This is a genomic window from Xanthomonas cissicola (genome assembly GCF_008801575.1).
GTDB classification, from domain to species: domain Bacteria; phylum Pseudomonadota; class Gammaproteobacteria; order Xanthomonadales; family Xanthomonadaceae; genus Xanthomonas; species Xanthomonas cissicola.
Map to the genome: position 1 here is coordinate 1 of NZ_VZPL01000012.1, position 57,671 is coordinate 57,671.

39 protein-coding genes, 5 pseudogenes and 1 riboswitch (1 of these 45 running past the window's edge) are annotated in these 57,671 nt (G+C 65.3%); of the genes and pseudogenes, 15 read left to right on the forward strand and 29 right to left on the reverse strand.

Translation table 11 applies throughout. The features are described 5' to 3' along the window. A partial coding sequence (locus F7R02_RS07280; protein ID WP_151210039.1) for a transposase occupies nt 1-187 on the reverse strand: 187 nt, incomplete at its 3' end. 55 nt (nt 188-242) lie between these two features. Here F7R02_RS07280 and ampR point away from each other — a divergent pair. Beyond that, the gene (gene ampR, locus F7R02_RS07285) at nt 243-1,118 is read left to right on the forward strand and encodes a LysR family transcriptional regulator AmpR (protein WP_033484380.1); all 876 of its coding nucleotides are present in this window, start codon (nt 243-245) and stop codon (nt 1,116-1,118) included. Nucleotides 1,119-1,133: 15 nt separating this feature from the next. On the opposite strand, the pseudogene F7R02_RS07290 reads toward ampR, so the two are convergent. Beyond that, nucleotides 1,134-1,634: pseudogene (locus F7R02_RS07290) on the reverse strand (YcxB family protein). Nucleotides 1,635-1,821: 187 nt separating this feature from the next. Further along, on the reverse strand, nt 1,822-3,741 hold the full coding sequence (locus F7R02_RS07295; protein WP_003489566.1) for an ABC-F family ATP-binding cassette domain-containing protein: 1,920 nt from the start codon (nt 3,739-3,741) through the stop codon (nt 1,822-1,824). A 181-nt stretch (nt 3,742-3,922) separates the two neighbouring features. Here F7R02_RS07295 and F7R02_RS07300 point away from each other — a divergent pair, with 181 nt between their 5' ends. The 4 genes and pseudogenes from F7R02_RS07300 to F7R02_RS07320 all read left to right on the forward strand — a co-directional run bounded on the left by F7R02_RS07300 (nt 3,923) and on the right by F7R02_RS07320 (nt 12,573). Next, nucleotides 3,923-6,310 carry a TonB-dependent receptor plug domain-containing protein gene (locus tag F7R02_RS07300; protein ID WP_078590261.1) on the forward strand — a complete coding sequence of 796 codons (2,388 nt, stop codon included), beginning with the start codon at nt 3,923-3,925 and terminating at the stop codon, nt 6,308-6,310. Between the two features lie 434 nt (nt 6,311-6,744). Beyond that, a pseudogene (locus tag F7R02_RS07310) lies at nt 6,745-7,170 on the forward strand (VOC family protein). Between the two features lie 273 nt (nt 7,171-7,443). After that, entirely contained in the window at nt 7,444-9,831 is a 2,388-nt protein-coding gene (locus F7R02_RS07315) for a TonB-dependent receptor plug domain-containing protein (protein WP_078590262.1), read from the forward strand. Nucleotides 9,832-10,173: 342 nt separating this feature from the next. Next, nucleotides 10,174-12,573 carry a TonB-dependent receptor plug domain-containing protein gene (locus F7R02_RS07320; protein WP_003489560.1) on the forward strand — a complete coding sequence of 800 codons (2,400 nt, stop codon included), beginning with the start codon at nt 10,174-10,176 and terminating at the stop codon, nt 12,571-12,573. 199 nt (nt 12,574-12,772) lie between these two features. Here F7R02_RS07320 and F7R02_RS07325 read toward each other — a convergent pair whose 3' ends face one another. Beyond that, nucleotides 12,773-13,966, reverse strand: coding sequence for a cytochrome P450 (locus F7R02_RS07325; RefSeq protein ID WP_078568436.1), 1,194 nt, complete (start codon nt 13,964-13,966; stop codon nt 12,773-12,775). Nucleotides 13,967-14,410: 444 nt separating this feature from the next. Between F7R02_RS07325 and ybaL the strand changes: the two genes are divergently transcribed. After that, nucleotides 14,411-16,108 (forward strand): YbaL family putative K(+) efflux transporter, encoded by a 1,698-nt coding sequence (ybaL, locus tag F7R02_RS07335; protein WP_005913620.1) that lies wholly within the window; start codon nt 14,411-14,413, stop codon nt 16,106-16,108. A gap of 139 nt (nt 16,109-16,247) precedes the next feature. Here ybaL and F7R02_RS07340 read toward each other — a convergent pair whose 3' ends face one another. The 3 genes and pseudogenes from F7R02_RS07340 to F7R02_RS07350 form a co-directional block, all read right to left on the reverse strand. After that, a complete protein-coding gene (locus F7R02_RS07340; RefSeq protein ID WP_003488851.1) occupies nt 16,248-16,817 on the reverse strand; it encodes a hypothetical protein in 570 nt (189 codons plus the stop codon). Between the two features lie 28 nt (nt 16,818-16,845). Further along, nucleotides 16,846-18,162 (reverse strand): annotated as a pseudogene (locus tag F7R02_RS07345) (DUF6792 domain-containing protein). Then, on the reverse strand, nt 18,159-18,737 hold the full coding sequence (locus F7R02_RS07350) for a hypothetical protein (protein WP_078590295.1): 579 nt from the start codon (nt 18,735-18,737) through the stop codon (nt 18,159-18,161). The pseudogene F7R02_RS07345 and the gene F7R02_RS07350 overlap by 4 nt, the downstream one beginning before the upstream one ends. Nucleotides 18,738-19,080: 343 nt before the next feature. Here F7R02_RS07350 and F7R02_RS07355 point away from each other — a divergent pair, with 343 nt between their 5' ends. The 7 genes from F7R02_RS07355 (at nt 19,081) to F7R02_RS07385 (ending at nt 29,378) form a co-directional block, all read left to right on the forward strand. Beyond that, the gene (locus F7R02_RS07355) at nt 19,081-19,842 is read left to right on the forward strand and encodes an HpcH/HpaI aldolase family protein (RefSeq protein WP_078590263.1); all 762 of its coding nucleotides are present in this window, start codon (nt 19,081-19,083) and stop codon (nt 19,840-19,842) included. Further along, complete coding sequence (locus F7R02_RS07360; protein WP_078590264.1) at nt 19,843-21,984, forward strand: TonB-dependent receptor family protein; 2,142 nt, start codon at nt 19,843-19,845, stop codon at nt 21,982-21,984. It begins immediately after the preceding gene. Nucleotides 21,985-22,219: 235 nt separating this feature from the next. Beyond that, the gene (locus F7R02_RS07365) at nt 22,220-23,446 is read left to right on the forward strand and encodes an ATP-grasp domain-containing protein (RefSeq protein ID WP_167520985.1); all 1,227 of its coding nucleotides are present in this window, start codon (nt 22,220-22,222) and stop codon (nt 23,444-23,446) included. Further along, on the forward strand, nt 23,443-25,245 hold the full coding sequence (locus F7R02_RS07370) for an IucA/IucC family protein (protein ID WP_078590266.1): 1,803 nt from the start codon (nt 23,443-23,445) through the stop codon (nt 25,243-25,245). The genes F7R02_RS07365 and F7R02_RS07370 overlap by 4 nt, the downstream gene beginning before the upstream one ends. Next, the gene (locus tag F7R02_RS07375) at nt 25,242-26,438 is read left to right on the forward strand and encodes an MFS transporter (RefSeq protein WP_078590267.1); all 1,197 of its coding nucleotides are present in this window, start codon (nt 25,242-25,244) and stop codon (nt 26,436-26,438) included. The genes F7R02_RS07370 and F7R02_RS07375 overlap by 4 nt, the downstream gene beginning before the upstream one ends. Next, nucleotides 26,416-28,185, forward strand: coding sequence for an IucA/IucC family protein (locus F7R02_RS07380; RefSeq protein WP_078590268.1), 1,770 nt, complete (start codon nt 26,416-26,418; stop codon nt 28,183-28,185). Before F7R02_RS07375 ends, F7R02_RS07380 begins: the two co-directional genes overlap by 23 nt. Continuing rightward, complete coding sequence (locus F7R02_RS07385; RefSeq protein ID WP_078590269.1) at nt 28,182-29,378, forward strand: type III PLP-dependent enzyme; 1,197 nt, start codon at nt 28,182-28,184, stop codon at nt 29,376-29,378. The genes F7R02_RS07380 and F7R02_RS07385 overlap by 4 nt, the downstream gene beginning before the upstream one ends. Nucleotides 29,379-30,059: 681 nt before the next feature. Here F7R02_RS07385 and F7R02_RS07390 read toward each other — a convergent pair. From F7R02_RS07390 to F7R02_RS07480, 19 genes and pseudogenes are all read right to left on the reverse strand, one after another. Beyond that, nucleotides 30,060-30,500 (reverse strand): annotated as a pseudogene (locus F7R02_RS07390) (hypothetical protein); the annotation flags it as partial. A 430-nt stretch (nt 30,501-30,930) separates the two neighbouring features. Further along, nucleotides 30,931-31,665 (reverse strand): adenosylcobinamide-GDP ribazoletransferase, encoded by a 735-nt coding sequence (locus tag F7R02_RS07395; RefSeq protein ID WP_078590270.1) that lies wholly within the window; start codon nt 31,663-31,665, stop codon nt 30,931-30,933. Next, on the reverse strand, nt 31,662-32,276 hold the full coding sequence (locus F7R02_RS07400; RefSeq protein ID WP_078562420.1) for a histidine phosphatase family protein: 615 nt from the start codon (nt 32,274-32,276) through the stop codon (nt 31,662-31,664). The genes F7R02_RS07395 and F7R02_RS07400 overlap by 4 nt, the downstream gene beginning before the upstream one ends. After that, nucleotides 32,273-33,319, reverse strand: coding sequence for a nicotinate-nucleotide--dimethylbenzimidazole phosphoribosyltransferase (gene cobT / locus F7R02_RS07405; RefSeq protein ID WP_005913598.1), 1,047 nt, complete (start codon nt 33,317-33,319; stop codon nt 32,273-32,275). Before cobT ends, F7R02_RS07400 begins: the two co-directional genes overlap by 4 nt. Next, entirely contained in the window at nt 33,316-33,837 is a 522-nt protein-coding gene (cobU, locus tag F7R02_RS07410; RefSeq protein WP_005921413.1) for a bifunctional adenosylcobinamide kinase/adenosylcobinamide-phosphate guanylyltransferase, read from the reverse strand. Before cobU ends, cobT begins: the two co-directional genes overlap by 4 nt. Further along, on the reverse strand, nt 33,825-35,300 hold the full coding sequence (locus F7R02_RS07415; RefSeq protein ID WP_078590271.1) for a cobyric acid synthase: 1,476 nt from the start codon (nt 35,298-35,300) through the stop codon (nt 33,825-33,827). The genes cobU and F7R02_RS07415 overlap by 13 nt, the downstream gene beginning before the upstream one ends. Continuing rightward, a complete protein-coding gene (cobD, locus tag F7R02_RS07420; protein ID WP_078590272.1) occupies nt 35,297-36,280 on the reverse strand; it encodes a threonine-phosphate decarboxylase CobD in 984 nt (327 codons plus the stop codon). The genes F7R02_RS07415 and cobD overlap by 4 nt, the downstream gene beginning before the upstream one ends. Nucleotides 36,281-36,373: 93 nt before the next feature. Then, the gene (gene cbiB, locus F7R02_RS07425; protein ID WP_078590296.1) at nt 36,374-37,288 is read right to left on the reverse strand and encodes an adenosylcobinamide-phosphate synthase CbiB; all 915 of its coding nucleotides are present in this window, start codon (nt 37,286-37,288) and stop codon (nt 36,374-36,376) included. 70 nt (nt 37,289-37,358) lie between these two features. After that, complete coding sequence (gene cobO / locus F7R02_RS07430) at nt 37,359-37,970, reverse strand: cob(I)yrinic acid a,c-diamide adenosyltransferase (RefSeq protein WP_078568210.1); 612 nt, start codon at nt 37,968-37,970, stop codon at nt 37,359-37,361. Continuing rightward, nucleotides 37,967-38,572, reverse strand: coding sequence for a hypothetical protein (locus F7R02_RS07435; protein WP_078590273.1), 606 nt, complete (start codon nt 38,570-38,572; stop codon nt 37,967-37,969). The genes cobO and F7R02_RS07435 overlap by 4 nt, the downstream gene beginning before the upstream one ends. Beyond that, nucleotides 38,572-39,156 (reverse strand): hypothetical protein, encoded by a 585-nt coding sequence (locus tag F7R02_RS07440; RefSeq protein WP_078568209.1) that lies wholly within the window; start codon nt 39,154-39,156, stop codon nt 38,572-38,574. Before F7R02_RS07440 ends, F7R02_RS07435 begins: the two co-directional genes overlap by 1 nt. 263 nt (nt 39,157-39,419) lie before the next feature. Continuing rightward, entirely contained in the window at nt 39,420-41,297 is a 1,878-nt protein-coding gene (gene btuB / locus F7R02_RS07445) for a TonB-dependent vitamin B12 receptor (RefSeq protein WP_139371017.1), read from the reverse strand. 114 nt (nt 41,298-41,411) lie between these two features. Beyond that, a riboswitch (cobalamin riboswitch) is annotated at nt 41,412-41,634 on the reverse strand. Nucleotides 41,635-41,781: 147 nt separating this feature from the next. Further along, nucleotides 41,782-44,367 (reverse strand): ATP-dependent chaperone ClpB, encoded by a 2,586-nt coding sequence (gene clpB, locus F7R02_RS07450; RefSeq protein WP_078590274.1) that lies wholly within the window; start codon nt 44,365-44,367, stop codon nt 41,782-41,784. 266 nt (nt 44,368-44,633) lie between these two features. Beyond that, nucleotides 44,634-45,464, reverse strand: coding sequence for an ATP-binding cassette domain-containing protein (locus tag F7R02_RS07455; protein ID WP_078590275.1), 831 nt, complete (start codon nt 45,462-45,464; stop codon nt 44,634-44,636). Next, entirely contained in the window at nt 45,461-46,255 is a 795-nt protein-coding gene (gene ssuC, locus F7R02_RS07460) for an aliphatic sulfonate ABC transporter permease SsuC (RefSeq protein ID WP_078590276.1), read from the reverse strand. The genes F7R02_RS07455 and ssuC overlap by 4 nt, the downstream gene beginning before the upstream one ends. A 118-nt stretch (nt 46,256-46,373) precedes the next feature. Then, nucleotides 46,374-47,486: an aliphatic sulfonate ABC transporter substrate-binding protein gene (locus tag F7R02_RS07465; RefSeq protein ID WP_078590298.1), complete on the reverse strand. Its 1,113-nt coding sequence runs from the start codon at nt 47,484-47,486 to the stop codon at nt 46,374-46,376. A gap of 11 nt (nt 47,487-47,497) precedes the next feature. Next, nucleotides 47,498-48,538, reverse strand: a pseudogene (gene mgrA, locus F7R02_RS07470) (L-glyceraldehyde 3-phosphate reductase). A gap of 16 nt (nt 48,539-48,554) precedes the next feature. Continuing rightward, on the reverse strand, nt 48,555-49,883 hold the full coding sequence (locus tag F7R02_RS07475; protein ID WP_033484405.1) for an LLM class flavin-dependent oxidoreductase: 1,329 nt from the start codon (nt 49,881-49,883) through the stop codon (nt 48,555-48,557). Between the two features lie 68 nt (nt 49,884-49,951). Next, complete coding sequence (locus F7R02_RS07480; protein ID WP_078590299.1) at nt 49,952-52,111, reverse strand: TonB-dependent receptor; 2,160 nt, start codon at nt 52,109-52,111, stop codon at nt 49,952-49,954. A 369-nt stretch (nt 52,112-52,480) separates the two neighbouring features. On the opposite strand from F7R02_RS07480, the gene F7R02_RS07485 reads away from it, so the two are divergent. Together F7R02_RS07485 and F7R02_RS07490 are read left to right on the forward strand one after the other, a co-directional pair. Next, on the forward strand, nt 52,481-52,789 hold the full coding sequence (locus tag F7R02_RS07485; protein ID WP_005915765.1) for a GIY-YIG nuclease family protein: 309 nt from the start codon (nt 52,481-52,483) through the stop codon (nt 52,787-52,789). A 45-nt stretch (nt 52,790-52,834) separates the two neighbouring features. Then, nucleotides 52,835-53,542, forward strand: coding sequence for a glutathione S-transferase (locus F7R02_RS07490; RefSeq protein ID WP_003488653.1), 708 nt, complete (start codon nt 52,835-52,837; stop codon nt 53,540-53,542). Nucleotides 53,543-53,775: 233 nt separating this feature from the next. Here the strand turns inward: F7R02_RS07490 and F7R02_RS07495 are convergent, their stop codons facing one another. The 3 genes from F7R02_RS07495 to F7R02_RS07505 all read right to left on the reverse strand — a co-directional run. Continuing rightward, on the reverse strand, nt 53,776-54,594 hold the full coding sequence (locus F7R02_RS07495) for a DUF3014 domain-containing protein (RefSeq protein WP_078590277.1): 819 nt from the start codon (nt 54,592-54,594) through the stop codon (nt 53,776-53,778). A gap of 341 nt (nt 54,595-54,935) precedes the next feature. Next, nucleotides 54,936-56,102, reverse strand: coding sequence for a lysozyme inhibitor LprI family protein (locus tag F7R02_RS07500; RefSeq protein ID WP_078590300.1), 1,167 nt, complete (start codon nt 56,100-56,102; stop codon nt 54,936-54,938). Beyond that, a protein-coding gene (locus tag F7R02_RS07505; protein WP_078517263.1) for a SulP family inorganic anion transporter crosses the window boundary here: on the reverse strand, nt 56,102-57,671 show its 3' portion. It continues 32 nt past the right edge of the window; 1,570 of the gene's 1,602 nt are visible here — the last part of the coding sequence; the start codon falls outside the window, past its right edge — the gene reads right to left on this strand; its stop codon occupies nt 56,102-56,104. The genes F7R02_RS07500 and F7R02_RS07505 overlap by 1 nt, the downstream gene beginning before the upstream one ends.

Here is a 57,671-nt window from a genome sequence, read left to right on the forward strand (position 1 = left end):
AACGGTTCATGCGTGTGTAGACCGTATGCCAGTTGCCAAAGCGCTTGGGTAGGCCGCGCCATTTGCAGCCATGCTCGGCAACGTAAAGGATGGCGTTGACCACTTGCAGGTTGGTCATGCTGACATTGCCGCGCTGCGCCGGCAGGCAGTGTTCGATCAGAGAAAATTGTGCTGGCGTGATCTCCATGCCCAATAGTTTAATCGCTCGGGCCATTAGTGTTAACAGGCCCTAATCTCTGCCCATGCCCCGCCCCCGCCTGCCGCTCAATGCCCTGCGCGCGTTCGAAGCCGCCGCGCGCCATCAGAATCTGACCCGTGCGGCCAACGAGCTGTGCGTCAGCCAGGCCGCGCTGAGTCACCAGATCAAGGCGCTGGAGCAGCAGTTGGGCGCCAGCCTGTTCCACCGCCTGCCGCGCGGGGTGGCACTGACCGACGAAGGCGCCGCACTGGCGCCGGTGCTCGGCGAGGCCTTCGACCGCATCGCCGCCACCCTGGAACGCTTTGCCGAGGGCCGTTACCGCGAGGTGCTCAGCGTGGGCGTGGTGGGCACCTTCGCCACTGGCTGGCTATTGCCGCGGCTGGCGGCGTTCCATGCGGCGCATGCGGATATCGAGCTGCGCCTGTCCACCCACAACAACCGCGTCGACCTGGCCGGAGAAGGCCTGGATCTGGCGATCCGCTTCGGCGATGGCGATTGGCAGGGCCAGGTTGCCGAAGCCGTGATGGAAGCGCCCTTTGCACCGGTGTGTGCGCCGGCAATGGCGCGCGGCTTGCGCGTGCCGGAGGATCTGGCGCGCGTGCCGTTACTGCGCTCGTATCGTCTGGATGAGTGGCCGCAGTGGTTCCGCGCGGCGCGTGTGACGGAGGTGCCCGCGCGCGGCACCATGTTCGATTCGTCGCTCACCCTGGCCAGCGCAGCGGCAGCCGGCGCCGGCGTGGCGTTGTTGCCGCTGCCGATGTTTCGCCAGGACCTGGATGCCGGACGCCTGGCCTGCCCGTTCCCGATCGCCATCGATGCCGGGCGCTACTGGCTGACGCGGCTACGGTCGCGGCCGCAAAGCGACGCCGGGCGCCGGTTGCGCGATTGGCTACTGGCCGAACAGCACGGCAGCAGCTGAGCAGCACTGCCGCGCTTAGGGCGCTCTGGACGTCTTTCCCACCTGCACGGCCAACTGACGAAACGCCTCGTACTGCGCCCTGTCGGCGAACCAATGCGGGCAGAACAGCTCGAACAGCCGGTCGTTGTGGTACAGCAGCAGCACCCGCTCATTTTCGCGGATGCGCATGTAATCGGACCAGGGGCGACGCAGATGGCCGTCCGCCCAGGTGATTTCCAGTCCGTTCTCGTCCCATGCATAGGTTTAGGTATGCCGCAGCGAGGCCTGCTGCGCGTGCAGGCGTTTGATCCGCCGTGGCAGGCCCCACACGTGCAACAGCGCCAGGCCGATCAACCCGCCGCCACCGCTGCCGATCAGCACCGGGCCGATGATCTCGCTCGCGTCACTCAGTTGCAGCACCACCACCCCGACCAGCAGCAGAACAGCCAGAAACACGATCACACGTTTGGACGAATGACGCGCATGCAAGCGCTGTGCGGCCAGATGGTCTTCCAGGCTGATGGTGGCGGTGATCATGGGCAACCTCCTTGCTGGGCTCCAGGCGCAGCGTAACCCAGCGGTTTTTGTCGTGACTAACGACAGGTAGCGCAATCGGCAGGCGGGTACGAACCGTGCGCAGAACCGCAACGTAAGCGTGTTACCTGCCGCACCGAGCACCGGCCGCAGCCACCCGTTGGCTGCGCAGTCGTGTTGTCAGCCGCTCTTACGCACCGTCGATCAATTCCATCCACGCCGTCTCGGCTTCAGCCAGCTGCTGCGCGGTTGCTTCGCGGTCGCGTCCGAGCACGGCCATCTTCTCGCTGTCGGCGTAGTTGCCGGGATTGGCCAGCTCGCGATCCAGCGCAGCAAGCGCCGCTTCCAGCTCGCCGACGCGCTTTTCGGCGCTGGCCAGCTTGTGCGGGTTGACGGCTTTTTTCGGCGGCAGCGGCTTGGTCGGCGGTGGCGGGGTCGGCGCCACTTCGGCCATCTTCTGCTTGGTGCCCTGCGCAGCCGGGCGACTACGCAACCAGGCCGCATATTCGTCCAGGTCGCCGGCGAACGGCTCGACCACGCCATCGGCCACGCGCCAGAAACTGTCGCAGACCAGGCCGATCAGATGGCGATCGTGGGAGACCATCACGATGGCCCCCTCGAAATCGCTCAGCGCCTCGGCCAGCGCTTCACGCATTTCCAGGTCCAAGTGGTTGGTCGGTTCGTCGAGCAGCAGCACGTTCGGCTGCTGCCAGGCGATCAACGCCAGCGCCAGACGCGCGCGCTCGCCGCCGGAGAAGCCATCCACCACTTCGAAGGCGCGGTCGCCGGCGAAATTCCATTTACCCAAAAAGTCGCGGAACGCCTGATTGGCGCCATCCGGCGACAGCTCGCGGAAGTGGTCCATCGGCGACTGGCCTTCGTGCAGCGATTCCACCGTGTGCTGGGCGAAGTAACCGATGCGCAAATCCGGATGTGCGCTGCGCTCGCCTGCCAGCGGTGCCAGTTCGCCCACCAAGGTCTTGACCAGGGTGGACTTACCCGCGCCATTGGGCCCCAACAACCCGATCCGATCACCCGCTTCCAGGCCGAAACCGACATCGTGCAGGATGACCGTGGCGGCGTCACCCCCATCCGCCCTTCGGGCACCTTCCCCCGCACGCGGGGGAAGGGTTGCGGGCGCGGGATAGCCGGCTTCCACGTGATTGAGCCGGATCAGCGAAAACGGCAGCCGATTGGGCTGCGCGAACTGGATGCGAAACTCGCGCTCGGCGCGCACCGCCTCGGTGCCGGCCATCTTGGCCAGGCGCTTCATGCGGCTCTGCGCCTGGGTCGCCTTGCTGGCCTGCGCCTTGAAGCGGTCGATGAAGCTCTGCAGATGCGCGCGCTCGGCCTGTTCCTTGTCATGCGCGATCTGCTGCTGCCGCAAATGTTCGATGCGCTGGCGTTCGAAATCGGTGTAGCCACCGACATACAGCTTGGCGGTGCCACCATGCAGGTGCAGGGTGTGGGTGGCCACGTTGTCGAGAAATTCGCGGTCATGCGAAATCAGCAGCAGCGTGCCCGGGTACTTGAGCAGCCACTGCTCCAGCCACAGCACCGCATCCATGTCCAAGTGGTTGGTTGGTTCGTCGAGCAGCAGCAGGTCGCTGGGCATCATCAGCGCGCGCGCCAGATTCAGCCGCACGCGCCAGCCGCCGGAGAACGACGACACCGCGCGATGGTGCGTGTCTGCCGGAAATCCCAGACCGTGCAGCAACTTGCCGGCGCGCGCTTCGGCGTCGTAGGCGCCGATCTCGGCCATCTTCTGGTGTGCGTTGGCCACCGCCTCCCAGTCTTCGCGTGCGGTGGCTGCGGCTTCTTCCTGCAGCACCGCGGAGACCTCGATGTCCCCACCAAGTACGAACGACAGCGCCGGGTCGGGCAAGGACGGGGTTTCCTGCGAAACGCTGGCCGTGCGCACCTTGCCGGGCAGATCGACGTCGCCCTTGTCGGCCTCCAGCTCGCCCTTCACCGCAGCGAACAGGCTCGACTTGCCGGTGCCGTTACGGCCGACCACACCGACGCGGTAGCCGGCGTGCATGGTCAGGTCGACGTTGGAGAGCAGCAGACGCTCGCCACGTCGCATGGAGAAGTTACGCAGGGAAATCATTGATGGACAGTCCGATAGAACGAAAAGGAATGAGCAGATGAGCAGCATTCCTGCGACGCCATTCTAACGTTAACGAATAATTAGCGCCTTCAGCGTGGCCGCCATCTTCTTCGCCCTCCCGCGACCACCGCCTGCCTAGCCTTGCCTGGTCCTGCCTGGACCCACGTTTTTTGGAGTTGTCATGAACACCCCCGTTTCCGCGCTTGCGACCGCCGTGGTCGCTGCACTGCTTGCCTCCCCCGCCCTGGCCCAGACCGCCGCGCCGGCGACTGCCCCGGCCAACACCCTGGATACGGTCATCGTCACCGGCACCCGCGGGTCGGACCGCACCGTGGCCGAGTCGCAGTCGCCGATCGACATCATCAGCGCCGAGTCGCTGCAGGCCACCGGCACCCCGGAACTGGCCACCGCTCTGGCGCGCGCCCTGCCCTCGTTGAACTTCCCGCGCCCGGCGCTGAGCGATGGCACCAGCGCGATCCGCCCCGCGCAGCTGCGCGGCCTGTCGCCCGATCAGGTGCTGGTGCTGGTCAATGGCAAGCGCCGCCACACCTCCTCGCTGCTCAACCTCAACGGCACCATCGGTCGCGGCGCGGCGGCGGTGGATCTGAACACCATCCCGGTCGCGGCCATCGCACGGGTGGAAGTGCTGCGCGACGGCGCCTCGGCGCAATACGGTTCCGACGCCATCGCCGGTGTGGTCAACATCGTGCTCAAGGGCGCAGAAAAGGGCGGCAGCCTGCAAGCCGGCTTCGGCCAGTATTCGGCGGGCGACGGCAACAACTACGAGCTCTCCGGCGACACCGGCGTGGCCTACGGCGGCGACCGCGGCTGGCTGCACGTCGCCGCCCAGCTCAACCAGCAGGATCCCACCGACCGCGCGCGCGCCTATGCCGGCGCGCCCAGCGTCTCGCAGCCGGCAGTCGGCCAGAAGGCGTTCAAGATTGGCGACCCGGAGGTCAATGCGCAGGCGGTCTCGGCCAATACCGAATTCGCCTTCACCGACAGCATCACCGGCTATGCGTTTGCCACCGCCAGTAACCGCGACATCACCTCGTTCGCGTTTTTTCGCGCGCCGGGCAGCACCACGCAGAACATCTTGTCGATCTATCCGCAGGGCTTCCTGCCGGAGATCCAGACTTACGCCAAGGATCGCTCGCTGGTGGCCGGCGTGCGCGGCTCCACCGCCAGCGGTTGGGACTGGGACGCCAGCTACAACTACGGCTACAACCGCATCGATTTCCATACCCGCAATACGCTCAACGTCAGCCTGGGCCCGACCTCGCCCACCTCGTTCTACGACGGTGCGCTGGAAACCACGCAGAACATCGTCAACCTGGACGTCAAGCGCGGTTTCGACTGGGGCCTGGCCTATCCGGTGACGGTGGCCTTCGGCGCCGAGTACCGCAACGAAAAGTGGAACCAGTCGCCGGGCGAAGCGGGCTCGTATTTCCAGGCCGGCACGCTGGCCGGTGGCGCGCAAGGGTTCGGCGGCTTCGCTCCGAGCGTGTCGGGCCAGTACGCGCGCGACAGCTACGCGCTGTATGCGGATCTGGAAGCCGACTTCACCGACAAGTTCTCTGCCGGCCTGGCCGGGCGTTACGAGGATTACAGCGATTTCGGCAGCCAGGCCTCGGGCAAATTTTCCGCGCGCTATGCGTTCACCGACAAGATCGCGTTGCGCGGCACGGTGTCGTCGGGCTTCCGCGCGCCATCGCTGGCGCAGCAATATTTCCAGTCCACCAGCACCACGTTCCTGGCCGGCAACCCGAACCCATTCGAGATCCGCACCTTCCCCGCCGACAGCAACGTAGCGCGCGCGCTCGGCGCCGAACCGCTGGATGCGGAAACCTCGCTGTCCTACAGCCTGGGCCTGGTGCTGCAGCCGACCGATGCGCTCTACCTCACCGTGGATGCGTACCAGATCGATGTGGACGACCGCATCGTGCTGTCGTCCAACCTCACCGGCACCGGCGTGCGCAGCCTGCTGGAATCGCAGGGCATCTTCGGCATCAACGGCGGGCGTTACTTCACTAATGCAGTGGACACGCGCACGCGCGGCGTGGACGTGGTGGGCAGCTACCGCTGGCAGCTGGCCGCCAGCAGCGTGGACCTGACCGCCGGCTATAACTACTCGGAAACCGAGGTGCGCAGCGTGGCCGCCAACCCGGCAGCGTTGTCGGCCAACGGGCTGAGCCTGGAGCGCATCGACCGCACCGAGCGGGGCCGCATCGAAGAAGGCTTCCCGCGCGACAAGTTCCTGATCAACGGCAGCTGGAACCTGGAGCACTGGACGCTGGCCCTGGGGGCCACGCGCTACGGCAAGTACAGCACCCGCCCGGCAGACGCTAGCAACGACCAGACCTTCGGCGCCAAGTGGGTGGTGGATGCATCGGCCAGCTACAAGGTCGACCGTTGGACGCTGACGCTGGGCGCAGACAATGTGCTGGATCAATACCCGGACGAAAACAACTTCGCCAATTCCACCAGCGGGCAATTCCCCTACAGCAATCTGTCGCCGTTCGGCTTCAATGGTGCGTATGTGTACGGGCGCATCAACTACCGCTGGTAAGCGCTGCGCTTGAGCAGCCGATGTCGTCCTCGTGATCGTGAGGCAGGCGATGCGATCGGCCAGCTCGCGATCAGCACGGGACATCCGCAGCCTGCGCCGTGATCGAGAACGCGGCGTCGATGCACGCATGGCATGTCGCATTGCATCTTCGACATCGAGAGTCGACCACACGCCCCGGCCAGCCCGGGGCGTGTGCGTATCGGCCAGGCGTTACCTACGGCCTCTTTGGAGCGGCAAACAAACTCACTGCCAGCGCCAGGCGGACGCGGCCGGTGCTCGGTGCAGCCTCGACCATGCGTGCACCGCGGTTGGTGTGCGCCGTCTGCGCGCTGCGCTTTGGCAGCCGCTCTGCGCACCGCATCGCTGCGAGGTGAAGAACAGCCGGCAGCTGCGGTGGTATCAACTGTGCTTCCGTCATTGCCGGAGCACGCTCCATGCAAACATCGCAGCTGTCGCGCGGACGCTTGATCGACCATCTGCACCTGGTGGTGCAGGACCTGCCGGCCAGCCGGCGCTTCTACCAGGCTGTGCTGGACGTTCTCGGCATTCCGGTCGGTGGCGAAGGCGACGGCTTCTTCTGGGCCGACGAACTGTTCGTCTCCGACCGCGCCACGGTGGCACAAGGTGTGCTGACCGGCCGCCACCACCTGGCGTTTCAGGCACGCGATGTGGCGATGGTGCAGGCCTTCCATCAGGCGGCGCTCGTCCATGGGGGTCGCGACAATGGTGCGCCCGGCCTGCGCACCTATCACCGGCACTACTAAGCCGCGTTCGTGCTCGATCCGGACGGCAACAACATCGAAGCCGTCTTCCATGGTGTTGCGCAACGCAGTGCAGATGCGGTGCACATCACATTCTGATGTACAAGTTTCATAACTGGTATTGCCGTCCACTATGGTGCAAGCGAGCGCCCGCCGTAGCAGGTCTGGTGCAGGCGTCGCATCACTTTGGTGCACGATGACAACGTTGCCAGTAGCACGGCAGAGATGACAGTTGCTTGCGCAACGTAACCAAAATTTGACATGCGGTTACACGTGGTTAATGGTTGAGAACGCACCGCAGCTGCCGCGCTGGACGCGGCCCGGGAGGGGGCCCCTGCGATGCATCCGTTCCCCACTCGGAGTTGTTACCGCATGAATTGCAAGACCAGTCCACTCGCAGTCGCCGTTGTTCTTGCACTGTCGTTTTCCGCTTCAACCGCGTCTGCACAGTCGCAGGCGCCGGCCCAGAAAACACTGGACACCCTGATCGTGACTGGCACGCGCGTGGCCGATCGCACGGTCGCCGAATCGGCATCGCCGATCGACATCATCTCGCCGCAGGCACTGGAATCGACCGGCACCACCGAGTTGGCGACCGCGCTCTCACGCGCGATTCCCTCGCTCAATTTTCCGCGCCCGGCCATCTCCGACGGCTCTGACGCGGTACGCCCGGCACAGCTGCGTGGCCTGTCGCCCGACCAGGTGCTGGTGCTGGTCAACGGCAAGCGCTATCACAGCACGGCGTTGATCAATCTCAACGATACGCAAGGGCGTGGCTCTTCGCCTGCAGACCTCAACACCATTCCGATCGCCGCGGTGGAGCGCATCGAAGTGCTGCGCGATGGCGCGTCTGCGCAATACGGCTCGGACGCCATCGCCGGCGTGATCAATGTCGTGCTCAAAGGCAGCGGCGAAGGCGGCAGCATCAATGGTCGCTATGGCAAGTACAGTGCTGGCGACGGCGAGCAGTATCAATTGTCCGGCGATGCCGGTTTCAGCTTCGCCGGCACCGGCAAGGTGCACCTGGCCGCACAGGCCGGGCACTCGGATCAGACCAACCGCGCATTGCCCTTCCAGGGCCGTGTGGAGCAACGTTACGGCGACCCCGACATCGACCAGGGCGCGCTTTCGTTCAACGGCGAATACAGCCCCACCGATTACCTCACCTTCTATTCGTTCGGCATGGTCAGCCGGCGCGAAGTATTGTCCAACGGCTATTTCCGTTTTTCCGGCGACAATCGCAACCGCCCGGAAATCTATCCGGACGGCTTCCTCCCGCAGATCTACAACGTCAGCAAAGACGTCTCGTGGGTAGGCGGTTTGAAGACCTCCACCGAAGGTGGCCTGAACATCGATCTGAGCTACAACTATGGCCAGAACAATCTCACCTTCGATGTGCGCAACAGCTTGAACAACAGCCTCGGCGTGACGAGCCCGACCGACTTCCACGCCGGTATGCTGGAAGTGACGCAGAACGTGCTCAATGCCGATTTCACCAAGACGCTGGATTGGGGCCTGGCCTATCCGGTGACGCTGGCCTTCGGTGCCGAATGGCGCGGCGAGAAATTCAACGAATCGCCCGGCGATGCGGCCTCCTCGGCCAACGGCGGTATTCCCTCGGCCAACGGATCGTTGATTCCCGGCGCGCAGGTGTTCCCGGGCTTCAAGCTCTCCGACGCCGGTTACTACAACCGCGACAGTCATTCGGTCTACGCCGATCTGGAAGCGGATCTGACCGAAAAATTGTCGGCCGGGCTGGCCGGGCGCTACGAGAAGTACAGCGACTTCGGCGACACCGCCACCGGCAAGCTGTCGCTGCGCTATGCCTTTACCGACAAGGTGGCGGTGCGTGCGACTGCGTCCACCGGCTTCCGCGCGCCGTCGCTGCAGCAGCAGAACTTCCAGTCGATCGCCACCCAGTTCCTCAACGTGGCCCAGCCCAACGGCACGGTGACCGCGATTCCGTTCGAGATCGGCACCTTCCGTACCGATAACCCTGCCGCGATCGCGCTCGGTGCCGAACCGCTCAAGGCCGAAGAGTCCAAGAATTACGGCCTGGGCGTGGTGTTGCAGCCGGTGGAGAATCTGTACATCACGGTGGATGCATATCGCATCGATATCGACGACCGCATCGTGCTGTCTGAAAACCTCACCTCCAATGCGGTCCGCAACTACCTGCAGGCCAATGGCTTCCCGGGCATCGGTGGCGGGCGCTACTTCACCAATGCGGTAGACACCAAGACGCAAGGCGTCGATGCGGTGGGCACCTATCGCTGGAACCTGGATGGCGGCAGCGTGGAGCTGACCTCCGGCTACAACTACAACAAGACCGAAATCAAACGCATCGCCGACAACCCGGCAGCGCTGATGGCGATCGACCCGAGTGCGGTGCGCATCGGCCGCGCCGAAATCGGCCGTATCACCGAAGGCACGCCGCGCGACAAGTTCTTCCTCGGCGGTACCTGGTCGCCGGGCAACTGGTCGTTCACCGGCACCGCCACGCGCTGGGGCGAGTTCAGCACGTTCGGCACCAACGCCGGCAGCGACCAGACCTACGCGGCCAAGTGGACGCTGGATCTGGCCGCGTCCTACAAGCTAGGCGCGTGGAACTTCACCGTTGGTGGCGACAACGTGCTCAACGAGTATCCAGACCGCCAGCAAGCCGGTTTGGGCACACGCACCTACCTGCCCTACAGCAGCGCCTCGCCGTTCGGTTTCAACGGCGCACTGGTCTATGCAAACGTGAATTACAAGTGGTAACTCCCAAGTGCCGGTCGGCCACGACCGGCACTTGAGTCGCGCGGCACTGCACGTCCGACGTGTCGCCGACGTCACCGTCCCTGGCCAGCCTCGCACACGTGAGGTGGCCAGGTTAGACGCTCTCCGCTGCACGCTGCACCGCTTGAGCAAGGACGCGCGCAGCAAAGTGCGCAAGGCGCCACACCGCGCGTTGCCGATTGCTGCCCTCTTCGCGCGCACTGCTCCGTACTGCGGAAGCAAGCGGCGCGCAGGCATGGCCGATTACCCGTACGCAGTTGCATTCCCCCGGTATTGACGGTGCTTCGTCGCTACGTCCATCACTCCTTTTGAGCCTTGACTCCCATGCACAACTCCAACGCACTCTCGCTGGCGATTTCAGTCGCACTCACCGTCTGCTCCTTCGCTGCCAGTGCGCAGTCGCAATCGACCCAGCCGCAGAAAACCCTCGACACCCTGATCGTCACCGGTACGCGCGTCAGCGACCGGACGGTGGCCGAATCCGAATCGCCGATCGACATCATCTCCGAGGAGTCGTTGCAGGCCACCGGCGCCACCGATGTCGCCACCGCGCTCGGCAAGCTGTTGCCGTCGCTGAACTTTCCGCGCCCGGCCATCGCCGACGGCAACGACGCCGCCCGTCCGGCTACGCTGCGCGGGCTGTCGCCGGACAACGTGCTGGTCCTGGTCGACGGCAAGCGGTATCACACCTCCTCGCTGGTGAACTACAACCCCTATGTCGGCCGCGGCTCGGCACCGGCCGATCTCAACTCGTTGCCGATGTCGGCGATCGCCCGCATTGAGGTGCTGCGCGACGGCGCGTCGGCGCAATACGGGTCCGATGCGATCGCCGGCGTGGTCAACATCGTGCTCAAGCACGGCGCCGCTGCCGGCAGCAACAGCATTTCGGTCAATGGCGGCATCATGGACAAGGGCGACGGCGCACAGAACGGTATCGACGGCTCGGTCGGCCTGCCGTTCGGCGCCACCAGCGGCGATAGCGCGCCTGGCTGGGTGCGGCTGTCGTGGAATTACCAGAATTCGATGGACACCAATCGCAGCGAGAACACCAATCGCGCTACCACGCTTGCCGGCGCCGCCAATCCCAGCGGCGTGCCCTACCAGCGTCATGGCGATCCGGATGCCAGGTTCTACCAGGGCCTGGTCGCGTTCGGCTATAACTTCACGCCCAGCGTCGAACTGTATGGCCATCTGAGCGTCAGCCGCCGCGAAGTGACCTCCAACGGCTACTACCGTGCCTACGACAACAGCGACCGCAATGTGCAGGCGGTGTATCCCAATGGCTTCCTGCCGCAGATCTACAACCCGATCAACGACCGCTCGGCGGTGCTCGGCGTCAAGGGCACCACGGAAAGCGATTGGCATTGGGACGTGTCGGCCACCTACGGCAAGAACGACATGACCTTCAACATCCTCAACAGCATCAACACCAATCTGTACTGGAGCACGGGCAGTTCGCCGACGAACTTCAATTCCGGCGGTTTCGAAACCGAACAAGGCACGCTCAACGCCGACTTCAACAAATCCTTCGACTGGGGTCTGGCCTATCCGGTCAATCTGGCCTTCGGTGTCGAACACCGCCAGGACCGCTACGAGATCGTCGCCGGCTCGCCGGCGTCGTATTTCTTCGACCCCGACACCATCAACCCGGAGACCGGAAGCCCCTACCCCGGCGGTGCGCAGGTGTTCTCCGGCCTGGAACCCTCGGTGGCCGGCAAGTTCGGCCGCCACAGCAACGCGGCATACGCAGCGCTGGAAGCGGACCTGACCGACAAGCTGTCCGGCGGTATCGCCGGACGTTACGAGAACTACAGCGACGCAGGTTCCACCCGCTCGGGCAAGCTGTCGGCCCGCTATGCGTTCACCGATACGTTCTCCATGCGCGCAACGGTTTCCAACGGCTTTCGTGCGCCTTCGCTGGCGCAACAGAACTACGCCTCGGTGGTGACCTTGCCGCAGGACGGTCAGCTGATCCAGGTCGGCACGTATCGCACCTCCGACCCGATCGCCGTGCAACTGGGCGCGCGTCCGCTGAGCCCGGAAAAGTCCACCAACTACGGGATCGGCAGCGTCTGGCAGCCGACCACCAACTTCACCTCGACGCTGGACGTGTACCAGATCCGCATCTGGGACCAGATCCTGTATTCGGACCAGATCCAGCTCGCCCAGCCGATCGGCCAGGTCGGTGCAGTGCAGTTCTTCGTCAACGGCGCTACCAGCCGCACGCGCGGCGTCGACTGGGTCAACAGCTATCGGGCCGATCTCGGTGCCGGCGGTAGCCTCGACCTGAGCGCCAGCGCCAACTACAACAAGACCAAGATCCTGGAGCTGTCCAATCCGAACTTCGGACGCGCCAGCCAGGGCTTGTTGACCGAATCCACGCCACGCACCAAGTACATGCTGGCAGCGGACTGGACCTTGGACGGCTTCTCGCTCAATGGCAATGCCACCCGCTACGGCGCGATCAAGCGCATCAGCGATCCGGCCGACGGCAGCCAGGACCAGACCTACTCGGCGCGCTGGATCCTCAATCTGGCGGCCAACTACACCTGGCAGGCGCTGACCTTCACCGTGGGTGCCGACAATGTCACCAACCAGTATCCGACCAAGGCACAGCTGACCACCGGCTACGATGATCGCGCCAGCGGTCTGCAGTACTCCTCGTTGTCGCCGTTCGGCTTCAACGGTCGCTACTGGTACGGCCGGGTGACCTACCGCTTCTGATCGACCGGCTCGCGCGAACCTGCCGATCCGCACATGCGTACACGCAAACACCGCCGAGTGATCGGCGGTGTTTGTCGTTGTGGGCATCTCGATTCGGGTGCAGCGGCCGTGCCTCATCTGCCACGGCGATTGCCGGCGCGGTGATTGCCGTTGCGATTCCATCCCGGCACGTCACGTCGCTGCACCGCCTGGCCGCAGCTCACCAGGAGGCCAGCAGCGCGTCGACACCGCGCAGGTTGGCGCGATCGTTCCAGCTCAGCGTGTCCAGCCCCTCCAGCCGAAGCGCTGGCAGACGCGCAAGCAGGCAGGCCAGCGCGGCTTCCACTTCGATCAGGGCCAGCCGGTTGCCCAGGCAGTGGTGGATGCCGCCACCGAGCGACAGCGCGCGGCCCTGCTGGCGGCGGATATCCAGCACCTGCGGGTCGGTGAACTGCAGCGTGTCGTGATTGGCCGCACCCAGCATCAGATACAGCATGGTGCCCCGGGGAACCGCCACGCCCTCGATCTCGAAATCCTGCAAGGCGGTGCGCGTGGCCATCTGCACCGAGCTGTCGTAGCGCATGCATTCGAGCACTGCATTGGGCAGCAGGCCCGGGGTTTCCTGCAGCAGGCGCAATTGCTGCGGATGCCGATGCAGCGCGACCAGCGCATTGCAGATCATGTTGGAGGTGGTTTCGTGACCGGCAAAGAACAGCAGGATCACGTTGGAGACGATCTCCTCCTCGCTCAGGCGGCGGCCGTTATCCTCGGCCTGGATGAAGCGCGCGATCAGATCATCGCCACCAGCGCTGCGACGTTGCGCGATCACGCCGTGGAAATATGTTGCCAGCTGGTCGTACGCAACGCTGGTGGCCTGCAGTTCTTCCGCCGTCATCATCGGATCGAAGACTTTCGCCAGCGCGCTGGTCGCGTGACTCAGCGCGGTGACATCGGCTGCAGCGATATCCAGCATCCGGCAGATGATGGCGATCGGCAGCGGGAACGCGAACTCGGTCAGCAGATCGCAGTGGCCGTTGGCCTGGAAAGCGTCGATCAACCCGGCGGCGATATCGCTGGCTACCTCACGCATGGACTCCATCTGCCGCGCACCGAAGGCCTGCGTCATCAGTCCGCGCAACTGCGTGTGCAGCGGCGGATTGAGCAGCAGGAACATGCGGCTCATGCCCTGGAACAGCGGCAGGTGCACCGCCGCCTCGCCGTAGCGCAGACGAACGCTCTGCAGATAGTCGCGGCCGACCCGTCGGTCGCTGAGCAGGCGATCGACCACGGCGTAGCGGCCGGACATCAGCCGCCCGTCCGCCACCTGCACCAGTGGGCCTTCTTCGCGCAGGCGTGCGTAGGTCGGATAGGGATCGTGGCGGAACTGGGGTGTTGCCAAATCGCTGAGAAGCATGGCCTGGCTCATGTGGCATCACCGCCGAAATGGGGGCGATGCATGCGTGCACCTGCCGAAGGACGCAGGTGCTCTACGGGATGCCCGGATTATCTGCACGCGTCGCTCCCCGGCCTTGCGCAAGCGCGAAGCGGTGTCGTCAATGTTGAGTCGGCGTGCCGGACTTGCGCCGTGCGTCTCGGCTCGCAGACGTAGGCATGGGCCACGGCGGTTTACGCGCGGCGCCTGATGCATGTCTCTGTTTGCGCGCATGCGCCACGTGTCGCATCGCGTTAATCATGCGCTGTGTACTATGGGCATCCGGCCAACCGGACCTGTCTTGCGGTCCAGTTCCCCCTGCCGGACTCCAGCCATGACCACGCAATGCCCGCAGGCGACGCCCGGCGCAGTGCCGTTGGCTGGTCGACTTCGACGATCTCCCGGACACTCTCACAACGGATTGGAATGCATCACGACACCAGCCTCATCGACATCATCGCCGTCGGCCTCGCGGTCGCCTTCATCCTTGGCACGCTCGCGCAGAAGGTGAAGCTCTCGCCGCTGGTCGGTTATCTGCTGGCCGGCGTGTGCGTGGGGCCGTTTACGCCGGGATTCGTGGCCGACCAGACCATCGCCAACCAGCTGTCCGAACTGGGTGTGATGTTGCTGATGTTCGGCGTGGGGCTGCATTTTTCGCTCGACGATTTGATGGAAGTGAAGTGGATCGCGGTACCCGGCGCATTGGCGCAAATCGTGGTGGCCACTTTGCTCGGCTGGGCGCTGGCGTGGAGCATGGGCTGGTCGCTGATTCACGGCTTGGTGTTCGGCCTGGCGTTGTCGGTGGCCAGTACGGTGGTGCTGTTGCGCGCCCTGGAAGAACGCCGTTTGCTGGACACCCAGCGCGGCCGCATCGCGGTGGGCTGGCTGATCGTCGAAGACCTGGTGATGGTGCTGGCATTGGTGTTGCTTCCGGCGCTGGCGGATGTGCTCGGTACCGGCGCACCAGCGGCGGCGCACGATGCGCAATCGCCCTCGCTGCTGGCCGCGCTGGGCGTGACCTTGCTCAAGATGGTGGCGTTCGTCGCGGCGATGCTGGTCATCGGCCGGCGCGTGATTCCCTGGTCGTTGGAAAAAGTGGCGGCAACCGGCTCGCGCGAACTGTTCACCCTGGCCGTGCTCGGCATCGCGCTGGGCGTGGCATTCGTGTCGGCCACGTTGTTTGGCGTGTCGTTCGCGCTCGGCGCGTTCTTCGCCGGCATGCTGCTCAAGGAATCGGAACTCAGCCATAAGGCCGCCAACGATTCGCTGCCACTGCGCGATGCATTTGCGGTGTTGTTCTTCGTCTCGGTGGGCATGTTGTTCGACCCGATGATCCTGATCGCGCACCCGTGGCAGGTCCTGGCGACCTTCCTGACCATCACCGTGGGCAAGTCGCTGGCGGCATTTCTGATCGTGCGCGCGTTCGGCCACCCCACCGGCACGGCGCTCACCATTTCCACCAGCCTGGCGCAGATTGGCGAGTTTTCCTTCATCCTGGCCGGCCTGGGCGTGCAACTGGCGATCCTGCCGGAAACCGGCCGTGACCTGATCCTGGCCGGCGCGCTGCTGTCGATCGTGGCCAACCCGTTCCTGTTCTCGTGGCTGGACCGCTGGCAGGCCAAGCAGGCGCAGGACGCGCCCGCCGCCGTGGAACCGGAACTGCCGCCCGGCCCAGCGTTGCCGGCCGATGGGCATGCCATCGTGATCGGCTACGGCCGCGTCGGAAGTTCGCTGGCGCAATTGCTGCGCAGCCGTGGCGTGCCGGTGCTGGTGATCGACGACAACGGCGACCACGTCGCCAAGGCGCATGCGGCCGGTATTCCCGGCATCCGGGGCAGCGCGGCAGCGGACCGCGTGCTGGCCGAGGCGCGCCCGGAGCACGCCAAGATCGCGATCCTGGCCATTCCGCAGCCGCTGGAAGCCGGCGAAGCACTGGCCAAGCTGCGCGTCATCAACCCCTCGCTGACACTGCTGGCGCGCGCCCACAGCGACGCCGAGGTCAAGCATCTGCTCGAACATGGCGCCGACGGCGCGGTCCTGGCCGAGCGCGAACTGGCTTATTCGCTGGCCGAAATGGTCATGTCCACCCCGCCGTACCGCGCGTTGAACGTGCCGGCGTCGTGATGCCGGTGACCGTCCACGCCACCACCGCCCGGTGGCAAGACGCATACGCATGCCGCTCTACGCATTTCAGGGTGATTTTCCCCGGGTCGTAGCCGCATCGTGGTTGTCACGGGCGATGCATACCGAGTTGCCGCCGACCTCAGCGTGGCTTGACGAGCCGATACTGGCGACGATCACCATAGGCCGCGCCCTTGGTGTCCACATTGGCGCATAACTGCCCGCCACACAACGTCACGTCCGCAGCGTTGTAGGCGCGCAGCAACTCCGCACGCAACTGAGTGTCGCGGATCTGCTGGCGGTACTGGCCCAACAACCATCCACCACCGCCCAGCAACAGCAGCAAGCTTCCCAGGACAACCGCAGCGCCTTTCCATAGCAGCAGGCGCTGCCCACGTTCGATACGCTTGAGTTGATCAGCCAGCGACTGCGCGCCCTCGCCGATCAAACCGCCGGCTTGCTGTAGCCGCTTCTCGAAGCCGGCGACGGGTTGGTCCATTCCCTGCTGGATGCTTCGAATCAAGGTGTCGGGCACGCGCTGCAGTGTCTGCTCGGCCGAACGGGTGACCACGGTTGGCAGCGACTGGGCCACTTGCTCCAACTGCTGCGCAAGCCGGCGTTGCAGTTGTTCCAATTCGGCGCAGCGACGCTCGAACTGCTCCATCAAGGCAGCGGCCTTGCTGACCAGCTCCATCGGGTCTTGTGTGTTCATCGTGCGTCCTGCCCTGCTGGTGATAACACTACAGACTGCGCGCGCCGGTGCGCATGGTTTCTTGCTGTTGCAGCTCGGCCTGTTGCCGCTGCGCTTGCATCGCCTGCTGGGCCGCCTGCTGTTCCTGCTGATTCACCGCCTCGACAGCCTCGGCGCGCAAGGCGCGGCCAGGCGGCTCGTTGGCCAGGGCCTGTGTCATCTGACGGAACTGATCACGCTCACCGTTCTGCGCGGCGGCCAACATGCGGTCCAGAAATGCGCTGTGGTCCTCCTGCAATGAGGACGGCTTGCCGCCGTGTGTCGGCGATGCCGCACGCACTTCCTGCGCATCCTGCTTAAGCGGCACCTACCAGGTCTGTGGCGCATGGCTGCGCTCGCGGTCTTGCTGAAGTTGCTGCATCTGCTGCTGCCAGGTCGGCGCATCCATCTCCCGACGCCCTGCTCCCGGTTCCAACGGACCGCGCAGGTGATCGAACCCATCGCGGGCCAGCCCAGGGATTCCACGCGAGTACACCGTCAAGCCGGACCGTAGCGTCTCGATGTCGCCGCGATACTTCTCGATCATCGGCGCGTACTGCCGAGCGAGCTGCTGCGTTGAAGGGTCTTCCAAGACGGAGGTATCCGCTTTGCCTGCCCCATCGACTGGCAGGAAGTTATGCATGCGATGCGATTCACCCAGCTTGACAGCCGCAGACACTGGATCACGCGCATCCAAGGCATCGGGGTCGTTGGCGTAATCAGCGGCCTTTAAGACAGCAATCTCGTGCGGTGTGGCATTGACCTTGACTTGGCCGTAATGCCGGCTCGCGGCACTGACTGCATCGCCGGCCATGACGTGATTGATCACATCGCTGCCGCCTTCCGGCATCCGCCGATCCAGACTGACCGCGCCGTAGGCGTCGAAGGTCTGCCCCTTAAGGCCGAAGTGATGCGCAGTAACTTGTGCCAAATTGCCACCGAGCGAGTGGCCTGAAACCGTCACATCGGGGATTGGTAGACCGGTACTGAGATGCTTCTGCTCTGCATATTTCAAGGCGCGCTGCGTAAACGTGATGGCGTCTGCTACCTGCGCATTGTGGCGAGTCGCGACCATCCCACCATCGGCCAGTACACCGTCCAGTAAGGGCTGGCGATCAAACTCGCTTCCTCGGTGGACAACTACCATTTCACCTGTGTCGGCCCTCTCATAGATTACACCCTGATAACCTGAAGGCCTGTCTATATAGTCCAGGTGCCTGCAAGGAACACCACCAATATCTACGATGGGGCTTCTCGGTCCCACCCGATCTGGCTTCTGGTATGCGTCATACGCAAGCGCTGCGTATTGCTGACTGGTTAGGCTCATGGAGAAACCTTCTCTGCTTTGAGAGTCACAACAAACAGATTTCTTCGGTTTGGCTCAGCGTAATTCTCGGCAGATGGTTTCCCTGTATCCGGGAAGTCCTCGATGCCACTTTTTGGATACCCGCCTCTCCAAAAGTAAGTTTTCTTTGAGGCCGACTGCAGAACCTGCTCTTTCTCCAAACTAGGCGCAAAGTCAGTCTCCTCATGTTTTCCAGTCGCTTTTAGCGACATGCCGACACCAGTCAACTCCCAGTGGCAAACTCCCTTTCCGTAATAATCCGCATCAATCATGCCATCTGCAAAAATTGTCGCTACGTAGGTCGTCTCGTCGATTTTTTTGAAGACTGCGGGAACACTGTCTTCTTTCTGCTTGGACCAAACCCCGGCAATCGGCTCGATCGGAGTGCATTGCTGATGATCAGACATCTGATAAAAAGTAGCACCGTCCACGAAACCAAACGGCCCTGGCGCATTCTCAATCGTCATCGTGATCCGATAGGCTTGCTTCGGATGCGGGTTCTTCCGATAGATCGGATCGCCGTCTTCGTCGCACGCCTGCGCGTCCCTGGATTGCATCGTGGTCTCCTTTGCTCCGCATGCGCACAGCGAAATCGTCAGAGAGATGTATAGCAGCGCGGCTGAAGTGCGGTACATAGTGGTTGGCCGATAAACGCCTTGTTTCTCAAGGCTACGGCGTTTCCTGGGCAGCAACAACATTGGGTTCGGCGTAAGACACGTGCTGTTGAACGGTTCCAAAGTGCGCAGCAACGCTCCGGGTGTGTGGGATGACTGTCTACAGGCTCCAAGCTAACCCATCGGAATCAAGCCGCAGTGGTTACCCAAAAAGACCGCCAGACACACTTGATAATCATTCCCATTAAGCGCAGGATGAGCACCCGTTTCCTTGGCGGCCTCTTCCATGGCGGTTGCAGTCGGCATCCTCAATGCAGTGCCAAGCGCGCAGCTCTGCGAATTGCTGGGTCGCATCGGCTATGGCTTTGTGGTGCTCGATCTGGAGCATGTGTTGCGTGCGCCCGACACGCTGGAACATGCGATCCGCGCCTGCGAGTTGTCGGGTTGCGAGGCCTGGGTGCGCGTGCCGGAAGTGGACGAAAAACTGATTGGCCGGGTGCTGGATGCCGGCGCGCGCGGGATCGTGATTCCGCGTACCGAGTCTGCGGCGCAGATCGGCGACGCCATCGCCGCGGCACGCTTCCCGCCGCTGGGCCGACGCGGCATCACCGGCGGCCGTGTCACCGGCTTCGGCACTGTCGATCTGCCCACCTACATCGCGCAGGCCAATGCGAACATCCGTCTCGTGCCGATGATCGAAAGCGCCGCCGGCGTGGCTGCCCTGCCGGAGATTCTTGCCACCCCCGGCGTGGCCCTGGTGATGGAAGGTGCGCTGGATCTGGCGCTGGATCTTGGTCTGGGCCCGCAGCCCACCCACGCGCAGGTGTGGGAATTGCTGCTGCAATTGCATGCGCAGTGCCTTGCTGCAAACGTCCCGTTCTGCCCCAACCCGCGCACCGACGCGCAACGTGCGCACTGGCTGCAACAGCCGGAGCTGCGCTGGCTGCTGGCCGGCGAAGACCGCGCGCTGATCCAACGCGCCTTGCGCGGCCATTTGGCCAGCCTTGCCGTCCCCCACTCACCTCCCGCCTGCAGGAGCACGCCGTAGATGTCGACGTTCCGTTTCCACGCCCTGGCCATCGCGATCGCGGCGAGCACGCTGACGCTGCCGCAGCTGACGCGCGCAAGCGATACGCCGACGACCGATGCGCTCGATGCGAGCGGTGGCGGCACGCCGATTCGCGCGCTGGATGCGATCCAGGTGCAGGGCAGCCTGCTCGGGCGCTCCAAGCCCGACGATGTGCAGCGTTACGCCGGCAGCCGCCAGGTGATCGACCGCGAGCAGTTGCGCAATGGCGGCAACCGTTCGCTGGACGATGCTTTGCAACGCGTGCCGGGCATCAAGATCTTCGACGAAACCGGCACCGGCGCGCTGCCGCAGCTGATGCTGCGCGGCCTGTACGAAAGCCGTAGCGGTCGCGTGCAGGTGCTCGAAGACGGCATTCCATTGGCGTTGGCCCCGTATGGGCAAACCAGCCTGTCATTGTTCCCGGTGGGGTTGAACCAGATCGACCGCATCGACATCGTGCGTGGCGGTGCGGCCGTGCAATACGGACCGAACAACGTGGGCGGGGTGATCAACCTGGTCAGCAAGGAGATCCCGAGCGCGTGGAGCACCACGCTGGCGTACAAGGTCACCGCCGGCGGCCAGGGCCAGTTCCTGCAGGACAATGCGCTCAGCAGCGGTGGATATCTCACCGATCATTTCGGGATGCAGATCGATGCCAATCGCACCTATGGCGAGTACTGGCGCGCGCATAGCGACACCGACATCAGCAATCTGCGCGTACGTGCCGAATGGTGGCTGGACGACACCAAGCTGCTCAAGGCCAGCGTGCAGCGGTATCTGGTCGGCATGGATCTGGCCGGCGCGCTGAGCCCGGATGATTATCGGCGCGACCCGCGCCAGTCCACCCGCCCGCTGGACAGCTTCAACGGCCGCACCACACGTGCGTCGCTGAGCTACGAACAGCTGCTGGGCGATTGGGGACCGATGCAGGACGTGCGCCTGGATTGGAGCAACTTCAGTGCACGCAGCAGTCGCAATTTCATTTTCGGCATGCGCCAGGCCTCCACCGAGACCTGGCGCTCGGACTTGCCGCCGCAACTGCGCCAGACCGCACCGCGCGACTTCCGCGTGGTCGGCAGCGAGCCACGGCTGAGCTGGAGCATGGGCGATGCCGGTGGCCTGCGTCAGCAATGGACTGCCGGGGTGCGTGCAGTGCGCGAGGACATCGATTTTCTGGTGGGCAATCTGCGTCTGCGCGACGGGCTATTCACCACCGTGCGCGATTGGCAGTTCGAAGACCGTGCGTTGGCCGCATACATCAGCAACGCCATCACCCTACCGGACGAGCGCGTGACGATCACGCCAGGCCTGCGCTACGAGCGGCTGGATTCGCGTTATTTCAATCGCGCCACTGGCGTCAGCACGCTCAACCAAACGCGCGATGTCTTGCCCGGGCTGACGTTGGGCTTCCAGGCAACTGAGCAGTGGTTCTTCTACGCCGACGGGCAGCGCTCGATGCGCGCGCCGCAGGTCACACAGATCATCTTCGGCAACAACCTGGATGCCGAGCTGGCATGGAATTACGAGACCGGCGCGCGCTATCAACCCAACGAGCGCACACGCATCCAGTTGGGTGGGTATCTCATCGATTTCGACAAACAGATTCAACTCGACAACACCACGCGCGTGTTTCGCAACCTGGGCAGGACCCGCCATCAAGGTGGCGAGCTGGAACTGCAGTGGAGCCCTGAGCAACTGCGTGCGCTCACCCTCAACGCCAGTTATGCCTATCTGGATGCCAGCCAGGAATCGGGCGCATTCCGTGGCTTGCGCGTGCCTTACACCTCGCGCAACCAGATCACGCTGGGCGGCACGTACGCGCTCGGTCACACCACTGTCGCGCTTTCCGGTTATTACTTCAGCAAGGCCTTCAGCGACGCGGCCAACACCGTGCAAGAGAACGCCATCGCGTCGGTGGGTCAGTTGCCGGCCTACATGGTCTGGAACACGCAAGTGAGCCATACCTTGTTCGAACGCGATGGACAGAAGTTCAGTGCATCGTTGGCGATCAACAACCTGTTCGACCGGCACTACTGGTTCCGTGGCGTGGACACCAGCCCCTGGGGGCGTCAGGCCGCGCCTGCGCGCACCGTCACTGCCGGACTGGAGTACACGTTTTAAACCTGCATCACGTGGCAAGCGCTGCACACGACCAATGCACAGGCGTAGGTTGCGCGTGAAGCGACGGCGGTCGTACTGACGAGCGCCAAGACAACACGGCGTGCATGAGGCACGCATCATTGCCGCAGCACGCGGCATGCGATCGACGTATCGCAGGCCACCCACCGCCGCCATGGCGCCAGGCAGCCCGTTTCAGTACCGGTTTTCCCCACCGTCCTGTCGAACGAGAGCTGCCATGATTGCGACACCCGCTGCACCGTTGGTGATCCTCACCCATGTCTGCCATCCGGCCATCACCGAAGGTTTCCTGCCGGCCGCGCACGCGCTGGACCTGCCGGTGTGGTTGCTGACCGACCACCGGTTCGACCACCTGGCTTATTTCCGCGAGCATCCGAGCCATGCACCGCAGCGGGTGATCGAATGCGACGTGTTCAATCCGCTTGGCGTCCTCGACGTATTGCACGATGCAGACATCGCCCCGCGCGCGGTGTTCAGCAATAGCGACCACCTGCAGACCAGCACCGCGCTGGTGGCCGCAGCGCTTGGCCTGCCGGGCAAGGACTGGCAGGTGTGCTACGCCGCCAAGAACAAGGCCGCGATGCGCCAACGCTTGCGTGCGCATGGGCTGCCCTGCCCATGGTTTTGCACGCTGGCGCCGGGTGCGGCGTTGCCGGCACAGATTCCATGGCCTGTGGTGGCCAAACCTCGCGAGGGCGTCGCGAGCCTGGATGTGCGCTACTGCGCCGATGCGGCGCAACTGCAGGCCTACCTGGACGATGTATGGCAGCGCCATCCGCAGCGCACCGTGCTGCTGGAAAGTATGCTGGAAGGTGCGCTGTTTACGCTGGAAACGCTGGGCGACGGCAAGCGCCTGCAAGCCGTCGGCGGCTTCAAGGTGCGGTTGTCGCCGCCACCGCATTTCGTCGAATGCGAAGCGCAGTGGGATGCCGACGTGGACACACCGGTGATCGCGCAGGCGCTGCAACAACTGCGCGCGTTCGGTGTCGGCTTCGGGCTGTGCCATAGCGAATTCATTCTTACCGGCGACGGACCGGTGCTGGTGGAGATCAATTACCGCAGCATCGGCGACCGCCGCGAATTCCTGCTTGACGAGATGTTTGCCAAACAATGGTTCAACGCGGCGCTGGCACCGCATCTGGGCCTGCCGTTGCCACCGCTACGCAGTGCCCATGCACATGCCTTGCTGCGCTACTACGTGGCCGAACACGACGGCGAACTGGTCGCCGCCAGCGAAGACCACCGCCAGCACGATGCGCACAGCGACGTGCAGTACCGGCGGATGCGCACACCGGGCGAGCGCATCCGCCTGAGCCATTCCAACAAGGATTATCTGGGCGTGCTGAGCGCGTTGGCACGCGATGCGCAGACACTGCAACACGCAGTGGTGCAGGCCGAAGCGGGGCTGCAGTGGCGCATCGATGGCGCGGAATTGCGCGCATGAGCAGCATGGCCGACCAACGCTACATCGCCACCCGCATCATCGATGCCTGCCTGCGCGAAGACCTGCGCGGGATTGCGACCCGCGGCAGTGCGGCGGTACCGGACGCCGAGGTGTTGGCGCAGTGGACCGACCCCATCCCGGTGCAGGGCTGGTGGCGCATCGCCCACCTGCCCGGCGGCACGATCTGGCTGCCGATCCATCGTCAAGGCGCGCTGCAAGACATCGGGGCCTGCGGCGACAGCTGGATTGTGCGCAACAGCGACGGCGTGCACGTCGAACGTGGTGCACACGCCTGGTTGCAACGCCTGAGTGCAGAGCTCGATAGCGAAACGCAACAGCTGCATCGTGCCTACGCCGACGAAGCCGACTGCGCCGCTGCGCACCGCGGGCTGGCGCGGCAGGCCTACCACGCGCAGGCACCGGCGTTGCGTAATGCGCTGCATCACCCCGATGCCGCCGAGCGTGCCTACCGCTGCGATCAGCTGGCCAGCTACCGCGACCATCCGTTCTATCCCACCGCGCGTGCCAAGGCCGGGCTGGATGCAGCCGAACTGCGCCATTACGCGCCGGAATTCGCACCGACCTTTGCGTTGCGTTGGCTGGCGATTCCACAGGCGTTGGCGCAATGCACCAGCACCCCGCCGGCCGCGCTATGGCCGCAGTTCGAAAACCTGGGTCTACCGCCGGAACTGACCGCCACGCATCTCGCCTGGCCGGTGCATCCGCTGGTCTGGGAGCGCTTGGAGCAGGAAGGCTTCGCGCTGCCCGAGGGCGTGCATCGAGCGCCGAGCGCCTGGCTGAACGTGCGCCCAACGCTGTCGGTGCGCACGCTGGTGCCGCTGCAGCATCCGCACCTGCATCTCAAATTGCCCATTCCGATGCGCACGCTGGGCGCGCTCAACCTGCGTCTGATCAAGCCGTCCACGTTGTATGACGGGCACTGGATGGAGCGCGCATTGCGGCACATCGATGCGGTCGACCCTGCACTGCAAGACCGTTGCGTGTTCGTCGACGAGTCGCACGGGGGGCATGTCGGGCAGACGCGGCATCTTGCCTATCTGGTGCGGCGTTACCCAGCGCTGGACGATGCCACATTGGTCCCGGTGGCTGCGTTATGCGCGCCCATGCCCGATGGCCGCCCGATGGCGATCCATCTTGCCGAACGTTTTGCGCATGGCGACGTGCTGCGCTGGTGGCGCGACTACACCGAGCTGCTGCTTGCCGTGCATCTGCGCCTGTGGCTGCGTTATGGCGTTGCACTGGAAGCCAATCAGCAGAACAGCGTGATGGTGTATGCCGATGGCCAAGCCACGCGCCTGTTGATGAAGGACAACGACGCTGCGCGGATTGCGCTGCCGCAATTGCGGGAAGCACTGCCGGAGGTGGATGCACTGGGCTCGCTGCAGGATGCGCGTATTGCGGTAGACGATCCACAGGCATTGGCGCAGATGTTCTGCACGATCGTGCTGCAGCTGGATCTGCAGGCGGTGCTGGAAGGCCTGGCCGAATGGCAGCCCGCGCTCCGCGCGCCGCTGTACGCGCAGTTGCAGGCCCAGGTCGCTGCAACGCTGGCGCAACTGGAAGGCGACGGCATCGATATCGGCCCCGCACGCCGCCTGTTGGCCAGGCCACGGCTGCCGGTGAAGTACCTGCTCAGCGCCGGCAGCCTGCTCAGCAAGCAGCTCACCGGCGCCACCGACATCAACAAGTTCTACGGCGACAGCGCGCCCAATCCGTTCGGCGATGCGTTCGCCGATGCGCGACATCCGCCGCGCAGGCAAGCGGGCGCGCCGCGATGAGGCGCATCCTGGTTCCGGTACTGGCTGCGCATTATCTGGCGGCATTCACGGCGCTGGGCATGCCGCTGTTTCTGCCGCAGGTCTTGGTAGAACTCGCACCGTCCGCCGCCGTGGGCTGGAGCGGCGTGCTGTATGTATTGCCCACGCTTTGCACCGCGCTGACGGCAAGCACCTGGGGGCGTTGGGCGGACCGCAATGGACGCAAGCGTTCGCTGCTGCGCGCACAACTGGGCCTGGCGCTGGGCTTTGCGATTGCCGGCTTCGCGCCGTCGCTGACCTGGCTGGTGATCGGCCTGATCGTACAGGGCACCTGTGGCGGTTCGCTGGCGGCGGCAAATGCGTATCTGGCCAGCCAGCCGCAGGCCGGCCCGTTGGCGCGTGCGTTGGACTGGACACAGTATTCGGCTCGGCTTGCCATGGTGAGTGCACCTGCACTGCTGGGCCTGGCACTGGCGCTGGGCCCTGCGCAATCGCTGTATCGCGCACTAGCGTTGCTGCCATTGATGGCGTTTGCGTTGACGTGGCGACTGCCGGCCGATCAGCCTGCTGCGCGAGAACCCGCTGCCGGCACACCTGCTACGTCCTTGAAGCACGCCGCTTCATCGCCTGCATCGCCGCGCACCATTGCCGCGACCTCGTGGCCAGCCCTGCTGCTCGCCCTGTTCTTGTTCTGCTTCGCGATGGTGGTGACGTTCCCGTATTTCATCCCGTACGCGCTCGCGCGCGGCGCCGGCCACGATGCGCTTGCCGGCCTGCTCTACAGCCTGCCGCATCTGGTGTATCTGGTGGTGTTGCCGTGGTGGCGACGCGGCGATGGCGAGGCGTGGCTGGTACCGGGCCTGGCGTTGTTCGCGGCGGCCTGCGTGTGGCAGGCGCTGTTGCACGATGCGCTCGCACTGGCAGCAGCGCGGCTGTTGTTCGGCTTCGGCATGCTGTTCGGGCTGCGTGGGCTCAACCGCAGCTTGGCGCACATCGCCAGCGGGCATAGCGCCGGGCGCCTGTTCGGCCGCTTCGATGCCTGCGGCAAATGGGCCGGTGTGTTCGCCGGTGCCGCTGCCGGCGCATTGGCACAGGCGTCCGGCCCCGCCACCCCTTTCCTGGCTGCCGCGCTGGCCGCGGCCGCTGCTGCACTCACCGTCCTGGTGCGCTTCCCTTCGAGGAGAACTGCCGATGTCGCCGCACACGATGCATGACCCCTGGTACGACAGCATGGCCGACGCGCAGGCCTGCAGCTGCTGGTTGAACTGCTATCTGCGCGAATTCGCGATTCCGCAGCATGCGGTGCAGTTCGACTATCGCGGACTGGATCGGCCCGGCCCACGCGTGGCAGAACAACGCTGGCTGCGCATCGACCTGGGCGAGAGCGGTGCGCTGTGCGTGCGTATCGCCTATGCCGATCGCCTGGGCCGCTGCCGTTTCGCCTCCGCGCCGTTTCTCAAGAGCGCCGGCAAACCGTGGCATAGCCTGGATGCGCAAGCGCTGGCGCGCTGCCTGCTGCAGGCCTTGGGCAGCGCGCAGGCCATCAACCCGGAGCTGCTGGCGCAAAGCGCCAACAGCGTGGCCGTCACCGCCGCGTTATTGCGCCAGGCGCAGGTCACCGCCGCCACCGGCGAGGCGATGATCGACGCCGAACAATCGATGCTCTGGGGGCATGCGTTGCACCCCACGCCCAAGAGCCGCGAGGGCGTGGATCTGGATCAGGTGCTGGCCTGCGCACCGGAAGCGCGCGCGGCGTTCCAGCTGTTCTGGTTCCGCATCGACCCGCGCCTGCTACGCACACAGGGACGCGACGTGCGCGCGACACTGAGGCAGCTCTGCGGCAGCGACGATCTTTACCCCTGCCACCCCTGGGAAGCGCAGCGGCTGCTCGACGCCCCCTTGCTGCGCAGCTTGCAGGCGCGCGGCCTGATCGCGCCGGTCGGCCCGTTGGGCGATGCACTGCGGCCGACCTCGTCGGTCCGCACGCTGTATCACCCGGAACTCGCGTATTTCCTCAAGTGTTCGGTGCATGTGCGGCTCACCAACTGCGTGCGCAAGAACGCATGGTACGAACTGGAGAGTGCGGTTGCGCTCACCGAACTGCTGGCACCGAGCTGGCGTGCCTTGGCCACACAGGTGCCGGGTTTCGATGTGATGCTGGAGCCGGCGGCGACTTCATTGGATGTGGCCTCGGTCGATCCCGCATTGCATGCCGCCGACCCGCTGGCTGCGCGTGCCTTGTCGGAGAGCTTCGGCATTCTGTACCGGCAAGGCATTCCCGCCGCGCAACGTGCACGCTGGCAACCGCAGGTGGCTGCGGCCTTGTTCACCTGTGATGCGCAGGGCGATAGCGTGTGCGCCGCGCGTCTGCGGGCGCTTGGAAGTGCGCAGATGGACCACCGAACCGCAACGCTGCTGTGGTTCCGCGCCTATGCCGGACTACTGCTGGACGGAGTGTGGAGCGCGCTGTTCCAGCACGGCATCGCGCTGGAGCCGCATCTGCAAAACACCGTGATCGGTTTTGCCGACGGCTGGCCGACGCGGGTGTGGGTCCGCGACCTGGAAGGCACCAAGCTGCTCGCCCATCACTGGCCGGCCGCGCGCCTGCGCGGCGTCGGCGAACGCGCACGCCAATCGCTGTACTACACGCCAGAACAGGGCTGGAACCGGGTAGCGTATTGCGCGCTGGTCAACAATCTGGCCGAGGCGATCTTTCATCTCGGCGAAGGCGATGCCGCACTCCAAGCGCGGCTATGGCAATGCGTGGGCGAGATCGCACTGCGCTGGCAACAACGCCATGGCGCGCAAGCGGCGCTGCAAGGCCTGCTCGACGGCGCACCACTGCCGGGCAAGAACAATCTGGGTACCCGTCTATGGCAGCGTGCCGATCGCCAATCCGACTACACCGCGCTGCCCAATCCCATCCCTCGCACCGCGGCGCAGCGGCAGGTGGCGGCGTGAGCCTGCAGATCGATACCGCGGCAATGCTTGCTGCCTTGCCGCGGGTGCGCGAACGCTGCGATGGTCCGATCTGCGCGTATGTCTACGATCTGGCCGCATTGGACACGCACGCGGCCTGGATGCGTGCGCAGTTGCCGGCGCAGTGCGAACTGTTCTATGCGGCCAAGGCCAATGCAGAGCCACCGATCCTGCGCACGCTGGCACCCCATGTGGACGGCTTCGAGGCCGCCTCCCGTGGCGAGCTGGCCTGGCTGCATGCGCAGCAACCACAGGCGCCCTTGCTGTTTGGCGGCCCGGGAAAACTCGACACCGAGCTCGCCCAGGCAGCCGCCCTGCCCGACTGCACCGTGCATGTGGAAAGCCTGAGCGAACTCGAACGGCTGGCGGAGGTCGCTTCGCGCGCCGGCCGCTGCGTGCCGGTGTTTCTGCGCATGAATATCGCCGTGCCCGGCGCGCAAAGCACGCGCTTGATGATGGGCGGGCAACCCTCGCCGTTCGGTCTGGATCCGTGCGATCTGCATGCAGCGATGCAGCGACTGCAGGCGAGCCCATCGCTGCGCCTGGCAGGCTTTCATTTCCATCTGATGTCGCATCAACGCGACGCCACCGCGCAGCTGCATCTGGTCGCCGCCTACCTGCGCACCGTGCAGCAATGGCGGCAGACCTATGCGCTTGGTCCACTGCGGGTAAACACCGGTGGCGGCTTCGGTGTGGATTATCTGGCACCGGAAGCGTCGTTCGACTGGGCCGGCTTCTGCGCCGGGCTGCCTGCCTTGCTGCGCGAACACGGTACGGACCTGCGCCTGCGTCTGGAGCCGGGCCGTTACGTCAGCGCCAGCTGCGGCTGGTACCTGATGGAGGTGCTCGATCTCAAACGCAGCCACGGCGCCTGGTTTGCGATCGCCCGCGGTGGCACGCATCACTTTCGTACGCCGGCCGCGCAAGGCCACGATCATCCGTTCCGTGTATTGCGCGGTGAGCGTGCGCCAGTGTTGCGCGATACCCCGGTGACCCTGGTCGGCCAGTTATGCACGCCCAAGGATGTGCTGGCACGCGATCAGCATGTCGCCGCGCTGGCGCCTGGCGATTGCCTGGCCTTCCCGCTAGCGGGCGCCTATGCGTGGAATATTTCGCACCAACGCTTTCTGATGCATCCGCCGCCGCAGATGGTGTTTCTAACGGAGGGGCATTGACTCACCGATTGCGGACGAACAACGCTTGGGCCTACGTCAGCAGGCTCACAGGCAGATGTGCTGTTACCGCAATTTCCTGCGTTGACTCGAAGTAGCTGTGCAGAAATTTCGTGGAAGTTAGCCAAGCGGACCGTTGCCCAGTGGCAATTCTCCTAGGGATGGTCTGAATGACCCACCAGGCCTCTCAAATTCCAGCTTCTTGCATGTCAATGACGAGCAACATGTCGCGTTTGGTGCGATTTCTACAACTTTCTAGCGGTTTTAGCTGCCGCCAGGCAGCATTACCCCCGGGCCGGCAGCAATTGCCGGCGCACCATCCATCAGTTGGCTTCTGGCTCGGCTATTGCCTGCGCCCTCGGACCCCGGCCAAGGATGAGATCGCGGCATGATTGAGTTCGACTCGAGATCTGACCGGCGCTCGGTCCGGTCCTAATTCCTCGGTGATCGCCTGGTCACTCCCGGAAGGTCGCGAGCTGCTCCCGGAAGATTTGGCCTGGCTGTCGCTCACCGCCTGCCAAGCGTAGGGAATGGCACCGAATGCTGGAAGCTGCACGCTCGGAACCGTTGCTCAACCGCACCGCGCTTGAACTCGGCACTGAACTTCCTAGGCTTTGACATGCATACGCATCATGGTCTGGATCGACCTTCTTGTCAGTGTCTGTGAAAACGGGGTAGAACCCCACTGTTGCAGGCTACATTCCATGCCTGTCGCATCGTGTAGCTGGTCGTGCTTTGCCAAACGGTGGGCTGGAGATCAATGATCGCCGGATCCTGTTTCATGGTCTTTGCGCCACTGGCCACCCGGAATTCCACGGAATCCGGCGTGTCCAACATGCCGGTTGAATCAGCCTTGTGCTTGGGTGCGCCACGGCCGCGCCGAATCGACTTGGGGCACTTGAACTGAAGTTGATATTCCAACCATAGGGGTTGGTCGACCGCTTCATAGACCATCGTCAAATCAATCTGAATGACCCGGTTTGAGTCAGGATTTGCGAGATCATCATTGATCGGTGTGTGGTCCATAATTGCGTCACTGGCGTAGACGTTGACACGATTTCCGGCTGCACCTTGCATATCGATCAGAAACTCGCTGGCCCCGACTTGCGTTGCGATGACCACCATGCCCGCACCGATTACGAGTTTTGTGATTTGTCGTGTCATGAGCGCTTCCTCACCCGTTTTACAAACTCGCGCTCTACCGCGCACGTATGTTACTGATATCAAGACGTTCTCAAAATTTGAGTACGCAATTTTGAAGCTTCTGCCGTAACCTGGCGCTTCCAGGTCGATTGTGCTGCAGCGACATCAGAAATGCTAAGCCTTGTTGCGGAACGCCCTCGTTAGGCTTGTAGACCAAGCGAGGGACTTCTCTGAGTGCCGGGAAGCCACGAGCGACGCTGGCGTTGCACCTGCGCCGGAGAACTCAGCAGATGACGCACGCTGACGGATGCCGTTGGTCGCAGCGCCCACGGGCGCTACGCAGGCACAGACGATGCGCGGGCTGGGGTCATCAGTCGGGAGGACGATTGCGTCAGCTGCAGCGCCTGCCTGGTCAAGCCGACCACAGCGCCAGCGTCACCAGCACGGCCGTTTCGGTCAGTTCTACCAATGCGCCGCAGGTATCGCCGGTCATGCCGCCCAGGCGCTGCAGGCAGGCGCGGCACCAGAGTGCGAACACCAGTGCGGCGATGCCGACGCACAACGCCGCGGTCGCCAGCCCGGCAACGCTGCACGCCGCGATGCCGGCGCTCAGCGCCAGCCACAGGCCTGCCCGCGGGGCGCCCGACAGCGCGCTGCCCAGCCCGACAGCGCGCACATACGAGGTGCTCAGGAACGCGGCAACCAGCGCGCTGCGCGCCAGTAGCGGCGCCAGCCATAGCGTGGTCGGCGCCTGCGCCAGCAGGCTGGCCAATGCGGCGCATTTGAGCAGCAACACTAGCACCACTGCGGTGACTGCCATCGGGCCGCTGGTGGGGTCCTTCATGATCGCCAGTGTGCGTGCGCGCTCGCCCATGCCGCCAACCCAGGCATCGGTCGTGTCGGCCAGGCCATCCAGATGCAACGCGCCAGTCAGCCACACCCAGGCGCTCAACAGCAGCGCTGCGCCGAGCAACGGCGCTACCTCGCGCAGGCACCAGGCCAACCCGCACACCACCCCACCGAGCAACACGCCCACCAGCGGGTACCAGCACAGCGAGCGCGCCTGCGCGCCTGCGCGCGTGAACACCCGGGCGGGCACCGGAATACGGGTCAGAAACCCGATCGCCGCCAGCAACCCGTCGATCATTCGGTGTCGTGCGCCGGTGGCAATGCCGTGGATGAAACCGGCGACCCAAAGGCGCCAGCCGCGTCGGTTGGCGGCCAGGCCAGCGGATGCAGGGACGCATGCGGCACTGCCAGTTCGGTCATTCGGCTGAAACCATTACCGGCAACCAGGCACTGCAAGGCGCGGATGGCGCCGCCATGGGTGACCACCAGCACGCGTTGCGCCGGATAGCGCGCCACGATGTCGTCCAGTGCCGCAGACAAGCGTGCACAGAAGTCTGCGAACGGTTCGGCTTGCGGTGGCGGATGGCCTACCGGATCGGCCCAGAACCGGCCGAGCGCCTCGCCGTCGTCGCGGTCGATATCCGCCACCGGCACGCCCTGCCAGCGGCCAAAGTGATATTCGCGCAGGCGCGGGTCCAGCTGCAGCGGCATGGCACGCGCTTGGGCGAGCTCGGTGGCGAACAAAGCGCAGCGCTGCAACGTGGATGTCACGACTGCGTCCCACACGCCATCGGCAGTGGCCGCACGTAATTGCTGCCAGCCCAGCTCGGTGAGCGGGTCGTCGAGCTGGCCGCGATAACTGCGTTGCCCCGTGTCGCCATGCCGCAACAAGGTGATCTGCGCGCTCATGCGTCCGACACCCCGGCTTCGGCGAAGGTCGCCATGCCGTTGTGCAAGGCGCAGGCGCTGCGCAGTAGCGGAATCGCCACCGCCGCGCCGCTGGCTTCGCCCAGACGCAGATCCAGTTGCAGCAAGGGCTCGGCATCCAGCGCACGCAGCAGTGCCGCATGCCCACGCTCCTGCGAGCGATGCCCGAACAACAACCACTCGCGCACGCCGGGATTCAGGCGCGTGGCCACCAGTGCCGCCGCCGTGGTGATGAAGCCATCCACCAGCACCGGGATGCCGGCCTGCGCGGCGGCGATATAGGCGCCGACGAGGGCAGCGATTTCGAATCCGCCCAGCCGACGCAGACGCTCCAGCGGGCTCGATGCATCGGCATGCAAGGCCAGCGCACGCGTGATCACGGTGGCCTTGTGCGCGATGCCTTCGGCATCCAGGCCGGTGCCTGCACCGGCCATCGCCTGCGGGAACTGCGACAGCAAGGCGCAAGCCAGCGCCGCGGCAGAGGTGGTGTTGCCGATGCCCATCTCGCCACCGACAAATAGCTGGGTATCGCAGCTCCTGGCCTGCGCGATGCTGTCGGCACCGGCGGCGAGCGCATCGCGCAATTGGGTGGCCGTCATCGCCGGCTGTTCGCAGATATTGGCGCTGCTAGGCGCAATCCAGGCACGCCGCACCCGCGGCAGGTCGCCGGGGTCGTTGACCACGCCCAGATTCACCACTTCCAACCGCGCGCCCAGCTCGCGCGCCAGTACCGCAATGGCGGCGCCACCGCGTGCGAAATTGCGCACCATCTCGCCGGTGACCGCCTGCGGAAATGCCGAGACCCCTTCGGCCGCTACGCCATGGTCGGCGGCATACACCGCGATCCAGACCCGCTGCGCTCCTGGCCGTTCGGTGCGTTGCCAGGCTGCCAGCTGCACCGCCAGGTGTTCCAGCCGGCCCAGCGCGCCGGGCGGCTTGGTCAGCTGTTCCTGCCGGGCAAGCGCGGCAGAGCGCATGCGCGCGTCCGGCACTGCGCAGGCACCAAAGATCCAATCGCTCCTCACACGCGCTCTCCTTTCAACACCATCGGCAACCCTGCCACCACCAACACCACACGCTCGCACTGTAGCGCCAATGCCTGATGCAGCCAGCCAGCCTCGTCCACAAACCGACGCGTGAGTTCACCCAACGGCACGATGCCCTGCCCCACTTCGTTGCTGACCAGCAGGATCTGCCCCGGCAACTGCGGCAGCGTTGCCAGCAGTGCGTCGCGCTCGCGCGCGAATACGTCCGCATCCGGGTGACCAAGCAGGTTGCTCAGCCACAGGGTCAGGCAATCCACCAGCACGCAGCGATCCGGCGCGGCATGCGCCTGCAGGCTTGCCGCCAGCGCGATGGGCTCTTCCACGCACTGCCAATGCGCTGGGCGTTGGCTGCGGTGATGGGCAATGCGCCGATGCATTTCCTCATCGAAGGCTTGCGCTGTAGCCAGGTAGGTCACTGCGCGCCCGGACGCTGCCGCGATGCGCTCGGCCAGTGCGCTCTTGCCCGAACGGGCGCCGCCAAGAATCAGGTGCTGCATGCCGCCTCCCTGCTGATGAGGCGTGTCAGTGCGGCGGTATCCAGATGCGTGTGCACCGCATCGGCCAGACGTTCCAGGCTGGCTTCGCGTAGCGCGGCAAGATCCAGTGGCGCGGCCTGCGCCAGACCGGCCCACGCCAGCAATGCAGCCAGTGCCTGCGGGTGGTCGAACACACCATGCACATAGGTGCCGAGCACCTGGCCATCGTCGGAGATGGCGCCATCGGTACGCCCATCGTCCAGCTGCAGCAATGGCCGTGCCAGCGCAGCGCCGCTGCTGATGCCGCAGTGGATTTCATAGCCGCTGACACCGGCATCGCCCAGCAGCAGGCGCCCGTGCACGCGATGCAATTGCTTGTGCGGCTGCAGCGTGGTTTGCAGCGGTAGCCACCCAAGACCGGGGCTGCTGCCCGCTGCGCCTTCGATCCCATCCGGGTCGTGGAGATGGGTGCCCAGCATCTGCAGTCCGCCGCAGATGCCAAGCAGTTTTCCGCCATAGCGCAGGTGACGGGCGATGGCGGCGTCCCACCCATGCGTGCGCAGCCACTGCAGATCGTGCCGGGTGGATTTGCTGCCCGGCAGCAGGATCAGATCGCACGGCGGTGGCGTCTGCCCAGGACCGATCAAGCGCACATCCACTTGCGGATGCGCCAGCAACGCGTCGATGTCGGTGTGATTGCTGATGCGCGGCAGCACCGGCACCACCACGCGCAATTGCGACTGCGGTTTCTGCAGCGCGTTGCGCGGCACCGCATCTTCGGCATCCAGCTGCAGGCCGTGCAGATACGGCAAGACGCCGAGCACCGGCTTGCCCGTTTCGCGCTCCAGCCATTCCAGGCCGGGCTGAAGCAGCGCAAGATCGCCGCGAAACCGATTGATCACAACACCTGCAACGCGTGCGCGCTCGCTGGCCGAGAGCAACGCCAGCGTGCCGACCAGATGGGCGAACACGCCGCCGCGGTCGATGTCGGCCACCAGAATGACGGCACAATCCACCGCTTCGGCATACCCCATGTTGGCGATGTCGTTGGCGCGCAGATTGATCTCGGCTGGGCTGCCGGCACCTTCCACCAGCACCACATCGAAGCGCTCGACCAGGCGCTCATGCGAGGCCAACACGGCGTTGAATGCAGTCGTCTTGTAGGCGTGATAGCCCACCGCATCCAGCGTGGCGACCGGCTGCCCGTGCACGATCACCTGCGCACCGGTATCGCTGTTGGGCTTGAGCAATACCGGATTGAAATCGGTCTGCGGCTCCAGCCCGCATGCCTGTGCCTGCAATGCCTGCGCGCGGCCGATTTCGCCACCGTCCACCGTCACTGCCGAATTCAACGCCATGTTCTGCGGCTTGAATGGCGCCACCGCAATGCCCTGGCGATGCAGCCACCGGCACAGCGCGGCCACCAGCGTGCTCTTGCCCGCATCGGAGGTGCAGCCCTGCACCATCAGCACGCGTGCGCTCATGCCAGCACCTGCCGCAGGGCCGCATCCAGACGCGCTTCGCCCGCGGCATCGGGGGGAAGGCCGAAGCGCAGACTGGACGGTGTGTCGAATAGCCGCGTCAAAATGCCGCGTTGCGCCAACGCGACGTGCAAGGTGGCGGCGTCCTCGCGCCGACACCACTGAAAGAACGCAGTGCTTGCGGTAGGTACGATCGAATGCGCATGCAACAGCTGCGCAAGCCGCTGCGATGCCGCGTGCAGGCGCGCACATGCCTGCAACTGCCACGGCGTATCGGCCAATGCCTGTTGCACGGCCCAGCGTGCCGGGCCGCCGAGCGTCCACGGCCCCAAGCGTTCGCGCACTGCATCCAGCAATGCGCGATCTGCGCAGACAAATCCCGCACGTGCGCCTGCCATGCCGAAGAACTTGCCCACCGAGCGCAGCACGACCAGACCGGGCCGTTGGGTGAAGGCGCATACGCTATGTTGCGGGGTCGCATCCATGAAGGCCTCGTCGATCACCAGCCACCCACCGCGTGCTGCAAGCCGCGCATGCAGCTGCAGCAGCGTGTCGGGATCGAAGCGGTCGGCGCATGGGTTATTGGGGTGGATCAGCACGATCACATCCAACGTCTCACCGGCTTGCAGCAACTGCGCAGCGCTCATCGGCACGACCTGATGTCCGGCACACTGCCATGCCTGCGCATGCTCGGCGTAGCCAGGCGTGAGCACGCCGACGCGGCTGGGTGCGCGTAGCAGCGGCAAGGCCTGAATCGCCGCCTGCGAGCCGGCCACCGGCAGTACCCGCGGCGCGCCGTAATATGCAGCCGCGCGTTCGGCCAGGCCATCGTCGTCTTCGGGCAAGCGCTGCCACACATGCTCCGGGATGGCGGGCACTGGCCATGCAAACGGGCTCACGCCGGTGGACAGGTCCAGCCACTGCGCGAGCGGAATGTTGTAGGCCTGCGCAGCGCGGCGCAGACGTCCGCCGTGTTCAAGCATTGCGCACTCCCGGTGGCGGCGCGGCGCTACCTGCGCCGTCGTGCACGGTGCGCCGGTGCATGTTGGTGAAGCACCAGACCATCCGCGTGCCGATCATCGCATCGCCAGCGCAGTTGCCAGCACGCCCAGCAGCAGCCAGGACGCGACACCGGCGCGCACCAGCCGCAACGCACGTTGCACGCTATTTGCGCTTGCCGCCGCGCCCTCGCCCAGCGCGGGGCGTGCCTGCCAATGGCCGTGGTACGGCGCAGGCCCGCCCAGTTGGACATGCAGCGCGCCTGCACCCGCTGCCATCACGGGACCGGCATTGGGGCTTTTCCAGCCACGTCCCTGCCGCCAGGCGCAGCGCATGCCCGCGCAGGTGCGACCCAGCACCGCATAGGTCGCTGCGGTCAGCCGCGCCGGCAGCCAGTTCAACGCATCGTCGATGCGCGCCGCAGCCCAGCCGAAGTTGACATAGCGCGGCGTGCGGTAGCCCCACATCGCATCCAGCGTATTGGATAGCCGATACAACACCGCTCCCGGCGCGCCCAGCACGACGCCCCAGACCAGCGCGGCGAAGACGGCATCGCTGCCGTTCTCCAGTACCGACTCGGTCGCTGCGGCAGCGACCTGGGTCGCGTCCAGTGCGGCCGTATCGCGACTGACGATACGGCCCACTGCAGCGCGGGCGGCAGGCAGATCAGCGACCTGCAGCGCATCGATCACCGCTTGCGCGTGTTCACCCAGGCTACGCAGGCCCAGCGCCAAATACAGCGTGATCGCGGCAAACCCCGCCGCCGCCCAGGGCGACACGCACCACAGCCCCCATTGCACCACTGCAGCGACACAGGTCAACGGCAACACGCTCACGCACCACGCCAGGATGCCGGCGCTGCGACGGTCGCGGTGCAGACGCGCTTCGACACGTTGGGCCCAGTTCCCGAACAGCACCAGCGGATGTCCGCGCCGCGGCTCGCCGAGCAGCAGATCCAGGAGCACGGCAGAGGTGGCAATCACCAGCAGCATGGCGTGCAGTCCCGGCGCATGCCAGCCAGCATGCCGAGCCATACGAGGCGTTGCGCGCGCACGCTCACGGCTACAGCTCGATGCCGAGTTGCGCCTTGATGCCGGCATTGAAGGCGTGCTTGACCAGGCGCATCTCGGTCACGGTGTCGGCGACTTCGATCAACCCGTCCGGCGCGCCGCGCCCGGTGATCACCACGTGCTGGCCGGGCGGTCGCGCGGCCACGGCAGCAAGCACCTCATCCAGCGCGATGTAGTCTTTCACCAGCGCGATGTTGAGTTCGTCCAGCAGCACGAAGTCGTAGCGCGCATCGGCCAGCATGCCGCGCGCGAGCTGCCAGGCGGCCTGCGCGGCGGCGATGTCGCGTGCGCGGTCCTGGGTTTCCCAGGTGAAGCCTTCGCCCATGACGTGATAATCGAGCAGATCCGGAAAGCGACGGAAAAACGCTTCTTCGCCGGTCGAAAATGTGCCCTTGATGAATTGCACGACGCCGCAATACAGGCCATGCCCAAGCGAACGCGCCAGCATGCCGAAGCCGGACGAGCTCTTGCCCTTGCCATTGCCGGTATTGACCAGCAGCACACCGCGGTCGATCACCGCACGTGCGATGCGCCGGTCGACCAATTCCTTCTTGCGCTGCGCACGTTCGCGATAATGCGCTTGATCGTGCTCGGGGCTGGTCATGCGCGCGCTCCAAGGGGTGGACGTGCACCAGCGGAGCGTCGTGCAGCCAACAGCGCGAAGGCCAGGCCGACATAGCCGGCCAGGGTTGCAAGGGCGTGTGGATAGTCCGCCGGCACGCGCGCAATGAACCCGCCCGGCGTGGCATGCGGGTAGCGACCAGACAGGAAATAGAAGCCGGCTTTGGAGAGCAGATAGGCGGCGCTGCCGCTGATCAGCAAGGCCAACAGCGGCCCGACGACACGACGCCAGCCCTGGCGCTGCAGTTGCAACGCAGACAGCAGGCCGCCCCACCACAACGCGGCGTACGCCAACGCCAACGCCCAGTACGCCGGCGACAGGCACCAGTCGCTGCTGCTGCCCGAGGCCAGGCCGATCAGATCCAGCAGCGATACGATCCCGAACAGCAGCGGCAACATCCACAGCGGGCGTAACAACGCGCCGGCCAGAAAAAACACCGCCCATGAGGCCGTGGGCAAGGCATCCACATTCGCAAAATGCTCGCCGCGCGCACAGACCATCAAGACGGCAAGTGCGATGCCGCACGCTCTGGCCGCTGTGCCGTGCAACGGCAACGGCGTCGCAGCTGCGCGCGGCGGCGCCATCATGACACTTCCGATGGCGTGGAGAACGACGTTGCGGCGCGCCAGCGCAGCGCGCACCATGCGGCTGCCAGCACCACCGCCAGATACAGCGCTGTCGTGCGCACGAACAGCGGTCCCCACTGCCAGGCGCGCTGCAGATACTGCGCCCAGTGCGGGTCGGTGTAGCGCCCGCCCCACCAGTAGAACGCGCCATTGGAGATCAAGAACGACAGCACAGCGGCCAAGGTGCCTAGGCCCCAGGCGATGCTCAGCGACGCAGCGCCTGGCCGCAGACGTGCGTGAGTCGCGCGCCCGGCGTACCAGAGCACGCCATAGGCCACCGGCAATGCCGCGTAGGCCGCCGTGATGCAGAAGTCGCTGACGCCGGCAAGGCGCACCGCAGTCCAATCGATCGCCACCGACAACCCCAGCAAGGCGATGAAGTAGCCGTGCCGCCGCAAGGCCAGGCCGCCGAGAAAGAACACGGCCATGGATGCATCCGGTAGGTGCAGCCAGTCACTGACATGATGGAAGCGGGTCGCGGTCATCAGCAGCATCGAAGCGATGAACAACAGGCGTTCGGAAGAGCGGGATAACGGCGGCATCGATGGTCTCCTTCAGATTTTCGATCGCCACCCGGATGGCGCAACAGACATCAGGCAAATGATCGCCCCCTGCAAACCGTAACGATCCTTGCATCCAGCAGCAAGCGCCGACTGCGCGGCTTAGAGCGGCTAACAAAATGTCGCGGGCAATCGCCAGGTGAAACGCGGACAGCGCGAGCAACCGCGGTGTCCGCCTGGTCCATGCGGATCCGGGCACCGCGCGCGCCCATCCGTTGGCTGCGCAGTCGTGTCGTCGGCTGCTCTCAGTGCGCCGGTTGGTAGCGCAAGGTCAGCAGATAATTGCGGCCTGGCTGGGCGTACCAACGTGCGGTTTCGTAGTGGCGGTCGAATACATTGTTGGCGGCCAGTTGCACCTTCCAGTCCGCATTCACTGCATAACTCACGCGCAGATCCAGCAAGCCGTAGCCGGCCAGGCGATCGGTATTGGCCAGATCGTCGTAGCGTGCACCCGATCCGAACAGGCTTGCGCCGATGCCGAATGCACCGATGCTGCGGTCGGCATCGATGCGCCCGCTCTGGCGCGCACGCCGCGGCAACCAGTTGCCATGATTGACCTCGCCATCGGCCTGCGGCGCAAGCCAGGTCAACGCGCTGCGCAGGGTCCAGCCGGCCAGCTCGGTGTCGTAGCCGGCTTCCGCGCCGCGAATGCGCGCCCGATCGATATTGTTCGGCTGCCCGAACGGATGCGTCGCATCCACCAACGACGCATCGTAGGCGATGAGGTCGTCGATACGGGTCTGGAACGCGCTGAGCGTCCAGGTGCCCCAGTCGTAGCGACCGCGCAGGCCGAGCTCGGCACTCTTGGAGGTTTCCGGGCCGAGCAGCGGGTTTCCGTATTCGGGGTAATACAACTCATTGAAGGTGGGCGCCTTGAACGCAGTGCCGTAGCTGGCGGTCAGGCGCAGATGCTCGGCGACATCCCAACCCCACAGCAGGCTGCCGGTGGTCTTGCCGCCGAACTGGCTGTTGTCGTTGCGACGCAGGCTGGCCTGCAGCGATTGGCTGCCAAACGTCTGCTGCCATTGCGCAAATGCGGCGCGGTCGATGCGGCTGTCGGCATCGTAGGTATCGCTGCTGGCGATGGCGTCGCGCTGCCAATCGAAGCCGACCGTGAGCAGACCGGGGCCGGTGTCGAGATCGGCCTGCAACGCACCCTGCTTGCGGCGGGTGTCGTAGGTCGACAGATAGGCGCCTTGGTAGTACGCATCGCTCAGATCGGCGCTGCTGCCCACGCTGGCAGTGAGCTTGAGCGCATCGCTCGGGGCGTAACGCACGCGGCCGCCGATGGCCTGCTGCACGCCCTTGCTCAGATTGCCGCCGAATGCCGAACCGTCGTATTCGTTACGGCTCTGCGCGCGCAATACATGCACATCGGCATCCCACTGGCGATTGAAACGCCAGCCGCCCTGCGCGCTCAACGAATCGTTGCGATAGCCGTCGCGGTCCGGGTCGTAGGCGCTGGAGCCGGTATCCAGATACGCGTTGATACCGTCGGTTTCGTCGTGCACGGCGTTCACCGAATACCAACCACCGGCGTCGCTCAGATCGCCCGGGCTGCGCCCCGCAATGCCCGCGCCGTAGCGTCGCGCGTTGTCGCTGCCGGCCGCCACGCTCAAGGTCGGCACCAAACCGCCTTGCGGACGCCGGGTAAAGATCTGGACCACCCCGCCCAGCGCTTCGGAGCCATACAGGCTGGAAAACGGGCCACGCACGATTTCGATGCGTTCGATCTGCTCGATCGGCAGATCCTGCAACGCCGCGCCGCCAGCGGTGGCCGAGCCGATGCGCACGCCATCGATCAGCACCACCACATGGTCTGCCTCGGTGCCGCGCAGGAACAGCGAGGTCGCCTTGCCAGGCCCGCCATTGTTGGCCAGCGACACGCCCGCTTCGCCACGCAACAGGTCCTGCAGCGAATTGACCTGACGACGCTCGATCTGCGCGCGGTCGATCACCGTGACCGGCGCCAGCGTCTGGTCCTGGGTCTGTGCGGTACGCGAGGCGGTGACCACGACTTGGTCCAGATCGATGGCGGCCTTGGCCTGGGCCACAGTGGCAATGCACAGCGACAGCCCCACGGCGAGCACGGCACGACGCGGCGAAACGGAAGAAAGGGACATCAACTGCTGCTCCTGGAACCGCGCCAACCCGCGCGTGGGCAATCGGGCGGCAGGCAGCAACGGGCCAAGCGTCCGGCGCGCAGCGTCAGACGAGCAAGGCCACGCCCACCGCGTGCCGGGTCAATCCCTCAGGCCGGTCTCCGGGCTTGCGAGTGGAAGCTGGCGCTTCCGATGCCGCGCCTTCCCATGCGACTGCACAGTGGCGTAGTGCGGCATCTGACCTCGCCCACCGTTGCGGGGGCAGCTCCGGAATTGCAGCTCGCCAAAGCGATCCGCGCACCGGATTCCCGTTTAAACCACCGGCCAACCGGCAGTCACCTCAGGGGCGCGCATGGTAGCAGGATTGGCGGACCGCGCCGCCGAGATCTGCGGCGGCCGGCCAGCCGCACGTTCCAGCTCGACGTAGGAGCGCACCTGGGCGCGATGGGCGTTCCCTGTAAAGCCATCGCGCCCAGTGCACTCCTACGCCGTGCGGGCCTCGCGCTCAGTCCTTGGTAAACACCAGCCGTCCGCCGTCGGCACGCACGCGCACGCTATCGCCGCTGAGATACTGGCCCGACAGGATCTGCTGCGCCAGCGGGTTCTCCACCTGCGATTGGATCGCGCGTTTGAGCGGACGCGCGCCGTACACCGGGTCGAAGCCGACACTGCCCAGCACCTCCAGCGCCGCATCGTCCAGGTCCAACTTGAGGCCGCGCTCGGCCAGGCGTTTTTCCAGGCCTTGCAACTGGATGCGCGCAATCGACTTGATCTGCGCCTTGTCCAGCGGATGGAACACCACGATGTCGTCCAGCCGGTTGATGAACTCCGGGCGGAAGTGGGCCTGCACCACCCCCATTACCGCGGCCTTCATCTGCGTGTACGCCTCGGCGCTATCGTCGCCGGACAGCTCCTGGATCTGGTGCGAGCCCAGGTTGGAGGTCATCACGATGACGGTATTGCGGAAGTCCACGGTGCGGCCCTGGCCATCGGTCAGGCGGCCATCGTCGAGCACCTGCAGCAGGATGTTGAAGACATCCGGATGCGCCTTTTCCACTTCGTCCAGCAGGATCAGCGAATACGGACGACGACGCACGGCCTCGGTGAGATAACCGCCTTCTTCATAGCCCACATAGCCAGGAGGTGCACCGATCAGGCGCGCGACCGAATGCTTCTCCATGAACTCGCTCATGTCGATGCGAATCATCGCTTCGGCGCTGTCGAACAGGAAATCCGCCAGCGCCTTGCACAGCTCGGTCTTACCCACGCCGGTGGGACCTAAGAACAGGAACGAGCCACTGGGGCGGTTCGGGTCGGACAGGCCGGCGCGCGAGCGGCGCACCGCATCGGACACCACCTTGATCGCCTCGTTCTGCCCGACCACGCGATGATGCAGTTCGTCTTCCATGCGCAACAGCTTGTCGCGCTCGCCTTCGAGCATCTTGTTGACCGGAATGCCGGTCCAGCGCGACACCACTTCGGCGATTTCCTCGGCGGTCACGCGGTCCTGCACCAGCTTGAAATCGTGGTGTTCCACCTCGTTGGCGAGCAGCATCTGCTTTTCCAGTTGCGGCAGCACGCCGTACTGAATCTCGCTCATCTTGGCGTAGTCCTGGCGGCGCTGCGCGGCCTCCAGTTCCAGCTTGGCGTGCTCGATCTGCTCCTTGATCTTGGTGGTGCCCTGCAGCGCCGCCTTTTCCGACTTCCACACTTCATTGAGATCGGAGAACTCGCGTTCGAGCTTGTCGATATCGCTTTCCAGATCGGCCAGGCGCTGCCGCGAGGCCTCGTCCTTTTCCTTCTTGAGCATCTCGCGCTGGATCTTGAGCTGGATCAGGCGGCGCTCCAGCCGGTCGAGCTCTTCCGGCTTGGAGTCGATCTCCATACGGATGCGCGATGCCGCTTCGTCCATCAAATCGATGGCCTTGTCCGGCAACTGGCGGTCGGTGATGTAGCGATTGGACAACGTCGCCGCGGCCACGATGGCCGGGTCGGTGATCTCCACGCCGTGATGCACGGCGTAGCGCTCCTTCAGCCCACGCAGGATCGCAATGGTGTCTTCCACCGTCGGCTCGCCCACGAACACTTTCTGGAAGCGGCGCTCCAATGCCGCATCTTTTTCGATGTACTTGCGGTATTCGTCCAGCGTGGTGGCGCCGATGCAATGCAGCTCGCCGCGCGCCAGCGCCGGCTTTAGCATATTGCCGGCATCCATCGCGCCGTCGGCCTTGCCGGCGCCGACCATGGTGTGCAGCTCATCGATGAACAGGATGATCTGGCCTTCGTTCTTGGACAGGTCGCTGAGCACCGCCTTCAGGCGTTCTTCGAACTCGCCGCGAAACTTGGCACCGGCAATCAGCGCGCCCATGTCCAGCGACAGCACGCGCTTGCCCCGCAGGCCTTCGGGCACTTCGCCGTTGATGATGCGCTGGGCCAGGCCCTCGACGATGGCGGTCTTGCCCACGCCAGGTTCGCCGATCAGCACCGGGTTGTTCTTGGTGCGGCGCTGCAGCACCTGGATGGTGCGGCGGATTTCTTCGTCGCGGCCGATCACCGGATCGAGCTTGCCGCTCTCGGCGCGTGCGGTCAGATCGATGGTGTATTTCTCCAGCGCCTGGCGCTGTTCTTCGGCGTTTTCCGACTGCACGGTTTCGCCACCACGCAGCTTGTCGATGGCCGCTTCGATCTTCTTCTTGTCACCGCCGGCAGCGCGCAACGCCACGCCCAGCGGGCTGGCATCGTCGGCGGCGGCCAGCACGAACCATTCGCTGGCGATGAACGCGTCGCCATGTTGCTGGGCAAGCTTGTCGGTCTGGTTGAGCAGGCGATTGAGATCGTTGCCGATCGACAGATTGCCTTCCTGCCCGGACACCTTGGGCAGCGTGTCCAGCGCCTCGCCGAGGCGCTCGCGCAGCAGCGGCACGTTGACGCCGGCCTGCGACAGCAGCGGTCGGGTGCTGCCGCCGCTCTGGTCGAGCAGCGCGGCCAGCACGTGCACCGGCTCGATGATGTTGTGGTCGCGGCCCACAGCCAACGACTGCGCGTCGGCCAGCGCCTGCTGGAACCGCGAGGTGAGCTTGTCCATCCGCATGGAGAGATCCTCTGAACAGGTGGCCGGCACCGCCGGCGATACCGTGCAGATGCGGTTGCCGCGCGGGGTTTCAAGGTGTGCCGGTGCTGGAGGCAGGCAGCGGAGGGGCCAGTGCAGCCCAAGCGGGCTTGCGAAGGCGGTGCGCGCTGACGGTCTTGTGTGGGGATGACAGCGGCCCCTGCGGCAGCTTCGCGGCGGCTGGCTAGCGGTGCACGCGTGGCCCAGGCTCCCCGCCTGGGCGCGGAAAGTGGGCGCAGCGCCCGGCGCTAGACGATCCGCTGCAACGGCGATTCACCGCGCGCCGCCGCCTCGTGCGTCGTGCCCCGCCAAGCCTCGACCTTCGCCGCAGCACCCGGCTCCGGCAGCGGCGCCGTTCCCAGCAGACGCGACAGCACCTGGGTCTGCAGCGTTGCCAGCGCAGGCAGCCCGGGCGCGCGCGGATGCGGCACCGGCACGGCCAGATCCAGACCGACCTTGCCGTGTTCGATCACCACAATGCGGTCGGCCAGCGCGCTCGCCTCGGCCACATCGTGGGTGACCAGCACCAGGGTGAAACCGTGCTGCCGCCACAATTGCACGATCAACTGCTGCATCTCGATGCGCGTCAGCGCATCCAGCGCTCCCAGCGGTTCGTCGAGCAGCAACAGCCGCGGCCGATGTACCAACGCGCGCGCCAACGCCACACGCTGACGCTGACCGCCCGATAGCGCCGCCGGCCACTCATTGCCGCGTGTGCCGAGGCCGACCGCGTCCAGCGCTTGCTGCGCCTGCGCACGGCCGGCCCGGCCCAGGCCAAGCGCCACGTTGTCGATCACCCGCTTCCACGGCAGCAGGCGGGCGTCCTGAAACATCAGCCGCACCGCATCGCGCTGCGCTGCCAATGGCGCGCGCCCGCTGTCGACCGTGCCGACATCGGCCGTTTCCAGCCCCGCGATCACGCGCAGCAATGTGCTCTTGCCGCAGCCGCTACGCCCCACGATCGCCACGCACGCACCGGGCGCGATCTCCAGGTCGATGCCGCGCAACACGTCGCTGTCACCATAACGTTTCGCGATGCCGCGTACGCGCAGCGGCAGCCAGGTGGTGGCAGCGCTCATCGGCGTAGCTCCGCACGCTGTTGTTGCGCCGGATGCCAGCCCAGCCACCAGGCTTCCAGCCCGCGCGCGGCCAGATCGGCCAGCTTGCCGAGCAGCGCGTACAGCACGATGGCGACCACCACGATATCGGTCTGCAAGAATTCGCGCGCGTTCGTTGCCAGATAGCCGATGCCGGAACTGGCAGAGATGGTCTCGGCCACGATCAGGGTCAGCCACATCAGGCCCAACGCGAACCGCAAGCCCACCAGAATCGACGGTAACGCACCTGGCAACAGCACGTCCCGGAACAGCTGCGGACCGCGCAGGCCATAGTTGCGCGCCATCTCGATCAAGGCCGGGTCCACGCTACGGATGCCGTGGTAGGTGTTGAGATAGATCGGAAAAAAGGTGCCCAAGGCGACCAGAAACAGTTTGGCGCCCTCATCGATACCGAACCACAGGATCACCAGCGGAATCAGCGCCAGATGCGGCACGTTGCGCAGCATCTGCAGGGCGCTGTCGAGCAGGCGCTCGGCCACGCGGCAGACGCCGATCAACAGGCCGAGCGCAAATCCGATGCTGCCGCCAATCGCCAGGCCGACCGCCGCGCGCCAGCTGCTGACGGCCAGGTGTTGCCACAACTCGCCGCTGCGCACCAACGTGGCTGCCGCACGCAGCACCGCATCCGGCGCGGGCAGGATGCGCTGCGGCAACCAACCGCTGGACGCTGCAATCTGCCAGCCCGCCAGCAAGCCCAGCGGCAGCAGCCAGGGCAACAATGCGTTGCCCAGGCGGCGCGAGGCGGCGCTCATCGCGACACCTCGGTCGTGGCGCGCTGCAGCGTGTCGCGTAGGATCGAAACGGCTGCACAGGCCCGGCCACGCGCAGCGCCATGGCCGCGGCTCCTGCATCTGCTTGCACTCCAACGCATCATTTGCTCACCGCCTGCGCTGTGCCAGCATCCGGCGCACGCCAGACCGCCGGTGCCACCAGCACGCGTTTGGGCAACAGGCGCTGCGCATAGAACAGATCGGCAGTGGCCTGCTGTGCCTTGATGACCTGCGCGCTGAGCGGTTGCACGCTGGCCGGTGGGCGATGCGCCAGCGTGCGCTCCACCACTGCGGGCGGCAGCCCACTCACCTGCGCCAATATCTTGATGCTGCCGGCACGGTCGCGCTCCAGCAGGCCATCGGCCTGATTGAGCGTGCCCATCACCTGCTGCACGAACGGCCCCCACGCCGTGGCATAGCGACGCGACGACAGGAAAAACCCACCGGTGAGCCCCAGGCCTTCGCCATTGGCGAGCAGGCGTGCGCTGCCATCCAGCGTCAACGCCGAATACCACGGGTCCCAGATCGCCCATGCGTCCACCTGCCCGGCTGCGAACGCCGCACGCGCATTGGCTGGCGACAGATACAGCGGCGTGATATCGCGCATGCTCAGACCTGATTTGGCCAACACCCGCAGCAGCAGATTGTGCGCACTCGAGCCTTTCTGAAAGGCGATACGCTTGCCCTTGAGGTCGGCCACCGTACGCAGCGCGCTTTTGCTCGGTACCAGAATGGTCTCGGCCTTGGGCGTGGGCGGCACCCAGCCCACGTAGAGCAGATCGGCACCGGCAGCCTGCGCAAACAGCGGTGGAATATCGCCGGCGCCACCCAGGTCGATGCTGCCCACATTCAATGCTTCCAGCAGTTGCGGGCCGGCCGGAAATTCCACCCAGGTAATCTTGGTCTGCGCAAAGCGCTGCTCCAGCAAACGATGCTGCTTGGCCAACACCAAACTGGAGACCGCCTTTTGATAACCGATCCGCAACTGCGCCAGCTCGGTCGCCAGCGCAGGCTGCGCCCACACAAGACTCGCCAACAGCAAGGCACTTGCCAACACGGCGTACGCGGCCGCACGCGCGGCCATCAGCGAGCGGCACACCGTCTGCTGCCTGCCCGTTGCCCGCATCGCGGTTGCCGGTTGCACGCCACGGCCGCGCCAGCCCGATGGCTGCATCGCCGCTTCGATGGTGGTAGCTGTCACGCGGTAGCGCATCTGCGGCTTCCTCATTGCCAATCGGTGGAGGGTTTTTCCCAGAGGTTGATGCCGCCTTCGACCGCATGGCGATCGATCTCGGCCAACTCTTCTGGACTGAACGGCGGCGCCTGCAATGCCGCCACGTTCTCGACCAATTGCTCCGGGCGGCTGGCGCCCAGCAACGCCGAGCTCACGCGTGGGTCGCGCAGCACCCAGGCCAATGCAAGCTACGCCAGGCTCTGCCCACGCCCGCGCGCAATCGCATCCAGCCCACGTGCGCGTTGCAGGTTGTCATCGGACAGATGTTCCGGCCGCAGCGACTGACCACCGGGGCGGTTGACGCGCGCATCACTGGGCACGCCATTGAGATATTTGCCGGTCAACAAGCCCTGCGCGAGCGGCGTGAATGCGATCACACCAGCGCCAACCTCCGCAGTGGCATCGAACAGCTCATGTTCGGCCCAACGATTGAACAGGTTGTAGGCGGGTTGATGAATCAGCAGCGGTACCTTCCACTCGCGCAGCAGTGCGGCGATCTCGCGTGTACGCCCGGCCGAATACGACGATATGCCCACATACAGCGCCTTGCCCTGCTGCACCGCGCTGGCCAATGCACCGGCAGTCTCCTCCAGCGGGGTATCAGCATCGAAGCGGTGCGAGTAGAAGATGTCCACGTAGTCCACGCCCAGGCGTTGCAGGCTCTGATCCAGGCTGGACAACAGGTATTTGCGCGAACTGCCGCCCTGCCCGTACGGGCCCGGCCACATGTCCCAGCCGGCCTTGGTGGAGATGATCAACTCATCGCGATACGGCTTGAAATCTTCACGCAACAGTCGGCCGAAATTGATCTCGGCGCTGCCGTAGGGGGGGCCGTAGTTGTTGGCCAGGTCGAAATGGGTGATGCCCAGATCGAACGCGGTACGCAGCAGTGCGCGTTGCGTCTCGATCGGCGTGCTGTCGCCGAAGTTGTGCCACAGGCCCAGCGATAACGCAGGCAACACAAGGCCGCTGCGGCCAACGCGGCGGTAGGCGATACGGTCGTAACGATCGGGATGTGCGAGATAGCTCATGAGTGTGTCCGGTTGATCAGCGTGCGCTGAAGCGATTGACGGGGCGTTGCAGCCCCAGATGATCGCGCAGCGTGCGCCCGGCATATTCACGCCGGAACACGCCACGTCGCTGCAGCTCCGGCACGACATGCGCGGCCACATCGGCCAGGCCACCGGGCAGATGCGGCACCAACACGTTGAAGCCATCGGCAGCGCCCTGTTCGAACCAGGCCTGCAGCTCGTCGGCGATCTGCGTGGGGGTGCCGATCAGGCTGTAATGGCCGCGCCCGCCCGCGATACGCCGGCCGAGCTGGGCGATGCTCAACTGCTCCTGTCCCGCCAGTTCGGTGAACAACTGCTGGCGGCTGCGCTGGCCGGTTTCGGTGAGCGGTAAATCCGGCAGCGGGCCATCCGGCGGATAGGCCGACAGATCGAAATTGCCCAACATGCGCGACAGCAATGCGATGCCCACCGCCGGTTCCACCAGGTCCTGAAACTGCTCGAATTTTTCCTGCGCTTCGGCCTGGCTCTGGCCCACCACGATGAACACACCGGGCAACACCTTCAACGCATCGCGTGAGCGACCGAACTGGTCCAGCCGGCCCTTGAGGTCGGCATAGAACGCCTGTGCCTTGGCCAATGACGACTGCGCGGTGAAGACCACCTCGGCAGTCTCGGCGGCCAGCGCACGCCCAGGCTCGGACGAACCGGCCTGCACCAGCACCGGATGCCCTTGTGGGGCGCGCGCAATATTGAGCGGGCCACGCACCTGGAAATGCGTGCCGCGGTGATCCAGCACATGCGCCCGCGCCGGGTCGTGATGCAGGCCGGCGGCCTTATCCGCAATGAACGCATCGTCGTCCCAACTGTCCCACAGCCCGGCCACCACCTGCTGGAATTCGCGCGCACGCGCATAGCGCTCGGCGTGCACGTAATGCGCATCGCGGTTGAAATTCAGCGCTTCATCGGCGGCGTCGGAGGTCACCAGATTCCAGCCGGCACGCCCGCCGGAGAGATGATCCAGCGAGGCGAACTTGCGCGCCACGTGATACGGCTCGTTATAGCTGGTGGTCACGGTGGCGATCAGACCGATGCGCTCGCTCACCACTGCCAACGCGCTGAGCAGGGTGAGCGGCTCGAACAGGCTGGAACGCGCCATGCGCGAGGCCACCGGCCCACCGGCCGCAGCCAAACTATCGGCAACGAACACCGCATCGAACTTCGCGGCTTCGGCAATGCGCACCATCTCGCGGTAATGGTCGAACACCAGCGTGTCGGCACTGGCCTGCGGATGCCGCCACGCCGCCACATGATGGCCGGTGGCCATCAGGAATGCGCCCAGCGACAGCTGACGTGGCGCGCTCATCGCAGCGGACCGCGGACGGCAGCCATGTCACTGCTCACAGCAACATCAAGAAACATCACACCCATTCGTCAAAAATCCTTATGCACTTGCAGCCCGACATAACGCTGATCGTCGCGTGGCACCAATCGATAGACGTTGCCGGTCGCATTGGCCAGCAACGGTGCATACGCGCGGTCGCCGAGATTGCGACCCAGCACCGCCACCCGCCAGCCATGCAGATCGTCGGCCAACGCAATGCTGGCATTCCAGATTGCGTAAGGGCCCTGAATGGTTTGTGCGGTCTGGCTGAGGTCGTACTGCACGCTGTCCTGCCAGCTCACATCGCCGTTGAATTCCAGCGCCAGACTGCCGCGCAACGGCACGCGATAGGCCGCGCGCAGGTTGCCCTTCCAGTCCGGCGAGAACGGCAACGGCTTGCCATCCACGTTGCAATTGGCTGCCGCAGCTGCCGGGCAGGCGAAGCGCTGGATGCGTGCCTGCGTATAGGCCAGCGACGCCGCCAGGCTAAGCCGCTCGGTGGGCCGATACTCCAGATCCAGCTCCACATCCTGCGTGCGCACCTGCCCGGCGTTGATCAGGCGCGTCACCACCTGCCCGGCCACGGTGTCGAAGAAGTTGGCCTGGTAATTGGCGTATTCGGTATGGAACAACGCCACGTTCGCACTGAGGCGATCGTCCAGGGCGCGCGCCTTCAGGCCCAGCTCCCACGCGTTGGAGGTTTCCGGCTTCAGCGCCGGCGTATCGCGCGGCTGCATGTTGAAGAACACGTTGTAGGCCGGGCCCTTGTAGCCGCGCGAATACGTGAGGTAGCCGGTGGTTCGCGCATCGACGTCGTACTGCAGCCCGGCACGGCCGGAGACGCCGTTGTCTGCGGTGCTCCCGCTGCTGGCGGTGGCGGGCTGGATACCGGTGACCGCGCTTGCAGATGTGGACACGCGCTGGTGTTGATAGTCGAGCGTGTCGCGGGTGAAGCGCGCGCCGAGCAAGGCGCGCAGATCCGGACGCCAATGCCAGGTGGCCTCGCCGAACGCTGCATAGGTTTCGGCCCGGGTATCGTAATCGGCCACGCCCACGTTGCTTGCGGTCGGCGAGGTCACCGTGCGCTGGTAGGTTTCGTCGCTGCGCGCGTGCAGGTAGTACAGGCCGGCCACCGCTTCCACCGCACGGTCGCGCGGCGTCTCGATGCGCACTTCCTGCGAGTATTGCGTATACCCCAGATCGCCACGGTCGTGCGAGGACGGAAACGTTGCGCTGCGTTGCGCGGTGCGGTCGCCATCCTGGAATTGGGTGTTGTCCCACTGCCGCCAGGCGCTGATCGAGGTCAGCAGCGCATCGCCGAGCTGCTGGTCCAGCTGCAGCGAGGCGCCCTTGTTGATGTCGTCCAGGTACGTGCGGTAATCGCTGTTGATCTGCCGGTTGTCGTCCCTGGCGATGACCGGTGCCAGCGCCGCGGCGAAGTCGGCACGCGTGCTGTCCACCACCACACCGCTGGGCGCGTCGCTGTGCGATTGCAGGTAGTCGGCCAGCAGCGTCGCGTTCAAGCCAGGGTTCGAGCTCAGGTCCAGCCGCAAGCGCGCGCCGGCGCGGCGGTAGCCGTTGACGGTCTGGCCGTCGGCCACATTGCGCACGTTGCCGCCGTACTCGGCCCACAATGCCGACACGCTGGCCTTGAGCAGCTCCGGCACCAGCGTGCCGCCGACGCTGGCACGCAGGCGGTCTTCGTCGCCGCCACCGAAGTGCGAATAATCCACATACCCGCCGAATACCTCCGGCGCCGGCTTGCTGACGATATTGAGTACGCCGGCGGAAGCGTTCTTGCCGAACAAGGTGCCCTGCGGCCCGCGCAGTACTTCGATGCGCTCGACATCGAGCAGATCCAGCGTGGCCTGGCCCGGCCGGCCCAGCACCACGCCATCGATCACGGTGGCCACGCTGGGCTCCACGCCCGGCGAGGTCGAAATGGTGCCCACGCCGCGCAGGAACAACGAGGTGTCCTTGTTGGAAGCACCGGTGCGGAAGGTCAGGCTGGGCACCAGCGCCGGCAGGTCGGCCACGTTGTTGCGGTTCTCGCGCTCCAGCGTTTCGCCCTGCACCACGGACACCGCCAGCGGCACTTGTTGCAAGGTGGTTTCGCGGCGCGTGGCGGTGACGGTCACCGCCCCCAGGGTCTGCGCCGTGCGCTCCGGCGCTGCGTCGGCATCGCCCGCTTCGTCGGCAACGGCCGGCATGCAGGCGCATGCCAGGCTCCATGCCAGCAACTGCGGTGTGCCCCACCATCTGGAAGCAGAAACGATGCCCGCCGGGCTCCGGTGTCGCGCAATCATTGACGTCCTTTTGTAGGGGCTGGTTGGTGCGCAGCGTCGCTGCGGCCGGCATGCGCCGTAGGGTCGCCGCGCCGCGTGGTTTACGTACCGGCAGCCAAGCCGGTCTCGACCGCGCAATGCAATACGGCATGCTGTTTGCCGGCGTCGCGAGCGTCAAATAACCAATGTTTAGGTGGTTATTCACCCCCGCGGCGGATCGCGCCTGGCCGGCAGCCGGATAGCCCGTCGCGCAGCCACGCTGCGCAAGCCCAGGCGAGTGGCGATAATGCGCGGATGGATGCACTCAAGCCCTGGCACCTCTACCTGCTGCTGTGTCGCAACGGCAGCTACTACGCCGGCATTACCAACGATCTGGAGCGGCGCTTCCAGGCGCATCTGCGTGGCACCGGCGCACGCTACACGCGCGCCAATCCGCCCGTGCAGATGCTCGCCAGCCACCCCTACCCGGACCGCGCCAGCGCATCACGCGCAGAGTGCGCACTCAAACGCCTGCCGCGTGCGCGCAAACTGGCCTGGCTGCAGGCGCAGCCGCGCACCGTCCACGAGTCACAACCTGCTGACGCGTCGATCACGCGCGTCTAGCCGGGAGTTTCCTACGCTGCGCTGCCCTCGATCGCGGAGCCGCGCATGCACTATCAACTGTACTACTGGACCGGCCTGCAGGGCCGCGGCGAGTTCGTGCGTTTGGCCCTGGAAGATGCTGGCGCCGCCTACACCGATGTGGCGCGGGTGCAAGGCGACGAGGTCATGAATGCGTTTCTGGAAGGGGAACACGCAGGTGCGCAGCCGTTCGCACCGCCTTTTCTAAAAGCGGGTGACATCGTGGTGGCGCAGGTCGCGGCGATCCTGCACTTCATCGGGCCGCAGCTGCAATTGGTGCGCGATTCGGAGCCGCAGCGCCTACAGGCGCTGCAATTGCAGCTGACCATTGCCGACCTGGTGGCCGAGGTGCACGACACGCACCACCCGATTGCGACTGGCCTGTATTACGAAGACCAGCAAGCCGAGGCGGCCAAGCGTGCGAAGGACCTGCGTGAGAACCGCCTGCCCAAGTTCCTGGGCTATTTCGAGCAGGTACTGCAACACGCCGGGGGCACGCATGTGCTCGGCACGTATTCGTACGTAGACCTATCGCTATTCCAGCTGGTCAGCGGCCTGGAGTACATGTTCCCCAAGCGCATGGCGACGCTGGCAAAAAACGTTCCAGGGCTGAAGGCGCTGCAGCAGCGCGTGGCCCAACGGCCGCGTGTTGCGGCCTATCTGGCGTCCGAACGACGTGTGGCTTTCAACACCGATGGCATCTTCCGTCATTACCCGGAGCTGGATGCGGCATAGGCAGCGGCGCCGGTCGCCTCGGTCGATGGTAGTACGCGAGCGCCACATGAGGGTGTGCCGCGGGCCGTATTGCTGATTGCTGATTGCTGCTTCCGATCATGCAGTAAAACCGCCCGCCGTCGATCGCGCTGTGCAGCATGAGTCGATGTACCCACGTACTCACTTATGTGCGAAAGCCGCACGGCAGTCTGGCCTGCGGGCTTTGGCGTCAGAGGAGTGGGACGCCAGCGGCCTCAGCGCCCCTGCAGCAGGGCCGTGCGAATCCGCTGCAGTTGCGTTTTGACTGCTGTCGCCTGCGTCGGTCCCAGCCGCAGCAGCGCCTTCTGCCCCACCGACAGCGACTCCAGCGATGGGGCGACGAATCGGTAGCGGCCACGTTCGTCGCGTTGCACGGCGATCGGCTGCGTCGGCTCGGGCGTGCGCAGCAGGTGGTCGATCACATCGACGACGCGGTCGTTGAAGTAACGATCCGGCGCGCCCAGATCCGCGTACGCCTGCTGAAACAGTGGATAAAAGCGCACATAGCTGCGCGCCATGGCTTGCGCGTCCACGCCGGTGAACGCGGCCACGTAAGGTGCATAGCGCGCCGCATTGGCCTGATCGAGCACCTGATGATCGCCGCTGCCAGAGACCTGCAACTCGCCAGGCACCGGCTGCAACACCGAGGCACGGCGGCTGATACTGGGCTGGGTGAGATTGTCGATCATCACCACCACGCGTTCGATCAGGTGCTTGCGCAACACGATCGACAACGCGTCATCGTCCTGCACCAACGCCAGCAGCGCTTGCCACGCGGCAGCGTCGCTTTGCGCCAACGCAGGAACTGCAGCATCCGCAGCGTCGGCCGACGCTGCCGGCACCGGGTGACGTGGCTCGCTATTTACGGGCGTCGGCTGCGGGCTGACCGCGGCGGCCACAGCACTGGCGGTACGGCTGATGGGTGCAGGCAAGGTGCCCTGCGGATCGGGCGGGCCGCTGAACAACCACCACGCGGCGCCAGCGATCAATGGGACCGCCAACAACCACGGCCAGCGCGAGGATTTGCTTTGCATCGTGGAACTCCTGACATCGACAACATCCCAAGGTGTGACCGTGGGATGCTGCGGTGGTTCCATCGATTTACGGTGTCGCTCGTTTAGCCGCTTGAGTTGGGGCGTAGCGCGATACGCTCGCGATTTCCGGAAAACGCAGCGGCCGGCTCGCCGCTGTGTGTGGGAAGTCCTACAGTTCGACCAGTTCAATTGGTCCTTGCCTGCCCGCTATCGCGGCACCTTATGCAGCATGGATGCCGCCAAGGAGCTACAGGGACGGACTTGCAGCGTGTCCTGCGATGGTGGGCGGGCCAGGGCCCGACAGCGAACCGGAAGAACCTCCGCTGCGCGATCCACTCCACTTAGCCCGCGAAATCCAACCGCGCATTCACCCAGGCCGCGACAATGGCAGCGGCAACCTGTTCGGCCTGCCTGGCCGGCATGCGCTTTTCGCTTGCCAGCCAGGCGGCTGTCTCTGCGCGCACCTTGGGCAACAGCGCGCGCACGGCGTTGCGCTCGGCTACCGGCCAGTCGCTGTCCTCGCCGGACCACGCAGCAATCACCTGATCCGGATCGTTGCCGTAGCGCTTGCGCAATTCCGGCTGCAGATACAATGCCGGCGACACGGCAGCGCGCAGCGCGATGATTTGCCACTCCGCGTAGCTGGCGTAGCGAATGGTGCCCGCGTCCTTGCTCAAGGCTTCGATCAGCCCTGCGAACCCGGCATCCAGCTGTTTCCAGCTCGGTCGCGCGAACAGCCCACCAGGCGGCTCGCAGATCGGCGCGAAACTGTCGCGTATCGAGCCATAGAGCGGACCGAACGCGTCATAGGCCGGCTCGCCCACTGCAGCGAAGATGAAGCAATGCACATACGGCCGCTCCGAACGATCCTCGCGCTCGATCCACATGCGCAACAGGGTCAGCACACGCTGTTGCTGTTGCATGGCAGGCGCGCCATCCACATCGTCGAGCAAGGACGCCGCGAAATCGTCGGTCTTGCGTAGCGCCTTGCGTGCGCTTTCAAAACGCACGTTCGCCAACGCCGCATCCACGCCTGCGGCAGGCACGAAGTGATGCAGATACGCCAGCCATGCCGATGCCAGCGGCGCGTCGTAGCCCTGCAATTGGCGCGCAGCGTCCGCTGGCGTTTTCGGGATGCTGGCGATGATGCGGTCCAGCGTTTGCTGCTGGGCGTCGAGTGTCTTGCCCAGCGCATCGACCCTGGCCTTCAAACTGCGTTGCAGGCAGTCATCCACCTTGGCGTCCTGCGCGCAGGCATTGCGCTGGCGCAACCAGGCGCGTTGCTGATCGCGTACTGCGGTGAGCGAGTCACGCGGCGCGGTATCCAGCACGCCGCGATACGCCTCATCCAGTTGATCGTCCAGTTGACCGAGCGCAGGCACGGCGCACAGCCGCCGTTCCACCGGCGTACCCGCCTGTTTGCAGTCGAACGATGCCGACCATGCGGCGCCAGCGCTCAGCACTAACGCACTACCCACAATGCACCGCACAACCCGCATCCGACCAATCACTGCAACGCCTCCTTGCGCGCTGGCAGCAGCGACAGCAACAGCAGCGTCGCCGCCAGGGTCACATAGGCACCGACGAACTGCCAGCTGATCACCCGCGCCAGGCCTTGCAGCGACCACGGCAGATAGATGCCGCCGCGCGGGTCCACCGAATGGATCAGGCCGAACAGGGTCAGCCCGGCAGCCACCAGCAGGAAGACCGCGCCGCGTCGCAAGCGGCCATCGATCATCGCCGCCACCGTGGCGATCCACAGCATCGCGGTGATGATGAAGCCATTGCCCAGCGCGAAAATGACTGCCAGCTCCGGCAGGCCGTGGCCATCGACCTTGGTGGTCAGCGCGACCAGCTGATCCGGCGCAATCCAGCCCGGCGCCTTGATGGTCAGCAGGTACGCGACCGACGGCAGAAAGCCCAGCACCATCGCGCCGGCGTGCTGCTTGGGCGTGGCCTGAAATGCCTGGGTGGTGATATCGATGGAGACATACACGATGATCGGCGCCAGCACGGCCAGCGGCAGCCATTGCACCAGGCCGCTGATCACGCCAAGCATGCCACCGATCCCGACGAACACCCCGGTCAGCAGCGTATAACCGGAGCGCGCGCCCATGTGTTTGTACGCGGGCTGGCCGATGTACGGCGTGGTCTGCGCGACGCCGCCGCAGACGCCGGCCACCAGCGTGGCCAAGGCTTCCACCAGCAGGATGTCGCGGGTGCGGTAATCGTCGCCTGCCGCGCGCGCGCTCTCGCTGACGTTGATGCCGCCCACCACCATCAACAAGCCGAACGGCAACAGCAACGGCAGGTACGCCACCGTGGCCGGCAGGCCGTCGATAAAGCCCAGCGTCGGCAGCGGCAGCACGATCTGCGGCGGATTCCACGCCGGCAAGGCGAAGCCAGGGGCACCCCATCCCGCCAGGCCAAGCCCGTAATACAACGCGGTGCCGATCACGAACGCCACCAGCACGCCGGGCAATTTGGTCGGGAGGCGGCCCTTGGCGAGCAGCACGTACAGCAGCAGGCCCAGGGTGACGAAGCCGGCCACCGGCGAACGTAGCGTTTCCAGCAACGGCAACAAGCCCATCAGCACCAGCGCGATACCGGCGATGGAACCGAGCAAGGCCGCACGCGGCAGCGCGCGCGTCACCGCTTCGCCTGCGAACGACAGCACCAGCTTGAGCAGGCCTATCACCACCAACGCGGCCATGCCGAGTTTCCAGGTGGCGATCGCGGCGGCCTGCGGGTCCAGCCCCTGCGCCTTGAAACCGGCAAATGCCGGGCCGAGCACCAGCAGCGCCATGCCGATGCTGGTGGGCGCGTCCAGGCCCAGCGGCATGGCGGTGACGTCGTCGCGCCCGGTGCGCGCGGCCAGCCGCCGCGCCATCAAGGTGTACAGCAGGTTGCCCACCAGCACACCGAATGCGGTGCCGGGGAACATGCGCGCGAATACCACCTCGGCCGGGAACTGGAAGATGCCGACCAAGGCCATCGCGATGAAGCCGAGGATGGACAGGTTGTCGACCACCAGGCCGAAGAAGCCATTGAGATCGCCAGCGACGAACCAGCGCGGC

What these genes read in the sequence shown, in the direction of transcription:
- ampR (WP_033484380.1), top strand. Translation starts at nt 243, where the DNA reads ATGCCCCGCCCCCGCCTGCCGCTCAATGCCCTGCGCGCGTTCGAAGCC.
- F7R02_RS07295 (WP_003489566.1), bottom strand. Translation starts at nt 3,741, where the DNA reads ATGATTTCCCTGCGTAACTTCTCCATGCGACGTGGCGAGCGTCTGCTG.
- F7R02_RS07300 (WP_078590261.1), top strand. Translation starts at nt 3,923, where the DNA reads ATGAACACCCCCGTTTCCGCGCTTGCGACCGCCGTGGTCGCTGCACTG.
- F7R02_RS07315 (WP_078590262.1), top strand. Translation starts at nt 7,444, where the DNA reads ATGAATTGCAAGACCAGTCCACTCGCAGTCGCCGTTGTTCTTGCACTG.
- F7R02_RS07320 (WP_003489560.1), top strand. Translation starts at nt 10,174, where the DNA reads ATGCACAACTCCAACGCACTCTCGCTGGCGATTTCAGTCGCACTCACC.
- F7R02_RS07325 (WP_078568436.1), bottom strand. Translation starts at nt 13,966, where the DNA reads ATGCTTCTCAGCGATTTGGCAACACCCCAGTTCCGCCACGATCCCTAT.
- ybaL (WP_005913620.1), top strand. Translation starts at nt 14,411, where the DNA reads ATGCATCACGACACCAGCCTCATCGACATCATCGCCGTCGGCCTCGCG.
- F7R02_RS07340 (WP_003488851.1), bottom strand. Translation starts at nt 16,817, where the DNA reads ATGAACACACAAGACCCGATGGAGCTGGTCAGCAAGGCCGCTGCCTTG.
- F7R02_RS07350 (WP_078590295.1), bottom strand. Translation starts at nt 18,737, where the DNA reads ATGCAATCCAGGGACGCGCAGGCGTGCGACGAAGACGGCGATCCGATC.
- F7R02_RS07355 (WP_078590263.1), top strand. Translation starts at nt 19,081, where the DNA reads ATGGCGGTTGCAGTCGGCATCCTCAATGCAGTGCCAAGCGCGCAGCTC.
- F7R02_RS07360 (WP_078590264.1), top strand. Translation starts at nt 19,843, where the DNA reads ATGTCGACGTTCCGTTTCCACGCCCTGGCCATCGCGATCGCGGCGAGC.
- F7R02_RS07365 (WP_167520985.1), top strand. Translation starts at nt 22,220, where the DNA reads ATGATTGCGACACCCGCTGCACCGTTGGTGATCCTCACCCATGTCTGC.
- F7R02_RS07370 (WP_078590266.1), top strand. Translation starts at nt 23,443, where the DNA reads ATGAGCAGCATGGCCGACCAACGCTACATCGCCACCCGCATCATCGAT.
- F7R02_RS07375 (WP_078590267.1), top strand. Translation starts at nt 25,242, where the DNA reads ATGAGGCGCATCCTGGTTCCGGTACTGGCTGCGCATTATCTGGCGGCA.
- F7R02_RS07380 (WP_078590268.1), top strand. Translation starts at nt 26,416, where the DNA reads ATGTCGCCGCACACGATGCATGACCCCTGGTACGACAGCATGGCCGAC.
- F7R02_RS07395 (WP_078590270.1), bottom strand. Translation starts at nt 31,665, where the DNA reads ATGATCGACGGGTTGCTGGCGGCGATCGGGTTTCTGACCCGTATTCCG.
- F7R02_RS07400 (WP_078562420.1), bottom strand. Translation starts at nt 32,276, where the DNA reads ATGAGCGCGCAGATCACCTTGTTGCGGCATGGCGACACGGGGCAACGC.
- cobU (WP_005921413.1), bottom strand. Translation starts at nt 33,837, where the DNA reads ATGCAGCACCTGATTCTTGGCGGCGCCCGTTCGGGCAAGAGCGCACTG.
- F7R02_RS07415 (WP_078590271.1), bottom strand. Translation starts at nt 35,300, where the DNA reads ATGAGCGCACGCGTGCTGATGGTGCAGGGCTGCACCTCCGATGCGGGC.
- cobD (WP_078590272.1), bottom strand. Translation starts at nt 36,280, where the DNA reads ATGCTTGAACACGGCGGACGTCTGCGCCGCGCTGCGCAGGCCTACAAC.
- cbiB (WP_078590296.1), bottom strand. Translation starts at nt 37,288, where the DNA reads ATGCTGCTGGTGATTGCCACCTCTGCCGTGCTCCTGGATCTGCTGCTC.
- cobO (WP_078568210.1), bottom strand. Translation starts at nt 37,970, where the DNA reads ATGACCAGCCCCGAGCACGATCAAGCGCATTATCGCGAACGTGCGCAG.
- F7R02_RS07435 (WP_078590273.1), bottom strand. Translation starts at nt 38,572, where the DNA reads ATGGCGCCGCCGCGCGCAGCTGCGACGCCGTTGCCGTTGCACGGCACA.
- F7R02_RS07440 (WP_078568209.1), bottom strand. Translation starts at nt 39,156, where the DNA reads ATGCCGCCGTTATCCCGCTCTTCCGAACGCCTGTTGTTCATCGCTTCG.
- btuB (WP_139371017.1), bottom strand. Translation starts at nt 41,297, where the DNA reads ATGTCCCTTTCTTCCGTTTCGCCGCGTCGTGCCGTGCTCGCCGTGGGG.
- clpB (WP_078590274.1), bottom strand. Translation starts at nt 44,367, where the DNA reads ATGCGGATGGACAAGCTCACCTCGCGGTTCCAGCAGGCGCTGGCCGAC.
- F7R02_RS07455 (WP_078590275.1), bottom strand. Translation starts at nt 45,464, where the DNA reads ATGAGCGCTGCCACCACCTGGCTGCCGCTGCGCGTACGCGGCATCGCG.
- ssuC (WP_078590276.1), bottom strand. Translation starts at nt 46,255, where the DNA reads ATGAGCGCCGCCTCGCGCCGCCTGGGCAACGCATTGTTGCCCTGGCTG.
- F7R02_RS07465 (WP_078590298.1), bottom strand. Translation starts at nt 47,486, where the DNA reads ATGCGCTACCGCGTGACAGCTACCACCATCGAAGCGGCGATGCAGCCA.
- F7R02_RS07475 (WP_033484405.1), bottom strand. Translation starts at nt 49,883, where the DNA reads ATGAGCGCGCCACGTCAGCTGTCGCTGGGCGCATTCCTGATGGCCACC.
- F7R02_RS07480 (WP_078590299.1), bottom strand. Translation starts at nt 52,111, where the DNA reads ATGCCGGCCGTTGCCGACGAAGCGGGCGATGCCGACGCAGCGCCGGAG.
- F7R02_RS07485 (WP_005915765.1), top strand. Translation starts at nt 52,481, where the DNA reads ATGGATGCACTCAAGCCCTGGCACCTCTACCTGCTGCTGTGTCGCAAC.
- F7R02_RS07490 (WP_003488653.1), top strand. Translation starts at nt 52,835, where the DNA reads ATGCACTATCAACTGTACTACTGGACCGGCCTGCAGGGCCGCGGCGAG.
- F7R02_RS07495 (WP_078590277.1), bottom strand. Translation starts at nt 54,594, where the DNA reads ATGCAAAGCAAATCCTCGCGCTGGCCGTGGTTGTTGGCGGTCCCATTG.